The 57,671-nt window shown below is 33.2% G+C and carries 51 protein-coding genes (1 of these 51 only partly in view); 21 read left to right on the top strand and 30 right to left on the bottom strand.

Annotated elements, in window-relative coordinates; all coding sequences use genetic code 11:
- A protein-coding gene (gene coaE / locus ACYSNV_RS08960) for a dephospho-CoA kinase (protein ID WP_461762230.1) crosses the window boundary here: on the bottom strand, nucleotides 1-343 show its 5' portion. Its footprint begins 257 nt before the window's first position; only the first 343 of its 600 coding nucleotides appear in the window; its start codon is at nucleotides 341-343; its stop codon lies off the left edge, out of view.
- A 7-nt stretch (nucleotides 344-350) separates the two neighbouring features.
- The gene (locus ACYSNV_RS08955; protein WP_461762229.1) at nucleotides 351-1,346 is read right to left on the bottom strand and encodes a glycosyltransferase family 2 protein; all 996 of its coding nucleotides are present in this window, start codon (nucleotides 1,344-1,346) and stop codon (nucleotides 351-353) included.
- A 131-nt stretch (nucleotides 1,347-1,477) separates the two neighbouring features.
- On the opposite strand from ACYSNV_RS08955, the gene porX reads away from it, so the two are divergent.
- The 4 genes from porX to ACYSNV_RS08935 all read left to right on the top strand — a co-directional run bounded on the left by porX (nucleotide 1,478) and on the right by ACYSNV_RS08935 (nucleotide 5,102).
- On the top strand, nucleotides 1,478-3,031 hold the full coding sequence (gene porX / locus ACYSNV_RS08950) for a T9SS response regulator signal transducer PorX (protein ID WP_461762228.1): 1,554 nt from the start codon (nucleotides 1,478-1,480) through the stop codon (nucleotides 3,029-3,031).
- A 1-nt stretch (nucleotide 3,032) separates the two neighbouring features.
- Entirely contained in the window at nucleotides 3,033-3,449 is a 417-nt protein-coding gene (gene tsaE / locus ACYSNV_RS08945; RefSeq protein WP_461762227.1) for a tRNA (adenosine(37)-N6)-threonylcarbamoyltransferase complex ATPase subunit type 1 TsaE, read from the top strand.
- A 13-nt stretch (nucleotides 3,450-3,462) separates the two neighbouring features.
- Nucleotides 3,463-4,659 carry an alanine dehydrogenase gene (locus tag ACYSNV_RS08940; RefSeq protein WP_461762226.1) on the top strand — a complete coding sequence of 399 codons (1,197 nt, stop codon included), beginning with the start codon at nucleotides 3,463-3,465 and terminating at the stop codon, nucleotides 4,657-4,659.
- Nucleotides 4,660-4,721: 62 nt separating this feature from the next.
- On the top strand, nucleotides 4,722-5,102 hold the full coding sequence (locus tag ACYSNV_RS08935) for a DUF4258 domain-containing protein (RefSeq protein ID WP_461762225.1): 381 nt from the start codon (nucleotides 4,722-4,724) through the stop codon (nucleotides 5,100-5,102).
- A 290-nt stretch (nucleotides 5,103-5,392) separates the two neighbouring features.
- Here ACYSNV_RS08935 and ACYSNV_RS08930 read toward each other — a convergent pair whose 3' ends face one another.
- The 3 genes from ACYSNV_RS08930 to ACYSNV_RS08920 form a co-directional block, all read right to left on the bottom strand.
- Nucleotides 5,393-6,163 (bottom strand): SDR family NAD(P)-dependent oxidoreductase, encoded by a 771-nt coding sequence (locus ACYSNV_RS08930; protein ID WP_461762224.1) that lies wholly within the window; start codon nucleotides 6,161-6,163, stop codon nucleotides 5,393-5,395.
- A 190-nt stretch (nucleotides 6,164-6,353) separates the two neighbouring features.
- Nucleotides 6,354-7,280: an alpha/beta hydrolase gene (locus tag ACYSNV_RS08925; protein ID WP_461762223.1), complete on the bottom strand. Its 927-nt coding sequence runs from the start codon at nucleotides 7,278-7,280 to the stop codon at nucleotides 6,354-6,356.
- Nucleotides 7,281-7,419: 139 nt separating this feature from the next.
- On the bottom strand, nucleotides 7,420-8,298 hold the full coding sequence (locus tag ACYSNV_RS08920; protein ID WP_461762222.1) for a helix-turn-helix domain-containing protein: 879 nt from the start codon (nucleotides 8,296-8,298) through the stop codon (nucleotides 7,420-7,422).
- Between the two features lie 416 nt (nucleotides 8,299-8,714).
- Here ACYSNV_RS08920 and recG point away from each other — a divergent pair, with 416 nt between their 5' ends.
- From recG to ACYSNV_RS08885, 7 genes are all read left to right on the top strand, one after another.
- Nucleotides 8,715-10,817, top strand: a complete 2,103-nt coding sequence (gene recG / locus ACYSNV_RS08915) for an ATP-dependent DNA helicase RecG (protein WP_461762221.1) — start codon at nucleotides 8,715-8,717, stop codon at nucleotides 10,815-10,817.
- Nucleotides 10,818-10,828: 11 nt separating this feature from the next.
- Nucleotides 10,829-11,407: a non-canonical purine NTP diphosphatase gene (locus ACYSNV_RS08910; protein WP_461762220.1), complete on the top strand. Its 579-nt coding sequence runs from the start codon at nucleotides 10,829-10,831 to the stop codon at nucleotides 11,405-11,407.
- Nucleotides 11,408-11,499: 92 nt separating this feature from the next.
- Complete coding sequence (locus tag ACYSNV_RS08905) at nucleotides 11,500-13,320, top strand: DEAD/DEAH box helicase (protein ID WP_461762219.1); 1,821 nt, start codon at nucleotides 11,500-11,502, stop codon at nucleotides 13,318-13,320.
- A 69-nt stretch (nucleotides 13,321-13,389) separates the two neighbouring features.
- Complete coding sequence (locus ACYSNV_RS08900; RefSeq protein WP_461762218.1) at nucleotides 13,390-14,145, top strand: carboxypeptidase-like regulatory domain-containing protein; 756 nt, start codon at nucleotides 13,390-13,392, stop codon at nucleotides 14,143-14,145.
- Nucleotides 14,146-14,255: 110 nt separating this feature from the next.
- The gene (locus tag ACYSNV_RS08895; protein WP_461762217.1) at nucleotides 14,256-15,506 is read left to right on the top strand and encodes a dihydroorotase; all 1,251 of its coding nucleotides are present in this window, start codon (nucleotides 14,256-14,258) and stop codon (nucleotides 15,504-15,506) included.
- 42 nt (nucleotides 15,507-15,548) lie between these two features.
- The gene (locus ACYSNV_RS08890) at nucleotides 15,549-15,893 is read left to right on the top strand and encodes a hypothetical protein (RefSeq protein WP_461762216.1); all 345 of its coding nucleotides are present in this window, start codon (nucleotides 15,549-15,551) and stop codon (nucleotides 15,891-15,893) included.
- A gap of 6 nt (nucleotides 15,894-15,899) precedes the next feature.
- A complete protein-coding gene (locus ACYSNV_RS08885) occupies nucleotides 15,900-16,568 on the top strand; it encodes an alpha/beta hydrolase (protein ID WP_461762215.1) in 669 nt (222 codons plus the stop codon).
- A 531-nt stretch (nucleotides 16,569-17,099) separates the two neighbouring features.
- Here ACYSNV_RS08885 and ACYSNV_RS08880 read toward each other — a convergent pair.
- The 4 genes from ACYSNV_RS08880 to ACYSNV_RS08865 all read right to left on the bottom strand — a co-directional run bounded on the left by ACYSNV_RS08880 (nucleotide 17,100) and on the right by ACYSNV_RS08865 (nucleotide 20,909).
- The gene (locus ACYSNV_RS08880; RefSeq protein ID WP_461762214.1) at nucleotides 17,100-18,410 is read right to left on the bottom strand and encodes a hypothetical protein; all 1,311 of its coding nucleotides are present in this window, start codon (nucleotides 18,408-18,410) and stop codon (nucleotides 17,100-17,102) included.
- 683 nt (nucleotides 18,411-19,093) lie between these two features.
- Entirely contained in the window at nucleotides 19,094-19,621 is a 528-nt protein-coding gene (locus ACYSNV_RS08875) for a hypothetical protein (RefSeq protein ID WP_461762213.1), read from the bottom strand.
- A gap of 22 nt (nucleotides 19,622-19,643) precedes the next feature.
- A complete protein-coding gene (locus ACYSNV_RS08870; protein ID WP_461762212.1) occupies nucleotides 19,644-20,057 on the bottom strand; it encodes a hydrolase in 414 nt (137 codons plus the stop codon).
- 87 nt (nucleotides 20,058-20,144) lie between these two features.
- Nucleotides 20,145-20,909: an MBL fold metallo-hydrolase gene (locus tag ACYSNV_RS08865; RefSeq protein WP_461762211.1), complete on the bottom strand. Its 765-nt coding sequence runs from the start codon at nucleotides 20,907-20,909 to the stop codon at nucleotides 20,145-20,147.
- An 81-nt stretch (nucleotides 20,910-20,990) separates the two neighbouring features.
- On the opposite strand from ACYSNV_RS08865, the gene ACYSNV_RS08860 reads away from it, so the two are divergent.
- From ACYSNV_RS08860 to pheT, 4 genes are all read left to right on the top strand, one after another.
- On the top strand, nucleotides 20,991-22,436 hold the full coding sequence (locus ACYSNV_RS08860) for a TonB-dependent receptor (RefSeq protein WP_461762210.1): 1,446 nt from the start codon (nucleotides 20,991-20,993) through the stop codon (nucleotides 22,434-22,436).
- 478 nt (nucleotides 22,437-22,914) lie between these two features.
- Entirely contained in the window at nucleotides 22,915-25,086 is a 2,172-nt protein-coding gene (locus ACYSNV_RS08855) for an endonuclease MutS2 (protein ID WP_461762209.1), read from the top strand.
- Between the two features lie 2 nt (nucleotides 25,087-25,088).
- Nucleotides 25,089-25,499 carry a thiol-disulfide oxidoreductase DCC family protein gene (locus ACYSNV_RS08850; RefSeq protein WP_461762208.1) on the top strand — a complete coding sequence of 137 codons (411 nt, stop codon included), beginning with the start codon at nucleotides 25,089-25,091 and terminating at the stop codon, nucleotides 25,497-25,499.
- A gap of 101 nt (nucleotides 25,500-25,600) precedes the next feature.
- Nucleotides 25,601-28,036 carry a phenylalanine--tRNA ligase subunit beta gene (pheT, locus tag ACYSNV_RS08845; RefSeq protein ID WP_461762207.1) on the top strand — a complete coding sequence of 812 codons (2,436 nt, stop codon included), beginning with the start codon at nucleotides 25,601-25,603 and terminating at the stop codon, nucleotides 28,034-28,036.
- Nucleotides 28,037-28,764: 728 nt separating this feature from the next.
- On the opposite strand, the gene ACYSNV_RS08840 is transcribed toward pheT, so the two are convergent.
- From ACYSNV_RS08840 to ACYSNV_RS08775, 14 genes are all read right to left on the bottom strand, one after another.
- Nucleotides 28,765-29,235, bottom strand: coding sequence for a thioredoxin family protein (locus ACYSNV_RS08840; protein ID WP_461762206.1), 471 nt, complete (start codon nucleotides 29,233-29,235; stop codon nucleotides 28,765-28,767).
- A gap of 33 nt (nucleotides 29,236-29,268) precedes the next feature.
- Nucleotides 29,269-31,545, bottom strand: a complete 2,277-nt coding sequence (locus tag ACYSNV_RS08835) for a TonB-dependent receptor (protein ID WP_461762304.1) — start codon at nucleotides 31,543-31,545, stop codon at nucleotides 29,269-29,271.
- 766 nt (nucleotides 31,546-32,311) lie between these two features.
- The gene (sucD, locus tag ACYSNV_RS08830; RefSeq protein ID WP_461762205.1) at nucleotides 32,312-33,184 is read right to left on the bottom strand and encodes a succinate--CoA ligase subunit alpha; all 873 of its coding nucleotides are present in this window, start codon (nucleotides 33,182-33,184) and stop codon (nucleotides 32,312-32,314) included.
- 158 nt (nucleotides 33,185-33,342) lie between these two features.
- Nucleotides 33,343-34,278, bottom strand: a complete 936-nt coding sequence (locus ACYSNV_RS08825) for a UDP-3-O-(3-hydroxymyristoyl)glucosamine N-acyltransferase (protein WP_461762204.1) — start codon at nucleotides 34,276-34,278, stop codon at nucleotides 33,343-33,345.
- Nucleotides 34,279-34,299: 21 nt separating this feature from the next.
- Nucleotides 34,300-34,866: an elongation factor P gene (efp, locus tag ACYSNV_RS08820; RefSeq protein WP_461762203.1), complete on the bottom strand. Its 567-nt coding sequence runs from the start codon at nucleotides 34,864-34,866 to the stop codon at nucleotides 34,300-34,302.
- A 24-nt stretch (nucleotides 34,867-34,890) separates the two neighbouring features.
- Nucleotides 34,891-35,676: an acyl-ACP--UDP-N-acetylglucosamine O-acyltransferase gene (lpxA, locus tag ACYSNV_RS08815; RefSeq protein ID WP_461762202.1), complete on the bottom strand. Its 786-nt coding sequence runs from the start codon at nucleotides 35,674-35,676 to the stop codon at nucleotides 34,891-34,893.
- A gap of 4 nt (nucleotides 35,677-35,680) precedes the next feature.
- Nucleotides 35,681-37,078 carry a bifunctional UDP-3-O-[3-hydroxymyristoyl] N-acetylglucosamine deacetylase/3-hydroxyacyl-ACP dehydratase gene (locus ACYSNV_RS08810; RefSeq protein ID WP_461762201.1) on the bottom strand — a complete coding sequence of 466 codons (1,398 nt, stop codon included), beginning with the start codon at nucleotides 37,076-37,078 and terminating at the stop codon, nucleotides 35,681-35,683.
- Nucleotides 37,079-37,134: 56 nt separating this feature from the next.
- A complete protein-coding gene (lpxD, locus tag ACYSNV_RS08805) occupies nucleotides 37,135-38,163 on the bottom strand; it encodes a UDP-3-O-(3-hydroxymyristoyl)glucosamine N-acyltransferase (protein ID WP_461762200.1) in 1,029 nt (342 codons plus the stop codon).
- A 30-nt stretch (nucleotides 38,164-38,193) separates the two neighbouring features.
- Nucleotides 38,194-39,432, bottom strand: coding sequence for an HD domain-containing protein (locus ACYSNV_RS08800; RefSeq protein WP_461762199.1), 1,239 nt, complete (start codon nucleotides 39,430-39,432; stop codon nucleotides 38,194-38,196).
- A gap of 110 nt (nucleotides 39,433-39,542) precedes the next feature.
- Nucleotides 39,543-41,045, bottom strand: a complete 1,503-nt coding sequence (gene hutH, locus ACYSNV_RS08795; RefSeq protein ID WP_461762198.1) for a histidine ammonia-lyase — start codon at nucleotides 41,043-41,045, stop codon at nucleotides 39,543-39,545.
- 55 nt (nucleotides 41,046-41,100) lie between these two features.
- Nucleotides 41,101-41,868: a peroxide stress protein YaaA gene (yaaA, locus tag ACYSNV_RS08790; RefSeq protein ID WP_461762197.1), complete on the bottom strand. Its 768-nt coding sequence runs from the start codon at nucleotides 41,866-41,868 to the stop codon at nucleotides 41,101-41,103.
- Between the two features lie 61 nt (nucleotides 41,869-41,929).
- Nucleotides 41,930-42,934, bottom strand: a complete 1,005-nt coding sequence (locus ACYSNV_RS08785; protein ID WP_461762196.1) for a metal-dependent hydrolase — start codon at nucleotides 42,932-42,934, stop codon at nucleotides 41,930-41,932.
- 77 nt (nucleotides 42,935-43,011) lie between these two features.
- Nucleotides 43,012-43,491, bottom strand: a complete 480-nt coding sequence (locus tag ACYSNV_RS08780) for an Lrp/AsnC family transcriptional regulator (RefSeq protein WP_006258948.1) — start codon at nucleotides 43,489-43,491, stop codon at nucleotides 43,012-43,014.
- A gap of 89 nt (nucleotides 43,492-43,580) precedes the next feature.
- Complete coding sequence (locus ACYSNV_RS08775) at nucleotides 43,581-44,732, bottom strand: M14 family zinc carboxypeptidase (RefSeq protein WP_461762195.1); 1,152 nt, start codon at nucleotides 44,730-44,732, stop codon at nucleotides 43,581-43,583.
- Between the two features lie 367 nt (nucleotides 44,733-45,099).
- On the opposite strand from ACYSNV_RS08775, the gene ACYSNV_RS08770 reads away from it, so the two are divergent.
- The 5 genes from ACYSNV_RS08770 (at nucleotide 45,100) to ACYSNV_RS08750 (ending at nucleotide 49,524) form a co-directional block, all read left to right on the top strand.
- On the top strand, nucleotides 45,100-45,639 hold the full coding sequence (locus ACYSNV_RS08770) for a helix-turn-helix domain-containing protein (protein ID WP_461762194.1): 540 nt from the start codon (nucleotides 45,100-45,102) through the stop codon (nucleotides 45,637-45,639).
- A 95-nt stretch (nucleotides 45,640-45,734) separates the two neighbouring features.
- A complete protein-coding gene (locus ACYSNV_RS08765) occupies nucleotides 45,735-46,400 on the top strand; it encodes a spermidine synthase (protein ID WP_461762193.1) in 666 nt (221 codons plus the stop codon).
- Nucleotides 46,401-46,465: 65 nt separating this feature from the next.
- Nucleotides 46,466-47,587 carry a GNAT family N-acetyltransferase gene (locus ACYSNV_RS08760; protein WP_461762192.1) on the top strand — a complete coding sequence of 374 codons (1,122 nt, stop codon included), beginning with the start codon at nucleotides 46,466-46,468 and terminating at the stop codon, nucleotides 47,585-47,587.
- Between the two features lie 466 nt (nucleotides 47,588-48,053).
- Entirely contained in the window at nucleotides 48,054-48,929 is an 876-nt protein-coding gene (gene rfbA, locus ACYSNV_RS08755; protein WP_461762191.1) for a glucose-1-phosphate thymidylyltransferase RfbA, read from the top strand.
- Nucleotides 48,930-48,963: 34 nt separating this feature from the next.
- On the top strand, nucleotides 48,964-49,524 hold the full coding sequence (locus tag ACYSNV_RS08750; RefSeq protein WP_461762190.1) for a hypothetical protein: 561 nt from the start codon (nucleotides 48,964-48,966) through the stop codon (nucleotides 49,522-49,524).
- Here the strand turns inward: ACYSNV_RS08750 and rfbB are convergent.
- From rfbB to ACYSNV_RS08720, 6 genes are all read right to left on the bottom strand, one after another.
- The gene (gene rfbB, locus ACYSNV_RS08745; RefSeq protein ID WP_461762189.1) at nucleotides 49,521-50,576 is read right to left on the bottom strand and encodes a dTDP-glucose 4,6-dehydratase; all 1,056 of its coding nucleotides are present in this window, start codon (nucleotides 50,574-50,576) and stop codon (nucleotides 49,521-49,523) included. The genes ACYSNV_RS08750 and rfbB overlap by 4 nt on opposite strands.
- A gap of 106 nt (nucleotides 50,577-50,682) precedes the next feature.
- Entirely contained in the window at nucleotides 50,683-51,801 is a 1,119-nt protein-coding gene (gene dnaN / locus ACYSNV_RS08740; protein WP_461762188.1) for a DNA polymerase III subunit beta, read from the bottom strand.
- 81 nt (nucleotides 51,802-51,882) lie between these two features.
- Nucleotides 51,883-53,571, bottom strand: coding sequence for a gliding motility-associated ABC transporter substrate-binding protein GldG (gene gldG, locus ACYSNV_RS08735; protein WP_461762187.1), 1,689 nt, complete (start codon nucleotides 53,569-53,571; stop codon nucleotides 51,883-51,885).
- Nucleotides 53,571-54,290: a gliding motility-associated ABC transporter permease subunit GldF gene (gene gldF, locus ACYSNV_RS08730; RefSeq protein WP_461762186.1), complete on the bottom strand. Its 720-nt coding sequence runs from the start codon at nucleotides 54,288-54,290 to the stop codon at nucleotides 53,571-53,573. Before gldF ends, gldG begins: the two co-directional genes overlap by 1 nt.
- 1 nt (nucleotide 54,291) lies before the next feature.
- Nucleotides 54,292-54,588 (bottom strand): putative quinol monooxygenase, encoded by a 297-nt coding sequence (locus ACYSNV_RS08725; protein ID WP_461762185.1) that lies wholly within the window; start codon nucleotides 54,586-54,588, stop codon nucleotides 54,292-54,294.
- A 17-nt stretch (nucleotides 54,589-54,605) separates the two neighbouring features.
- A complete protein-coding gene (locus tag ACYSNV_RS08720) occupies nucleotides 54,606-55,445 on the bottom strand; it encodes an SAM hydrolase/SAM-dependent halogenase family protein (protein ID WP_461762184.1) in 840 nt (279 codons plus the stop codon).
- Nucleotides 55,446-55,540: 95 nt separating this feature from the next.
- Here ACYSNV_RS08720 and ACYSNV_RS08715 point away from each other — a divergent pair, with 95 nt between their 5' ends.
- A complete protein-coding gene (locus tag ACYSNV_RS08715) occupies nucleotides 55,541-56,527 on the top strand; it encodes a PhoH family protein (protein WP_461762183.1) in 987 nt (328 codons plus the stop codon).
- A 206-nt stretch (nucleotides 56,528-56,733) separates the two neighbouring features.
- On the opposite strand, the gene ACYSNV_RS08710 is transcribed toward ACYSNV_RS08715, so the two are convergent.
- Nucleotides 56,734-57,516, bottom strand: coding sequence for an META domain-containing protein (locus ACYSNV_RS08710; protein WP_461762182.1), 783 nt, complete (start codon nucleotides 57,514-57,516; stop codon nucleotides 56,734-56,736).
- Between the last annotated feature and the right edge of the window lie 155 nt (nucleotides 57,517-57,671).

Here is a 57,671-nt window from a genome sequence, read left to right as displayed (position 1 = left end):
AAATAGCAGACTCCTTAATTACAAAATCTTTGTCTTTGTGTTTTTGTAGCCAAACACAGAAATCATTTTTAACCAAAGGGTGTACTATATTGTTTAGTTTTTCTAAAATTTGTTTGTCTTTAAAGACAAGTTCTCTTAAAATTCCTCGGTCTAATTGATTGTCTTTAGTTAACACATTTTGATCGAATAATTCCTGTATCTCAGCAACTACCTCTGGTCTTTGCATAATGTGCTTTGCCGCGAGGTCACTAATGTATATAGGCACACCATGCTGCTGAAAAAGCTTTGCTATAGTTGTTTTCCCGCTTCCGATACCACCTGTTAAACCTGCAATTTTTGTCATCTTTATTTTATTTAAAAAACATCTCTGGCAGGGCCGCCTCTGGAACTTGTTTTAATACAAAAATTCTAAAATACGACTTAATAAAGCCGGTCCCATATCCATAGAATTGAACCAATGTAGCCCACAAAGATAACGCTCCAATTTTTAAATTATTTTCTTTTAAACTAGCGCTTATAAAAATAAGTAGTAAATATACACCATAACACCAGATTCCAAAGTAATATCCAAATAATCCACCTATAATACTAAGAGCTAAGCCAAAAATAAATAAAAACGGAAACCAATATGTTATTTTTTTATAATCTGGATAACGTTTGTTTAAAATTGGTCTGGCTTTCCCAAATTTATTTACTTGGATAAAAAACTTCTTCCAATCAATTCTTCTTTTATGATACACATAGGCCTTTGGTAAAAGCTTTGACTCATATCCCAATTCCCATAACCGTATGGCTAAATCAGGGTCCTCTCCTGGGTGAATTTTACCAAAGCCATTACTATGTAGAAAAGCTTTTTTAGAAATGCCCATATTAAAACTTCTTGGTTGAAATTTGCCAACCACCTGAGAGCTCCCTCGTATTCCTCCTGTTGTCAACACACTGGTCATAGCAAAGTTAATTGCCTTTTGTATATCACTAAAATTATCTAAAGCTGCATCGGGGCCTCCAAAAAAATCCACGTAATTTTTTTCTAAATAATTCCTAACCTGTGTTAAATACCCCGGGGGAATTATGCAGTCCGAATCTAAAATTATAAAATAATCTCCTTTGGCTCTTTTCATACCATAATTTCTAGAATCCCCTGGTCCAGAATTGGCTTTATAATAATAACTGATTTGTAAAAGATCTTTATACTTTTGTACAACCTGTTGTGAGTCTATAGTTGAACCGTCCTCTATAATAACTACCTCAAAACTCCCAGGGGAATCTAACTTGGTTAAACTCTCTAGGAGTTCATCCACCTCCTGGGGTCTGTTGTAAACCGGAACAATAAACGAATAATACATTTTTGTTTTTTTATAATACGTCAACAAAAATATCGTTAAGTATTGTAATACGGAAATACATTACTATATTTATCTGTATTTCTTTTATCAGATATTACAAAAAAATAATAAATAAGAAAACTAAAACAAGTATGAACAAAATAAACATTCTATGGGTAGATGATGAAATTGATTTACTAAAACCCCATATATTATTCTTAGAAAAGAAAAATTACCTTGTAACTACTTGTACCAATGGGCAAGATGCTATTGAGTTTTTTAAAAACACGCCTTTTGATATTGTTTTTCTAGATGAAAACATGCCCGGTTTATCAGGTCTAGAAACCCTAGCTGAGATTAAAGCAATTCAAAGCAATGTACCCATTATCATGATTACTAAAAGCGAAGAAGAGTTAATCATGGAAGAGGCCATTGGAGCTAAGATTTCGGACTATTTAATAAAACCTGTGAATCCACATCAGATTTTACTGTCTTTGAAAAAAAACCTAGACGACTCAAGGCTAATTAGTGAAAAATCAACCCTTAGTTATCAAAAGGAATTTAGAAATATATCTTTAGACCTAATGGAGGCTAAAACCTATCAGGACTGGATTGCTATTTACAAAAAGCTCTTGTATTGGGAATCCAAACTAGAGAATATAGAGGATCAAAACCTGATTGATATCCTTGAAGGACAACGTACCCAGGCCAATAATGTCTTTGGTAAATTTATTGAAAAAAATTATGAATATTGGATAAACACACCCGATGATTCGCCTATATTATCCCACCAGATATTTCGAAAATGGGTAGCCCCAGAGTTAAAAAAACCAGATTCCAAAACCTTATTTATAGTAATAGATAACTTAAGATACGATCAGTGGCGAGCATTTGAACCCATTGTAAATAATCACTATAAAGTCGAATCAGAGTTTAGCTTTTTTTCCATTTTACCTTCTGCTACCCAATATGCTAGAAATGCCATTTTCTCAGGATTAACACCCTTACAAATGAGCCAACAATATCCACAATATTGGAAAAATGACACCGATGAAGGAGGGAAAAATTTATTTGAAAATGAGTTTTTACAAGAACAATTAAAAAGATTGCGTTTAGATATAAAAAATGAATATTATAAAATAACCAATCATAAAGAAGGTAAAAAGCTTGCCGAGACAATTAAAAATTTGAAAAACAATAAATTAATCACTATTGTATATAATTTTGTAGATATGCTCTCCCATGCTAAAACAGAAATGGAAGTTATCAAAGAACTTGCCTCCAATGATAAGGCATATCGTTCTTTAACTTTAAGTTGGTTTAAAAACTCCCCTTTATTAGAGATTATACAACAAGCCCAGCAAGCCGGATATAAGTTAATTATAACCACAGACCACGGTACCATAAATTGTAAGAATCCCTCTAAGGTTATTGGGGATAAAAACACTAGTTTAAACCTTCGTTATAAAACAGGTAAATCTCTTTCTTATGATTCCAAGGATGTTTATGCGGTAAAGAAACCTAAAAACATTGCCCTACCTAGTATTAATTTAAGTAGTTCTTATATTTTTGCAAAAAGCGATTACTTTCTAGCCTATCAGAATAATTTTAATTATTATGCGGCATATTACAAAAACACCTATCAACATGGAGGTATTTCATTAGAGGAGTTAATCGTACCGTTTATTATACTAAATCCAAAATAAAATGGAAGTTATTTTTTCGTTAGATCAAATTCAACAAGTAGCCCAAGAGGTGCTAAAAAACGCAGAACATAAAATTATCTTGTTTCAAGCTCCTATGGGAAGTGGAAAAACAACACTTATAAAACAACTAGCTAAAGAGTTAAATATAATTGATTTAACAAGCAGCCCAACCTTTTCAATTGTTAATCAGTATCAAAGTAAAGATAATAAAAACACAGTATATCATTTTGATTTATACCGTATTGAAGACGAAGAACAGGCCTATGATATGGGCATGGAGGAATACTTAGATTCAGGAGATTACTGTTTTATCGAATGGCCAGAGAACACTCCTAATATCATACCTTTAGAGCACACCTTGGTACAAATAGAAATATTACCCGATTCTAAGCGAAAACTTAATTTAATTAATAAATAATCCCCTATTTTTTATGGCCATAACCACACCTTTTTCAAAACACGAGTTAATTCCGCAAGAAGAGCGTCTTTTTATGCCTTTAACTAAAAGTGAATTATTTATCGGGGTGATCAAAGAAGATATCCAAATAGAACGTAGAGTTTGTATTACCCCAGAGGCTGTACAGACTTTATGCTCTTATGGTCACCGAGTATTGATAGAAAAAGGTGCGGGGCTCGCAGCTAGTTATACCGACTTAGAATACAGTAGAGCCGGAGCAGAGATAACCCAAGATTTAAAAAAAATCTATTCCTGCCCGATTATTATAAAAGTGACACCTCCTACCTTAGAGCAAATCCGACTTATGAGTCCTTATGCTACTGTTTGGTCTACCATTCAATTAAAAACCCTGGATGTTAAATACTTTGAGGCTTTAGCTAAGAAAAAAATATCAGCCATAGCCATTGATTACATCCAAGATAAAAGTGGCTCTTATCCAACAGCTAGCTCTCTTAGTGAAATAGCTGGGATTTCCAGCATACTAATAGCCTCAGAACTAATGACAACAACCAATCAAGGAAAAGGCCTTTTATTTGGAAATATTACCGGAGTCCTACCCCCTGAGGTGGTTATATTAGGAGCAGGAATTGTAGCGGAGTTTGCAGCGAGAACTGCATTGGGATTAGGAGCGAATGTCAAGGTTTTTGACAATTCACTTTCTAAATTAAAACGTCTGCAAAACAATCTACCCCGATTAATTTCAACTAGTAGCATACAAGAAAAAACCCTTTTAAAAGCTTTGATGCGTTGCGATGTAGCCATTGGAGCAATCCGAGGCAAGAATCGCTCTCCTATTGTAGTTACCCAAACCATGGTGGAGAATATGAAACAAGGAGCCGTGATTATCGATGTTGCAATTGACAACGGGGGGTGTTTTGAAACCTCTGAGTTAACCACTCATGAAAAACCAACTATAATAAAAAACGGAGTAATACACTACGGAGTACCAAATATTACCTCGAGATATAGCAAAACTGCCTCTATGGCCTTAAGTAATATTATAACCCCACTTTTATTAGATTATAGTGAAAATGGAAGTCTACAAGGAGCCGTAAATCACCATACAATAACAAAAACTGGCATCTACCTTTACAAGGGGTTTGTAACCAATAAAAGTGTGGCAAAGTGGTTTAATTTAGACTACAAAGACATCATGCTTTTTAGCTTTTAAAATTTTGATAAATAACTAGCTTTCCATTTTTCATTTAGTATTTTTGTACAAAATAAAGTAAAATGAAATTTATTCAGCGCCTAGGCTACTACTTAATAGGAATTCTATTTGGTTGTATGTTTTTGTTCTTTTTCTTAGGAAAAAAGAAAACTAGTTTTTGTTATTTTCCAAATTGTCGTGTATTAAAAGATTTAAGAAGCAAACCTATTACTTATTCCGAATCCGCAGAACAAGCCTTAAATCAAGGATGGATTAACGAACAAGATATTCGTCACGGTTTAACAGAGGGATCTGTAGACTTCTCTCAAAGTAAACACAAATTTGAAAACGGAGTAGTTTACCTAATTAAAGCAAAAAGTCTTAACGGTGAACCCTTGTTAATTGAGATGGTTAATTACCAAGATCGAGCCGTTTTAAAAAGCGTTAAAAAAGACGATAAATAAAACCTCATATAATTGAAGTCTCTGTAAAGGTGTAGTTCACTTACAGAGACTTTTTTAATACTTTAATTTGTTTAAACTCTATTTTTAGCTACTTGTGTTTTTGATTAAGAAATAACTAATCTTCACCCAGACTTAAAAATACGCAAAGAATTGACCCAGAAGGTAAACTCCGATAATCTTTCTCAAACAGTAGCTCATATTTTTTGTAGATAATTAAAATAGGTAATATCTAAAAAAAAACAGGCTGCTTTTAAAAAAAACAACCTGCTATAATTTATACTTCGAACCCTTTAAATAGCAGTATATCCACCATCTACAACTAGTTCTGTTCCGGTAATATAAGAGGCCTGATCACTGGCTAAAAATAAAACAGCATTAGCAATCTCTATTGCCTTTCCAGCACGTCCAAGAGGAATAACATTATTTAAAACAGATGCCGATTGCTTATCATCAGTAAGATGCGAAGCCATTGGCGTGTCTATAAATCCTGGTAATACAGCATTTACGCGAATATTTCTTTTCGCCAGATCCACAGCAGCTGATTTACTCAACATCCTACAAGCACTCTTTGATGCCGCATAAGCCGGAGATACATCAGGAAAAGCTATTATCGATCCAATAGATCCTATATTTACAATGGCTCCCTGCCCAGCCTTTTCCATAATTGGAATCATCTTTTTTATACCAATAAACTGGCTATTAAAATTGACATTCATAACCTGAAGGGTATCCTGTAAAGAGGTTTGATCCCAACCACCATGCGGCCCTAAGGTACCAGCATTATTTACCAAAATATCAATTTTACCATAGGTTGTTAAGGTATATTGAATCGCGTTATCCCACGACTGAGCATCGGTAACATCCAATACACTATAACTGGCAGTATAGCCTTGTTTTGTAATCTGCTCTACAAGTTGCTTCATTGCCTCAACTGCATGTTGTTGGTCGGTAATAACCACCTTTGCACCTTGACTAGCGAAAAGGGAAGCTGTAACAGCTCCCATACCTGTTCCACTTCCAGCTCCGGTGACTATGGCTACTTTGTTTGATAATCTATCCATCTTTATTGTTTTTTATATATTTAGATAAAATTATATATACCAAATAGCTAAAAAGGATAGATTTTACCGGTAAACCGATATTTATTACTTTTAATGATCTATAACTACTACTTACTCTAATTCTAAAATTCTAAAACCTGAAAAACAAGGACCAATAGAGTAATTCCAATAGGCCTACGATAGATTTGCCTTATTTTAAAAATGTAGTAAAAAAAGGAATAATTTGCGTCATTGCCTTTTCAATAGCCATTGGTTTATCATACAGATCATAATGACTTACATTGGGAATTACTTGAAGGGACTTATGATTAGTCTTAGCTTTATTAAATAACTCAAAACCATCTCTGTAGGATCCAAAACAACCAGGTATATCACCGATTACAATATGCAAGGGTTGAGTTAGTAACTGGTCTGTTAAATGAAAAGCATCGAATCCCATGGCACTAGATAAACCACTAAATAAAAGTTTATTGGGGGAAAGAATATGCTGGGCTCGAGAGGTCGTATAATAGTCAACAGCTTGTACCATATCAATGTCATCTAACTGTGCTTGTGCTCTGGCTTGTTGATCAACAGGTATATAACTGGTTATTAATTCCTCAGCACCATTGGCCTGTAAAGTACGCTGAGCTGCTATAAGCTCTAGGGTTTTAATAGCTTGTTCACTGGAAAAGTCCCCCTCTCGCATAACACGCCCGTAGTTTACCCCCACTACCGTTACAATTGCTTTAAAACGTCTTTCGGTCATAGCGGCATTTACAGCATAACCCCCTGCCCCACAGATACCCAAAACACCAATATTATCTTTATCTACGTAAGCAAGAGTAGTTAAGAAATCAACCGCACAGCGAAAATCCTCTACTCTTGTGGCTGGATCTTCTAAAAACATCGGCTCAACCACACTTTCCCCTTGGTGGGAAGCATCAAAACTCAGGACAATGAACCCCGCCTGGGCTAAAGCACTGGCATATAATCTTGCAGCGCTTTGATTTTTAGTACTACTTATAGGATGCCCACAAACAATGGCTGGATAAAGTTTGTCTTGTTTAAAATTATTTGGAAAATCCATAAGACCAGCAACTTGCCAATTCTTATGCTTAAAGCGAACCTGTTTCATTGGTAATATTTTTAAATTATTTGACTTTTCAAAAATATTACTTAACATAGGTTTCTATACTAGACATATTACCCAAACAAGGATACATTTTACCGTTGTAACCAAAGTAACTATCCTTTTATTAGGAATCTTTTACAAATCACAATTTTAAATTTTTAAAAACCTTTGGAGACATTCCCGTTTTTTTTCTAAAAAATCGAGCGAAATAATTCGGATAATCAAATCCCAAACTATAGGAAATCTGGGAGACTGTTAAACAGGTATTTTTAAGTTTTTCTTTGGCTACACTCAAAATAAAATTATGAATATGCTCTATGGGAGATTCACCTGTGAAATGTTTTATTAAATCTCCGAAATAATTTGCCGATAAATTGGCCTTATTTGCAAAATAAGCCACAGATGGTATACCGGGAACATCTTTTTGTGTATTATAGTATTGATTAAGATTAGTGTAAAACTGCTCTACCACTTGATGATATACCTCACTTCTTGTATCAAATTGACGACTATAATAAATCTGGGTATAGGACAATATTAATTGCACATAAGAAACAATAACATCTTTCGAATAATCAACTTTCACAAACTCTTGATAGGCCTTTTTAAATAAGTCCAATAACAAGATTTCTTCCTGTTTTGTTAAGTACAATGCCTCATGATTTTCATAATAAACGAAATTATAAGTTTTTACCATACCTTGTAGTAGTTTTTTATCCACCATTATTATAAATCCTGATTCAGGTTGAATTACATCCCAAGCCATATTATTTTGTGGAGAATCTACATATAAATATGAATTAGCTTGGTCGGAAAATATTTGACGAACATGCTGATTCTTTTGCATAGGAGGTTTTATTGCCAGAAGGTAAAAATCAATGTGGATTTGATCGGACTTTCTTAAAAAATTCTTTTCTGTCGCAAAATCCACTATATGTAAATGTAAATCTTTTAAAGGTGTAAACTTTGCGTATTGTACAAAACCAGGGATATCGAATATCTTTTTTATGCTGTTTTTCATTCTAATTATTATAGATTACAAAAATACAGATTCAAAAACAACAATTCGGATACATTTCACCGGCAAAACAACTTATTAAGTTACATCTTATGGTTATAGTCAAATTATTTACTTAAAACTCTTTAATTTTTATAATAAAAACATTTGCTTGTATAGACTTACATACTAAGGGGAGATTATTTCCCTTTAAGTTCTCTTTTTATTTAAGGGAGTAAAACCATAAAACAAATAGCATTGCATTGAAAAAAGACCTACTGATTTTAGGCTAAATTTAATTGCCTTTTTTAGAGCCTACCACACAAGTAGTTAATAAACAAACCACCTATTTCACAGTAGTTTTACTATAACAAGTAGTACTAGTTATTCCAGTTTTTATAATAAAAACAGTATCTTAGTGCGGTATATAATTTTATCTCATGCACAAAAATCCCTTAGATACTCCTATTGAATATCTCAAAGGCGTTGGACCACAAAGAGCAGATTTATTCAAAAAAGAATTAGGTATTTACACCTACGCAGATCTTTTGAGTCTATATCCGAATCGTTATATAGATAAAAGTAGATTTTATAGCATAAGCGAACTCTCTTATGTAAATACCGAGGTTCAAGTTGTAGGTAAAATCACACATATAAAAATAGTAGAGCAAAAAAACAGGAAACGACTAGTTGCAACATTTATTGATCAAACCGGACAAATGGAACTTGTTTGGTTTCAAGGGTTTAAATGGATTCAAGAAAACCTACTATTAAACACGCCTTATGTGGCCTTTGGTAAGGTGAATCATTTTAATTTCTCGATCTCTATGCCCCATCCGGAATTAGAACTTCTAAGCGATCATCAAAAAAATCCAGCCATTGGTATGATAGGGGTATATCCCTCGAGCGAAAAACTAGCCAGTAGAATATCCAATAAGGCTATATGTAAAATGATGCAACAATTACTAAAAGAAACCTATGGTTATTTAACCGACTCTTTAAGCCCACAATTCAGGCAAAACCTAGGTCTTATTAGCATGCCAGAGGCTCTTGTAAACATTCATTTCCCTAAAGATAATCAGGCCTTACAAATGGCAGAATTTCGTTTAAAATTTGAAGAACTCTTTTATTTACAAATGCAGTTACTTCAAAAAAACATAAATAGAAAATCAAAAATTAAAGGTTATCCATTTACCACGGTAGGCAAGAATTTCTTAGACTTTTTTAACCATCACCTTCCCTTTGGTTTAACAAATGCGCAAAAAAGAGTAATTAAAGAAATTAGAAACGATATGGGACAACAGGCCCAGATGAATCGTCTTTTACAAGGTGATGTAGGTTCTGGAAAAACCATAGTGGCCTTTATGAGTTGTTTAATAGCCCTTGATAATAATTTTCAAAGCTGTATCGTGGCACCCACAGAAATTCTAGCCAACCAGCATTTTGAGGGAATTACGCAATTTGCTAAACCATTAGGTCTTAATATTAAGTTACTAACCGGAAGCACAAAAGCTAGTAGTCGAAAAGTCCTTTTACAAGAACTTGAACAAGGACAAGTAGATATTTTAATAGGTACACACGCGGTTTTTGAGGACAAAGTTGTTTTCAAAAACCTAGGCCTTGCAATTATCGATGAACAGCATCGATTCGGAGTAGAACAACGAAGCAAACTCTGGCATAAAAACACCCTACCACCACACATACTAGTTATGACAGCGACTCCTATTCCAAGGACATTGGCAATGACCCTTTATGGGGACTTAGAAGTTTCGGTGATCGACGAACTACCCCCTGGACGTAAACCAATACAAACCAATCACTTTTTCGAATCCAAACGCTTGAGTGTTTGGCATTTCATAAAGTCAGAAATAGCCAAAGGTAGACAGGTCTATATTGTCTATCCTTTAATTGAAGAGAGCGAATCTTTAGATTACAAAAACCTTATGGAAGGTTATCAAGGAATTTCTCGAGATTTTCCACTACCCCATTATAGTGTAAGTATTGTACATGGACAAATGACACCAGGGGAAAAGGATATTGAAATGCAAAGGTTTGCACAAGGAAAAACAAATATCATGGTAGCCACCACAGTTATCGAAGTGGGAGTTAATGTGCCTAATGCCTCGGTGATGATAATTGAGAGTGCCGAACGCTTTGGTTTATCTCAACTTCACCAATTAAGAGGACGTGTAGGTCGTGGAGCCGAACAAAGCTATTGTATTTTAATGACCGGAGACAAATTAAGCAACGATTCGAAGATACGCATGCAAACCATGTGCGATAGTAATGACGGGTTCGAAATCTCAGAGGTAGATTTAAAGCTTCGAGGTCCGGGAAATATTATGGGTACCCAGCAAAGTGGAACACTCCCTTTGCGGATTGCCGATTTGGTAAAGGACCAAGAAATCATGCATTATGCCAGAGAACAGGCTTTAATTTTATTAAAAGAGGATCCTAACTTGGAACAACCTGAAAATTTAAAAATTAAAAACAAACTATTAAACATAGAAAACAAAACAACTATTTGGAATTATATTAGCTAAAAACCGTATTTATGAAATTAGTATTTGCTTCAAACAATAAAAATAAAATTCAAGAAATTAAAAACCAACTTCCAAAACATATAGAAATACTCTCTTTACAGGATATTGGCTGTAATGTGGACATACCCGAAACCGCCTCTACTATAGAAGGAAATGCGCTATTAAAGGCCAATTATATAAAAAGACATTATGGTTATGATTGTTTTGCTGATGATTCAGGCCTAGAGGTAGATGCTTTAAATGGCGCACCTGGAGTTTATTCGGCAAGATATGCAGGAGAACCAAAAAATGATCAAAACAACATCGATAAGCTTTTACATGAGTTAAAAGGACAAACTAATCGAAAAGCTAATTTTAAAACAGTAATTACTTTACATTATAAAGGACAAACCCATCATTTCACAGGTATTGTAGATGGAGAAATCACCCTAGAGCCAGTAGGTGACCAAGGTTTTGGATATGACCCTGTGTTTAAACCTATAAATAAGGATATTACATTCGCTGAAATGGATATGGATCAAAAAATAGCAATTTCTCATCGTGGAAAAGCCGTAGAACAATTAGTTAATTTTATCACTAATTCCCAATAAAATCATAAATTTTTGCATTTTTAGATAATTGTTGATAATAAATTACGCTATTATATAAAATTGCCGTATCTTTGAGCCTATTTAAATTTTATATGAACAATTTCGAACAATTAGGATTAAACGAATCACTTTTATCTGCAATTAATGATTTAGGTTTTACAAATCCATCAGAAGTGCAAGAAAAGGCGATTCCTTTACTATTAGAAAAAAATACCGATATTGTTGCGTTAGCCCAAACGGGGACTGGGAAAACTGCAGCTTTTGGTTTTCCTTTAATCCAGAAGATAGACGTGAGTAACAAGCAAACTCAAGGTCTTATCTTATCGCCGACTAGAGAGTTATGTTTGCAAATCGCAAACGAATTGAAACAGTACTCTAAGTACGTAAAAGGCCTACACACTGTTGCTGTTTATGGAGGTGCAAGCATCTCTGAGCAAGCAAGAGAAATAAAACGCGGTGCTCATATTATTGTAGCTACTCCTGGTAGAATGCAAGATATGATCAACAGAGGTATGGTTAATATTAAACATATCGACTTCTGTGTTTTAGATGAGGCAGATGAAATGCTTAATATGGGCTTCTATGACGATATCAGAAATATTTTAGCTGATACACCGGAAGAAAAGAACACATGGTTGTTCTCTGCGACAATGCCTGCTGAGGTAGCAAGCATCGCAAAAGAATTTATGCATCAACCCGAAGAAATTACAGTAGGACACAAAAATCAAGGATCTAGTACTGTTGCCCATGAATATTATTTAGTGGGTGGTAGAGATCGCTACTTAGCTTTAAAGCGTTTAGCGGATAAAAATCCAGATATTTTCTCTGTTATTTTCTGTAGAACAAAAAGAGACACCCAAGCAATTGCTGAAAAATTGATTGAGGATGGTTACAATGCTGCTGCGTTACATGGAGATTTATCTCAAGCTCAACGTGATGCAGTAATGAAATCATTCCGAGGTAAGCAAATCCAAATGCTAGTTGCCACAGATGTTGCAGCGCGTGGAATTGACGTGGATGACGTTACACACGTTATTAACTATCAATTACCAGATGAAATCGAGACCTACACCCACCGAAGCGGACGTACCGGACGTGCTGGTAAAAAAGGAGTTTCGATGGTAATTGTGACAAAAAGTGAACTTAGAAAAATTCAACAAATCGAACGCATTATCAAACAAAAGTTTGAAGAAAAACCTATTCCTTCAGGGATGGAGATTTGTGAGATTCAATTATATCACTTAGCAACAAAAATAAAAGAAGCTGAGGTTAATCCTGAGATTGAAGGGTACGTTCCAGCCATTATGGAATTACTTGACGGATTCTCAAAAGAAGAGATTATTAAAAAAGTAGTTTCTGTAGAATTTAATAAATTCTTAGAATATTACCAAAAGCCTTCTAACAATTTATCTGCCGTTTCAGCAGGACGTAGTACATCAACACGTGAGCTACCTTCAGACGGTGCGGTTCGTTTCTTTATTAACTTAGGAGCAAAAGACAATTTAGATTGGATGAGCTTAAAAGATTACTTAAGAGAAACCTTAGACTTAGGACGTGATGATTTATTTAAAGTAGATGTAAAAGACGGATTCTCTTTCTTTAACATTGAAGCTGAGCACGCTGAAAAAGTGGTAAACATCTTAAATAACGAAACATACGAAGGACGCCGCGTTAATGTGGAAATCTCTAACAATGATGGAGGAAGAAACAACGGAAGACGTGACCATAACAACCGTAAAGGTGGTGGTTTTAGATCAGACAGAAGACCTTCTTCTGGTGGTGGAGAAAGAAAGCGCTTTGATAGAGATAGAAGCTCTTCTGATAGAAGAGGTTCAGAATCTAGAGATAGAGCTCCTCGTAATGAAAGAAGAACTAGCGATGTAGGACCTTCTAGAAGATCAAGAAGAAACTAATTTGTTAATTTTTTTCAAATAACATGTAAAACTGTAAAATATCTAGTATTTTTAAGCAATCTTAAAAGTATGAGAAATTTTACAGTTTTTTTATTTCTAGCTCTTAGTGTATTTACTCTTTCAGCACAAGAACAAAGCAAGGTACAAGGTATTGTCGTGAATGATAATTCCTTCTTACCCATAGATGATGTGAATATTATCAACATCACTCAAGTAAAGGGAACAATCAGTAAAAGAGATGGAACTTTTGCTATTGAGGCCCGGGTAAATGACTCCATACACGTTTCCTATCCAGGATATTTCCCTATAAAATTAAAAGTAACCAATGACTGGCTTAACCAAGAGAATCTAAAGATTTACTTAACCGAACAAAGTACAGTTTTAGAAGAGATTTACATTCGAAAATACGATCTTACAGGCTACTTAGAAGTAGACACAAAATTAATAGCACTAAACGATAAAATGGAATTTGACTTCTATCGAGGAAATAAAACTCCATATTACGGAACCGCAATTGGGACTTTCTTCTCCCCTGTTGATGCAGTATACAATCTTTTTAAAGGTAAGGCCAAGAAGCTTAAAAAGCTCGAAGAAATAAAAGAGGATACCAATATGGTCACCCTTATGCAGTCTCGTTATGATAGGGAGATTGTTTGCGGACTACTAGAAATAACTCGAGAAGACATTGTAACCACACTACAGAATTGCAATTATAGTGATAAATTCATTTACACAGCCACCGATTTTCAAATCTATCAAGCTTTAAATGATTGTTTTAGCAATTCTCAAATTATTGTAGATAATAAAAAAAATACATCCAGATAAAGGATGTATTTTTTTTGAGCAATACCCAGTAAAGACTTTTTTAAATTATTAAAAATAAAAGTACTTTTGTAAAATATAACAACACATTTAATCTATAATTACTCCACAAAATGAATGTCATTTTAAAAGCAGCGAAAGTTGTAGACCCACAAAGTCCATTTCACAATCAAACGGTAGATATACAAATTGAACAAGGACAAATCACTCAAATAGCTCCAAGTATTGAAAATATTCAAAACTACCCGGTTATTACCCGTGATAATCTACATGTTTCCCAAGGGTGGTTTGATAGCTCGGTTTGTTTTGGAGAACCAGGCTATGAGGAAAGAGAGACAATCCAAGAAGGATTAAAAGTAGCAGCAAAAAGTGGTTTTACACAAGTAGCCGTAGAGCCTAATAATAACCCAGTAACCGACAATAAGGCTATTGTTAACTTTATTAAAACACAAGGCCTTGGACAAACAACGGAACTATTTCCCATTGGAGCTTTAACAATAAAAAGCCAAGGAAATGATTTAGCTGAGTTATATGATATGCAAAACGGTGGTGCTATAGCTTTTGGAGATTATAAAAAATCAATTACAAACGCAAACGTATTAAAAATCGCATTGCAATATGTTCAAGACTTTGACGGCTTAGTTATTGTCTTTTCTCAAGACAATCATATCGCAGGTAAAGGAGTTGCTAATGAAGGAATTCAAGCAACCAAGTTAGGCCTTAAACCTCTACCTGGATTAGCAGAAGAGATTCAAGTGGCTAGAAATTTATTCCTTTTGGAATATACCCAGGGAAAAATGCATATTCCTACAATATCTACACTAGGCTCCTTAGATTTAATTCGTCAGGCCAAAGCCAAGGGGTTAAATGTAACTTGTAGTGTGTCGGTACATCAATTAGCTTTAAATGATCATAAACTAGAGAACTTTGACACACGCTTTAAAGTACTACCACCTTTACGCGATTCTAAAACCCAACAAGGTTTAATCCAGGGTGTTTTAGATGGAAGTATTGATTGTATTACTAGTGAACATAATCCTTTAGATATAGAACATAAAAAATTAGAATTCGATTCAGCCTCTTATGGAACCATAGGCTTGGAATCTGCCTTTGGAGCCCTTTTAACAATCCTTCCTTTAGAGGTAGTTATTGATAAATTAACCAAGGCTAGAGAAATTTTCAAAATACCAAATAGTATTATAAAACCTGGAAGCAAAGCAAACCTTACACTTTTTAATCCAGAACCTAAATGGAGATTTGAAAAACAAGACATTTTATCTAAAAGTAAAAATGCCATTTTTTTACAAGCTCCAATGCAAGGTAAAGTATATGGCGTTATAAACGGAAACAATAAAGAATTATAGTCTTTAGATAGTTAATAATTAAACTTATATAATTAAATAAACATGCTTAAAACTTTTACTCACAACGAGATTGAGGCTGGAAAAAAAATAGCAATTGCAGCACACTTAACCATAGTTGGTTGTATTATTGCTATCTTTATGAACATGGATCTTAAAAACAAGTATGCTGGTTTTTATATTAAACAAGCCTTTGGAATTCATTTAGTGTTCTTTATGTTTTCCTATACCGTTGGAGCAGTTGATTCTTGGATGGTTACCATCCCGTTTTATCTATGCTTTTTTATACTTTGGGTATATAGTTTTACAGGGGCTTTAAATGGAGAAATCAATGTACTTCCTAAAATAGGTCTATATTTTCAAAAATGGTTTGACAAATTATCAGCTTAAAAATTTATGGAAACATTACACACATCTTTATCTATTCCTTATTTAATCCAAGAACCAAAAGTTATTCTGGATAAAAATCCAATGATCCTACTTTTACACGGTTATGGAAGCAACGAGCAGGATTTATTCTCTTTTGCCAGCGAACTTGGCCAGGAGTATTTTATAATCTCAGCAAGAGCGCCCTTTGTGGTTGGACCTGGAGGTTTTGCATGGTATGAAATTAACTTTGATCAAGATGCCAATAAGTTCTCAAATGACCAACAAGCTATTGAATCTAGAGATTTAATTGTTGGGTTCATTCAAGAATTACTTTTAAAATACCCTATCGATCCACAAAAAGTTAATTTGGTTGGATTTAGTCAAGGAGCAATTCTATCTTATTCGATTTCACTAAGTTATCCGAAAATAATACACAACGTAGTTGCTTTAAGTGGATACTTTAACCCTAAGATTATCAAAGATGGTTTTGAAAACAATGACTTTTCTAAATTAAAAATATTTGCCTCTCATGGAACAGTAGATCAAGTAATCCCTGTGCAATGGGCGCAACAAACTCCTTTGATCTTAGAGAAGTTAAATATCTTTCATCAATACAAAGAATACCCTGTAGGTCATGGTGTACATCCACTTAACTTTGCAGATTTCAAAAAATTCTTAGAAGATAATAATAAATAATATTTGTAAATACCCTGGTATTTCGCAAAATTTCCAATACCCCAAAGAGTGTTTCGCTTTTTGGGGCTTTTTATGAGTAGAAAACAGATTTACAATTATGAATTTAAGTTGTGTTTAGACTCAATGGGCTGATTTGTTGTATCCCATAGGTTTGATGTATATCTATGTCATCTAAACAATTCATAGCTTACCGTTTGCCTTGAAATAGGGCTCCCAAAAATATACCATACTTTCTTATCCTTTTTTTTATTTTCACTCACAGGCCCAGTTCAAAGCAGCAGCATAATATATGCTGTTTATTGTCCAGAGTATTGTATAGGCAGAAAAAAACTACTTGTTTTTGGAACTATACTTTGTCTTGACTTTATAGAATCCCTTAGAGTATATTGCATAGCTTTTGCAATCTTTGCAATCTTAATTTTATACTTTTGAATTCTATATTTAAACAAAATCATTTTCAGTAAGTTATAGAAAGACGCAATAGTGATTATTTTTTTTTGAAATAGAACAGCTATTACTTAAAAGATTTTCTTATTTTTTAACAAGAATATAATTATTGCTAGTTTCATCTTTTTTTATAGTGTAATTTTTATTTAAGTGTAATATCCAACCCTCTCCCTCTATTACTTGGTCGTGAATTTTTGTAGGGATAGTAATAGATAATTTATTCCAGAAAGGAAACATTAAAGCACCATTAGTAACTTCAAGAATCCCCCAATTGTCAGTTACTCTTATATCGGGATAAACTGTTCCTTTATCTTCAATAGGAAGTATATTACCAGGATCAAAAGAAATATTCATATTTTCAAAACTTATTTCAAAATGTGGCTGTTCTATAAGTTTAGATTTATATTCCGCTATTCTTATTTTTATTTTTTCTTCTCTTATTTCTTCTTCTTGCGTAATTTCTTCTGCGTTATATTCTTTAAGGGCCTTTTCAACTGTAGTATTTAAGTCAGTTGGTATTTTAATATTTAAATTTTCAATAAAAAAGTCTATCAAATTAGTATCTGGTGTTATTTTTTGATTCCAGTATTTATCCTTTTTACTTAATAAATAACCATATATAGGGATTGTCGTATAGGCAAAAGACCTCACATAGGTAGGATTATTGACAAAGGTATTTAGACTTGCTGTGAAATGTTGTTTTACCTGGTCTTCATTTCTATTGCTAATTATAAAACCTGTATATTCCGCAAGACCTTCGTTAAGTTCGAGTTGGTTTTCCGTCTGGTTAGATTCTGGAAAAATAATATTTCTATACTTCCTAAAAATAAAAGCATTGGTTAAATGCTTGCTCTGCTGCTTTTGTGTTTCAGAAAGAAGTGCCTGTTTTAAAGCTTCCAATTCCAATCGTAGATATATTCTTCCATCTTTTTGTTCCAAGTGGTTACTTTCTTTATTATATTGTGTAAATCCCAAAGAGGCCTGCTTGGTATGAAATAGCTCGTGAGCTAATAAGTTAATTCGCTGGGATGGCTCTTTAGACAAAGGAAGCATAATCATTGCCCAAGTTTTACCGTTCCACTGAATTGCGGTATTAGCAATATTAATACTATTTGGTAACGTCCCAGTATAAATATCTTTTTGTGACTTTAACCCACTCTTATCATCAGGCTCATTAGTGTATAATTGGCGGGTTTCAGGATTAACCAATAAAATACCTCCATATAAATCTGTCTTCCATAATTCTTCCCCTTGTTTTGTTGCATGTTTAATTTCTTTGAAATAATTGGAAATACTCTCTATAATTTCAACTTCAGAAATTTCAACTTCAGACTGTTGTGCAAATGCCGTTGAAATATATGTTAAACACGCAATTATACTAAACACCTTGTTCATAAACTGTCTTCTTGTTTTTTACTACAACTAAAATAAACAAAAAAATCAACCATATTGTATTGATCTTATTTTTTGCAACAATTAAATATCTTGTTTGATTATTTGTTTTACGCAATCTTTAAATACCGCACTGTTTAGCGTTGCTTGGTTTTTCAGAAGTTTTGAAAAGCGCTGGATAATACCCAAAGCAATCTTATAGAATTTACTATTCACATCTTGTGATTTCCTGTTTTTTTCTAAACCCCGGCTTCTCTTCAAATCTAAGTTCAATGCAAAAATATACAACTTGCCACGCCATGTATATTATTTATCCTAAAGGGTTATCCTGCACATAACGGTAGTTATTTCGCTTTTCATTGGGCGAATGTTTTACGGTGGGGGAATGTCTTAAATGTGGATTTTTTATTGCAGGAGTGCTTCCTAAGTCATAAAAGAATAAAATTAACCTATATGAACTACAAAAAAGCACATTAAAGCATTTGACTTTAATACCTAAAAGTAAGGTTTAGTAACCTTATTTTTTACCAGCCCCTAGCCTGGGTCTTTAACTTTTTCACCACATTACTCAAAAAAAGCAAAACGATTGTAAAAACCCTTATTTACAATCGTTTTGCTTATTTTATTCTTCCATGTATATATTGAAAGTGTTTTTTAAAACTACCCTTTTTTTTTCTATTAATTCTTTAGAGACCCTCGTCACTCGCCTTAATACTAACCTCTATTGCAGAGGCGCTAGAGAATAGTAACTTTCCTTGTTTTGTTAATTCAAAGTTCTCTTTTGTATCTAATTTCCACTTTTCATTGCTATAAATCAATGGGTCTTGAGTTACATCAAGCAAGAATCCTTTTTGATTATTCGGCAGAAAAATTTCCACTTGATCTTTGTTATCGCTAAAAACAACAAAGCAGCTTAACCCGTTGTGTTCCAAATCATTTTCTTCTTGTACTTGATCTGGATCCAAATTCAAATTGGGATTTAATCTAAAACCAATTTCAAAAGGTCTAACACAATCTTGAAAAATCAAACTGTATTTATATCCCGCTTCATACATACAAGTAGAATCCTCCCTTATTTGCTCCATTGGAGTTGCATCACTTAGAACACCAAAGTTTTGATCAGCGGGCTGAGATTTTTCTTGTTTGAGAACAAAATCACAAGAATAGAAAAAAACAAAAAATAGCAAGGATAAAAAATATATACTTTTTTGCATAAAGTAACTATTATTAGTTGTTTTACTTAGTGTAAAGTACGCTTTGAACAGTTTCAAGCACGGTTGGTTTATCTTTTTGATAAATATACTTGATTAATACCTCCCCTTTTTGATCACCTGCATAAAAATCAGCGATAATCCAACGGTGATTCAAAAAATGTATTTTATTAATTATACACTTATTCCCATCAATACCTTGGTAAGGCACTAAGGTGTTTCCAGCCTTTTGATGATTCAATTCAAAAATTTCCTGTTCTATTATTTTTAAATCCTCATCTATTGTACGGTAATTAAAATACTGTTGGGCATCATCATTATTTAAAAGTGTAAAATAGTTGGCCAAATCTAATTCGTTTTGTAGCAACTTTACCGAATCGCGAACAATTTCAATTCGTTGGTGTGCGATATCTACTTTCTTTTGAGCACTTTTTGTCATATTGTTGTTATTTGCGTATAACAAAACGACAATTAAAAGAGAAAATAAAAATAAGTAGAAGAATGCCTTGTGCTTCATAGTGTGGTTTTATAAATGTATCTTAAGGTTATCAAAGGCCAAATATACATCTTTCGGCAGACTTTTTTGTACTTGCTCATGAAAACCTATATCCTGTGAAATATGCGTTAAGTATGCCCTTTGAGGTTGTACCTTTTCAATAAACTGCAAAGACTGTTCCAAATTAAAATGTGTAGGATGTTCTTTGATCCTTAGAGCGTTTACAATTAACACTTTACATCCTTTTATTTGCTCTATACAGTTTTCATCCACTGTTTTTGCATCGGTAATATAAACCAAATCTCCTAAACGAAAACCTAAAATTGGCAGTGTTCCATGCATTATTGGCAAAGGAGTTATTGTCTTATCCCCTACTTGAAAATCTTTGTAAGCTGACACTGCATTACTCTTTACACTTGGAGCTCCTGGATACCTATCCACGGTGGTAAAAATATACTCATACCGTTTACTTAAAGCTCCTAGAACACGAGCACTAGCGTAAATTGGCATAGGCCCATGTAAATAACATAAAGGTCGTATCTCATCTAACCCTGCAATGTGATCAGCATGCTCATGGGTAAATAAAATAGCATCCAACTTTTGGCACTGAGTTAACAACATTTGCTGTCTAAAATCTGGACCACAATCAATTAAAATAGTAATATCATCCCATCTAATAAGTACCGAAGTCCGTAGACGACTATCACGAGGGTCCTTACTATGGGCTACCGGATGATCAATCCCTATAACCGGCACACCCTGTGAGGTACCTGTACCTAAAAAGTATACTTCCAAAATAATATTTTTTTACAAAAGTAAGCTTTATCTTTTTTTGTTGTACTATATTTATTAGGTTTGTTTAAAAAGCCAATAATCATGGAGAAATTTGCCGAAGATTTAGTATTAGAAGGAGATCGAGTAATTGAGCATCAGCCTGCTATTTTTGATAAAGCCCTTAGAGTTAATTTAAATAATAATATCTATGGAACTTTTGCAGAAATCGGAGCCGGACAAGAAACCGTTAGACACTTTTTCCGCGCTGGAGGCTCCTCAAAAACCATTGCTAAGGCGATTAGCGCCTACGATAAGGTCTTTAGCGACGCTATTTATTCGGTGGAACAAGACGGTCGTTACGTTACCGAGAGTAGACTCAATAAGATGCTGGAGTATGAGACCCGTAAATTAGAGGAAAGGCTGGTTAGACAAAGTAATGCCAATAAAGCATTTTTTTCCTATGCCAACACCGTGGCTACTATTGATTATGCTAAGAAACACAAGGGTCATGGATGGGTAGGAATAATGTTTCAAAGCCACCCAGAACAAGATTATAGTAAAATCATTTTACATATACAGTTTAAAGAAACAGACTCTATTTTACAACAAAAAACATTGGGAACCCTAGGGGTTAATCTTATTTATGGTGCTTTTTACCAACACCACGACCCAAAAAAATTAATAAACAGCTTATATGACCATCTGGACAAAGACCAATTAGAGATTGATAGTATCAACTTTTCTGGTCCTTTATTCAAACGTGTTGACAATCGATTAATGAGTCTGTATTTGGTTAAAAGTGGTATGACAGATGCCGTAATGTTTGGTAGTGATGGTCAAAGTAAACTACCTGCTAATGTTTTATTCAAACAAAACATTTTAGCTTTAAGAGGAAGTTTCAGACCGGTAACGATTGTTAATATGCATATGTATCACAATGCGCTAAAGGCTTTTCAAAAACAAAATAACCTTCAGGATGATCAAACCACTGTAATTTTTGAAATAACTTTATCTAACCTACTGATGGAAGGACATCTAGATGAAACTGATTTCTTACACCGTGCTGATTTACTTTGTTCATTAGGACAAACCGTTATGATTTCTAATTTTCAAGAGTATTATAAACTTCCTCAATATTTTAGTCAATATACAGATAAAAAAATTGCACTTTCAGTTGGGGTAAGTGGACTGTTAAACATTTTTGAAGAAAAATACTATGCTAATTTAAGCGGAGGTATCCTGGAGGCCTTAGGTAAACTTTTTAGAAACGATATGAAGATTTACCTATACCCCACTAAAAATATAGATAATACAGTTATAGATTCTACTAATTTGAAAGTAGATTTACATATAAAAGAATTGTATAAGTATTTCAAGAAAAATAATCAAATTATTGATATTACTGATTACGACCCAAATACGTTAGATGTTTACGCTCGAGATATCCTAAAAGCTTTACAAGAAAATAAAACGGGCTGGGAGGATAAATTGCCTCTTGGTATAGCATCTATGATTAAAGAAAATCAATTATTTGGCTATAAAAAGTAAATCTTATCACTATGGCCATCCCTAAATCAACAGTTAAATTACCTAGATTTATAGATGGCTATAAAAATTAAAACCTTTTTTTCAAAAAGTAGTTTCTCTAATGGGAAAAAGAGTTAACCGCAACCACAATACATTTCATAAATAAAAAAATATGTTTTTTTAAATAAATATTGATTTTCATAACTCATAGCTATTTATTTTTCACCATGTGTTTATAAGCAACTTAAAAATGTAAAAAAACCTTTTATCTTATAAAACAAACTCATACCGGGTTTAATATTCTTTTTTTTACTGAACTTTTCCCGTAAGTCTTTATTATAGATTCCATAATAGGTTTTTTTATTATCTGTTTTTTTGGACTTTTGTATAATATTGCCTTTTTATGCATTTAAACTCCACAACAAGACTTAAAGAATAAATTTGCATTCTTTGTTTATATAAATAATAGTACTTTTGTACTTATTCTCATTTTCATAAAATGACATCTATTCATAACAAAACATTACAAGATTTAGAATTTCAAACGGTTTTACAAACCGTATCGCAATATTGTGTTACGGAACATGGAAAGCAAAATGCGCTGGATATTGTTCCATTTTCTAACGCAAAAGACACCCTAAAATCACTTAAACAAACCTCGGAGTACGTTTCATCGTTCTCCAATAATAATATTATACCAAATCACTACTTTGATGGGATCGATTATGAATTAAAATTCCTTGGAATCCTAGATAGTTTTTTGGAGGTATCTAGTTTTAAAAAAATTTATACCCTAACAGAAACTACCCTTAGTTTAATTGACTTTTTAAAAAAGTTTGAAACCTACTATCCTAATATTTATCAGGATGCGCAAGAAATTCCCGTTGAAAAACAAATTTTAAAAGCCATTGAAAGTGTATTGGATAAATATGGAGAAATTAAAGACAATGCCTCTGTTGATTTATTGAATATTAGAAAAAACATTAATCTGGTTCGTGGAAAAATAAACCAAAGCTTTGGTTTTGCTTTAAGTCAATATAACAGCGCGGGGTATTTAGATGATATCAAAGAAACTGTGGTTGAAAACCGACGAGTACTTGCCGTTAGTGCCATGTATCGCAGGAAAGTTAAAGGAAGTGTTTTGGGACAATCTAAAACAGGAAGCATCGTATATATTGAACCTGAAACAACCTTACAATTCTCAAGGGAATTAAATAATTTGGAATATGAACAAAGGGAGGAGATAATCCGAATTCTAAAAGTATTAACCAATACCATTAGACCCTTTAAAGACACTTTAGTTGATTACCAAGTTTTTTTAACCCAAATAGATATAACCGCAGCAAAGGCTAAGTATGCGCATAAGATTAATGCCCTGCTTCCAAAGATAACAAAGCAACGTGTGCTTTATTTCAAACAAGCCTACCATCCTATTTTATTGTTAAATAACAAAGAAAAGAGAAAGCCTACCTTCCCACAAACCATTGAATTAAATGAAAACGGGAGGATAATTGTGATTTCAGGACCAAATGCAGGAGGAAAAAGTATTACTTTGAAAACCATCGGGCTTTTACAACTTATGCTACAATCTGGATTATTAATTCCTGTGGATCAACGAAGCTCAACGTTTTTATTTGATCGGATTTTAACCGATATTGGAGATAACCAAAGCATCGAGAATCACCTAAGTACTTATAGTTACCGATTAAAAAATATGAACTATTTTTTAAAGAAATGTAATGCCAATACCCTGTTTTTAATTGATGAGTTTGGAACTGGATCTGATCCAGAATTAGGCGGTGCTTTAGCCGAAGTTTTCCTAGAAGAGCTTTATGATAAAGACGCCTTTGGTATAATTACCACTCATTATACGAATTTAAAAATTTTAGCCAACGAGCTTCCCTACGCTACTAATGCAAATATGCTTTTTGACGAAAGATCTTTAGAGCCACTTTATAAATTAAACGTAGGACAGGCTGGTAGTTCATTTACCTTTGAGGTTGCCCAAAAAAACGGCATCCCTTTTAGTTTAATAAACCGAGCTAAGAAAAAAGTTGAAGGTGATAAAGTTCGCTTTGATAAAACGATAGCCAACCTACAAAAAGAACGTCATAAACTAGAGCGAACCTCTAATAATTTAAAAGAAGAGGAAATTAGAGCCAGAGAAGAGAGCCAAAAAATGCAAGATATCAATGCTAAAATACAAGATAAGCTAACAAGATATCAGGAATTATTTGATTCTAACCAACGATTGGTCTACTTGGGGCAAAAACTCGATGATTTATCCTTAAAGTACTTTAATAATAAAAGTAAAAAAACCTTATTTGGCGAGGTGTTAAAAGTCGTTGAAATTGAAAACTCTAAGCGCAAGGTAATTACCCCTAAAGAAAAGAAAAAACAAGAAGTACAACAAAAACACATACTTGCCGAGGTACACGAAAAAATAGAAAAAATACGTCAAGAAAAAAAGCAAGAAAAATTAAAAGAGGATCAAAAAGAGCAAAACAAAACAAAATTTCCATTAAAAGTTGGTGATAGAGTACGTATGATTGAAGGAAGAGCTGTAGGTAGTATCGATAGTATCGAAAAGAATAAAGCTACCGTTAATTACGGTTTTTTCACCTCGAAAGTAGATTTGGACCAACTAGAGATGGTAGAGCGTAAAAAATAGTAATGGATATACCAAAAGACAAAAAAATAATTTTATTTGACGGGGTATGCAACCTATGTGATCAAGTTGTTCAACGCATAATAAAATCCGATAAAAAAGATATCTTTAGGTTTGTTGCCTTAGACTCAGATAAGGGCAGACAAATACTAAATCATATTGGAGTTAATCCAAATCAAATAGACAGTATTGTTTTTTACGAACCTGGAAAAGCATATTATCTCCAAGCCCAGGCAGCTCTGCACATAGCCAAGCATTTAAAAGGGATGTATTATCTTTTGGGTATCTTTAATTTATTACCAGATTCGATAAATAACCGTCTTTACAATTATATTGCTAAGAATCGATATAGATGGTTTGGACAAAAAAAAAACTGCTTAATTCCGGATCAAAATATAAAAAATAAGTTTCTGTAAAAGCAATATTAAATTTTGTTACTTAAATAATAATTAATCACTTTTTATTTCCCTTAAAGTATAGCAATGCTTATATTTGCGTACTCAAAAAAATTATTCGAATGCATATTTCATACAATTGGTTAAAACAATTCATTAAGTTAGACATTACACCAGAAGAAACATCTGAAATCTTAACAGATTTAGGACTTGAGGTTGAGGGAATTAATCATTACGAGAGTCTTAAAGGTGGTTTAAAAGGAGTTGTTGTTGGACACGTTTTGTCATGTACCAAACATCCTAATGCTGATAAATTAAATGTAACTAAAGTTGATTTAGGTACAGGCGAGCCAGTGCAAATAGTTTGTGGTGCTCCAAATGTAGCTCAAGGACAAAAAGTTCCTGTAGCAACAATTGGTACAGAATTATATGATGCAGATGGTAACGCATTTCAAATCAAGAAAGGAAAGATTCGCTCGGAGGAAAGTCACGGAATGATCTGTTCTGAGGTAGAACTAGGAGTTGGAACCGACGGTTCTGGTATTTTAGTTTTAGATCAAGATTTAGTTCCTGGAACTCCTGTTGCCAGTATATTTAATATTGCAACAGATCAGGTATTCGAAATTGGTTTAACTCCAAACCGCTCTGATGCTATGAGTCATTGGGGAGTTGCTCGTGATTTAAGAGCTGGCCTACTACAAAATTCTAAAGAAGAAACCCAACATAAAGAACTAATCACTCCTTCGGTGAGTAAATTCAAAGTAGAGCGTCGTACTTTAAAAATGGACGTAAGTGTGGAGGATTATAAAAAAGCACCTCGCTACTGTGGAGTTACTATCTCAGGGATTGAAGTAAAGCCTTCACCAGATTGGTTACAAAATAGATTAAAAGCCATTGGTATTACTCCAAAGAATAACATTGTTGACGTTACCAACTATGTGTTACATGATTTAGGACAACCCTTACATGCTTTTGATGCCGCTAAAATAAAAGGAGCTAAAGTTCAAGTAAAAACCGCTACTGAAGGAACAAAATTTGTTACTTTAGATGGTGTTGAGCGCACCCTACATGCAGATGATTTAGTTATATGTGATGAAAACGGACCAATGTGTCTTGCAGGTGTATTTGGTGGATTAAAATCAGCGGTAAACGAAAACACTACCTCTATCTTTTTAGAAAGTGCATATTTTAATCCAGTTGTTGTACGTAAAACAGCTAAAAGACACGGTTTAAATACAGATTCTTCTTTCCGCTTTGAAAGAGGTATTGATCCTTCAATAACTGAGTATGCTTTAAAACATGCTGCTTTATTGATTCAACAAGTTGCTGGAGGGGAAATCACTTCGGATATTGTAGATTTATACCCTAAAAAAATAGAAGATCATTCTGTTTTCTTAAACTTTGATAATATTACTAGAATTTTAGGAGAAGAAATCTCTAAAGAAACTATCAAAAAGATATTGGTGTCTTTAGACATTAAAGTAAACAGCATGAGCGATGTTGGTGTTGGTATTACAGTACCTGCATATCGTGCCGATGTAACTAGAGAAATTGATGTTATTGAAGAGATTTTACGTGTGTATGGATTTAATAACATTACTATATCTTCTAAGTTAAACGCTACGATTTCCAATACATCTAGAACAGAGGATCACAAAGTTCAAAATATTGTTTCCAATTTATTGGTTGACCAGGGATTCTATGAGATTATGAATAACTCATTGACTACACCACAATATAACAAGCTTACACAAACAGTTAAAGACAATTTCCAAGTTGATATTTTAAATCCTTTAAGTGGTGATTTAAGCGTAATGAGACAGACCCTACTTTTTGGAGGTTTAGAATCTATATCTTACAACATTAATCGCAAAAGAGGTGATTTAAAACTTTTTGAATTTGGTAAAACATATCAAAAAATGCTTGCCAGTTATGAAGAGCACAAAACACTATCTTTATTTGCAACTGGTAATAATATCAAAGCATCTTGGAATAGTCAACAAACCCCTATAGACTTTTTCCAATTCAAAGGGTATATAAATACAATCTTAACACGTCTTGGATTAAATAAATGTCAAACCCAACCAGTAGAAAGCGATGTTTTCTCTGAAGGTATTGCCTATTATATTGGCAAGGATTTAATTGTGGAGTTTGGAGTTTTAAAAAGAGCTATTCTAAAAGAGTTTGATATCAAACAAGAGGTTTGTTATGCGGAATTTAAATGGGAAAATATCTTTAAATTCATAAGCTCAAAGATTAAATTTACAGAAATCAATAAATACCCTTCGGTTAAAAGAGATTATGCACTTTTAATTGATGAGGCAGTAAGTTTTGATCAAATTCACGCCTTGGTAAAACAAGTTGACAAAAACATTATTAAAGATGTAACGTTATTTGATTTTTATCAAGGAGACAAAATTGAATCGGGAAAAAAATCTTACGCGATTTCAATTTTAATGGAAGATGCATCTAAAACCTTAACAGATAACCAGGTAGAAAAGATAATGGGTAAAATTAAGTACCAATTAGAAAATAACCTAGGAGCAGTTCTTAGATAAAAAAATAATTAGATAAAAGGGTATTCAAAATTAGTTTGAATACCCTTTTTTAATAACATCGAAATTTAATTCACCTATAAGACAAAACTTTACTTGCTTATTCCATTTTTTTCACCTTTTTAAATTTCACCTTCTTATCAAGTAGGATTCTTAATTTACGGTACTCTCAAGTAGATCTTATCTAGTAACCTTTAACCTACTTTTATTACCCTATGCTTACTTAAAATATAATAAGGGTTTGTTTTAACTAAAGCCCTACCTCTTTTAAATGGACACTAGATTAAACAACAATTCGTGTAGTGAATAAAACCCAACCATATAGCTTTACTAAATAACATCTTAAAACACACTATTTTAAGTGCTATTTTTAAATAGCTACTTTCTTGGTATTCTTTTTTTAATACAGACATATTTTAAGTATCTATAAACTAGAGATAATACTTCGATTGGCTGTAGATCGTTTATTTTTTGAGCAAGTTTTTTTTCAATATTTTCAAGTACCATAGAGTTTTTATTGGTCGTCTTACTAGAGTTTTTCAAAAGATTTATCGGTACTATACCCAACAATAAGCACTCTATCATCTAACTATTAATACCTTTTTTTAAAAGGGCTATTTTTAGAATCTTCATCTTATAAAACTAATAAAATTAGATACAAAAAAAGGCTAATGTTATTCAAACATTAGCCTTATAAAATTACCTAACTAATCCAAGGTCATTTAATAGCTTTACTGATTACTTATTATACTATTTAAAGTTTCTTGTAATTTTTTAACTGTTATATATCCTTGTAGACTATAAACAATCTGAAATTTATCATCTAATAAAATCAAGCTAGGATAGATTTGATTAGGATTCAAAGTCTCTGCCAATTGGTGAATTCCTGAATTTAATCCTTTTGGTTTAAACACATACTCCACTTGTTGTAACTCAATGGTAGTTTGGTCTTGGGCATCGAGACTTATAAAGTAAAAATAATCATCTAACAAAGAGACAACTAAAGAGTCTTTAAAAGCTTTATTTTGCATTAAAGTACAATAATTACACCAATTTGTATGGATAAAAACCCAGAGATAACGTGGCTGGTTTTGCATTTTCTGCTCAATATTATCCCAGGTACTTTCTTTAGGTTTTTGGGCGATTATCGTAGTTGAAACAAGAGTAAATACAACCAAAAAAAATATTGATTTAAATCTCATAGTAAAATATTTTTTTACTTAAAACTTTGGAAGTTACAAAATAGAGTAACGCACTCCAAAGTAAACTTGCCTACCTAGCATAGGAGTATAACTATAGTCATTGGGTTCAAAAATTACATCATTACGACCCGGTGGTGGTGCAACTCCGTTTCCGGGCTCACCAAATGGGTCCCACCAACGAGCAATTGCATCATGTTTTGGAAGAGTGTTGAAGATATTTTTAACCCCGCCATAAAGACCTATTCCATTAAATAAATTCTTACTAATTTGTAGATTTGACAGTAATACCCATGGAGAATATTCTGGTCTATAATCATCCTCTACCCTTGGCATTCGCATTGGCCCATTCCAATTACTTGTAAAATCGGTAGACCACCCCCTACCCAGATCATAACTAGCCAAAAAAGTACCTGACCATTTTGGAGAGTGATATATCGAACTTTTCACTTTTGTCTGTTCTCGATATACTTCCATGTAAGTTGCTCCTGCCATTATACGCAAAGGAAATTCAAAACTAGCTTCAATATTTAACGATATTCCCTTAGATACTGCGTGACCATCTAAGTTATCATAAATAATTTTAGTCTGGTCAGAATCTGTATCAGCATCAATTTTATTGGTAAAATAAGTGTAAAACCCTGTAGCATCAAAATTCAATACTCCGAAATTGGTTGGAAGTTTCCACACATAATTTAAATTAAAATTATAAGATTCTTCGGGTTTTAAATCAGAGGCAAAAACTACTTGTCGTGCACCAGTTAAAGCTCTGTGATCCTCCGTAAACACATTAACTACTCTAAATCCAGTTCCAAAACTAGCTCGAAGGGATTGGGTAGGAGTCGGATCAAATTTATAAGCAACCCTTGGTGAATGGATTAATTTATGTGTTCTATCATAATCCAATCGATAACCATACAACAAGGTATTAGTTGGATTAATTTTCCACTGATCCTGAATAAATAACCCCCAAATAGGAGTATTCATAGGTGTGTTTTTCACCAACCCGTTTTCATCATAAATCCCTGTAGCTCTTGTGTTATCATCATAGTAAGTATATTTATAAGAAACTCCGGCTAGAATATTGTGATTGTCAATTTGCTTATCCCAATATAATTGCCCAAAAACAACTTGCTGCTTAGCTTGGTAAGATTCAGGTCCATAGAAGGAATTCTGTCCATGGTAGTTGTAAGAAAACTGTGCAAAAATAGACTCTGAGGTGGGAATTTGATACATTCCTATGGCTTCGAATCGATTAGTAAAAATACTTTCTCCGTATACTTGTTCTCCTCCTCTATCTCTATGTTTATTCCAGTTTGTCTCACCTCCCCATCTATCCTCATACAAATATCTAAGAGCTATGCTAGCAAGCCTATCTTGGGATCTTTTAAAAGATGTCTTATTAAAAATCGATACGCGATCTTGTTGGGTTACATCGGTAAAACCATCATTATTTTTATCATGTCTATGACCGTATTTAAAATAATTTACTCCCAATAAGTTATCTATGTTTTTTCCTAACTTAAACTTACTAGACACATCTAAATTAGTCTCTAACCAAGAGGTCATAAATGCATCAAAGCTAAACAAAGGAGCACTTTGGGGGTCTTTCGTAATTACATTAATAATTCCTCCCATTGCCTCTGTCCCATATAAAGAAGATGCCGGTCCTTTTACAACTTCTACACGTTGAATCATTGAGGTGGGAATACCACTTAACCCATAAACTGATGCAAGGGAAGAAACAATAGGCATTCCATCAATCAATACCATAGTATAGGCCCCTTCCATCCCGTTGATGTGTATATCCCCGGTATTACATACATTACAATTTAATTGAGGTTGAACCCCGTTGACCATCTTAATGGCATCAAAAAGACTTGCAGTGGGATTTTTTTGAAAAAACTTTGGCGTATAAATTTCAATAGGAACTGCAGAATCAGACTTTAACATGGGCTTTAAACTAGAGGAGATAACAATCTCATCTAGATCATTATCTGGCTTTAAAGAAAAATTGACGCGCATTTGTTTCTCACTATCATAAGTGACATGCTTACTTTGGGCTGTAAAACCAGCGAATGACCCCACTAGAACAAGATTTTGACCATCAATAAAATCTCCTTTTAAGGAATAATAACCAAATTCATCAGCCACTGCTCCACTTTTGGAGCCTTTCAAATAGACTGTCGCGTAGGATAAAGCTTGATCTTGATCATCGGTAACATACCCTGAAATGGCCTGGGCGAGAGAATCTACACCACAAAATACAAGTAAGCCAGATAAGGTAAAAAATTTAATTAGTTTTTTCATAATATAAGTTTAGGCTTGTCTAAAATAATACTTGCGCAAACCTAATTAATTTAAATCTATTAACAAAATATATAAGTGTAATTTTATTAATTCCTTATACTTATTGACATAATTAACCACAGAATAAGTCAGTTAGAGAGCTTTTTTTTTAAGTGAATTCAAAAAAAGTAATCCTTTTTAACCTATAAAGTTAAAATCTTGTAAAGCTAAGTCTCCTTTATAAGGCAAGTTACATTTAAAACCACCGAGTAGATAAAAATAAAGGGGGTAACGAATTCTTATTCTAGATAAGAATTACCTTAAGAGATTTTCAATATGAAAGGTGATTAAGACCTATAATTCTACTGCTTTTTGTTTTCTATTTTTCTACGATATCTTTAAACAGTAAGCAATACTTATATAGAAAAAGCAAAAATAAACAAGAGCTTTGTTTCTATTAATTAATTGTACTTGGCAGGATTATCTTCATTTATTAATTGATCTACCAGCAAAGTTATTTAACCATTTTTGAAATCTTATACATAGCTACGGATTCACAAATCATAACAGATAAGCCAGTTCACAAATCACCTATTTTAAAACACATATAAGTCCTTTATCTAGTATTTTATGGGGATTTATACTAGGCAAAAAAAAACGCTTGTTGAAAATCATTGATTTTCAACAAGCGTTTATACCTATTAAATAAAGCTCTTTGTTTTAAAAGCTATCTAAAACAAACCCTACATAAGTTTTTTAGCACAAGAGCTTTATATAACTGTTTTAAGAACTATCCTAAAACTTCTTTTACTTTCTTTCCAATTTCAGCTGGAGAATCTACCACGTGAATACCACACTCACGCATGATTCTTTTCTTAGCTGCAGCAGTATCATCTGTTCCTCCTACAATTGCACCTGCGTGACCCATTGTTCTACCTGCTGGAGCAGTTTCTCCCGCGATAAATCCAATAACTGGTTTTCTGTTTCCATCTTCTTTAATCCAACGAGCAGCATCAGCTTCTAATTGACCTCCGATTTCTCCGATCATAATAATAGCTTCTGTCTCTGGATCATTCATTAATAATTGAACTGCCTCTTTTGTAGTTGTTCCAATAATTGGATCTCCACCAATACCAATAGCAGTTGTTACACCTAATCCTTGTTTTACAACTTGGTCAGCAGCCTCATAAGTTAAAGTTCCTGATTTAGAAACAATTCCTACAGTACCTTTTTTGAAAACGAAACCTGGCATAATTCCAACTTTAGCTTCTCCTGGTGTGATAACACCTGGACAGTTAGGTCCAATTAAACGACAGTCCTTATCTTGAATATAATTGTAAGCCTTAATCATATCAGCTACAGGAATTCCCTCTGTGATACAAATAATTACTTTTATACCTGCCTCGGCCGCTTCCATAATAGCATCAGCTGCAAAAGCTGGTGGTACAAAAATAATAGAAGTATCCGCTCCGGCTTTCTCCACTGCATCAGCCACTGTATTAAATACTGGACGATCTAAATGAGTAGTACCACCTTTTCCAGGAGTAACTCCACCTACAACGTTTGTTCCGTACTCAATCATCTGAGAAGCGTGGAAAGTACCTTCACTTCCAGTAAATCCTTGAACGATTACTTTTGAATCTTTATTTACTAAAACACTCATGATTTTATTTTTAATTATTTAAACATACTTAACACAAAAATAAACAATTCTAGTTTAGAACAAAACTTTTTATCACCTATCTGTCCCGACTTTCACTAATAATTATCTACTAATATCTTTAAAAAGAAAAAGCCGTTGTTCAACGACTTTTTCCACGCTTATAAAGATTTTACTTTCTCTATTATAGATGGAATTTTCTTTAAATTGGCAAGCTGCTTAAGCATCTCTCTAGATTCCTGTGCAGGATATCCAAAGTAAACTTTTCCACCTTCCAATGATTTTGAAATTCCACTTTGTGCTAAAACAACAGCCTTAGCACCGATTGTAATTCCACTGGCTGAGCCTACTTGTCCCCATAGAGTCACCTCGTCTTCGATAACCACACATCCCGCAATTCCGCATTGAGCTGCTATTAAACAGCGAGAACCAATAACCGTATCATGCCCAATGTGTACCTGATTATCAATCTTTGTACCCTCTTTAATAAGAGTATCACCAGTCACGCCTCTATCAATAGTACAGCTTGCTCCTATTCCAACGTTATCTTGAATTACTACTCTACCACAAGAAACTAATGGATCAAATCCTGTTGGCCTTTTTTTATAATAAAAAGCATCTGCTCCTAAAACACTACCGGCATGAATAACCACATTATCCCCTATAATAGTTCCATCATATAGAACTACATTTGGGTGTATAACACAGTTTTTTCCTATCACCACATTGTGTCCTATAAAAACATTTGGCTGAATAATAGTACCCTGACCTATTACTGCATCTTGGGCTTGTTGCTGTTTTGCTTGCTTAAAAGGATTAAAGAATGTAGAGAGTTTATTAAAGTCTCTCCACGGATCATCTGAAATTAATAATGCTTTTCCTTTTGGACAAGGCACATCCTTATTAATTAATATAATCGAAGCATTCGAATTCAATGCCTTATCATAATATTTGGGATGGTCTACAAATACAATTTCACCGGGTTGTACCACGTGAATTTCGTTCATTCCATAAACTGGAAAATCTGCTTGTCCAACAAACTCACAACCGATTATTTCGGCTATAGTCTGTAAATCCTGTACTTTTGCAAAACGCATAGTTTATCTACTATAAATTAATTATTCCTTAATACGCTCCATGTAAGCACCTGTTGCTGTATCAATCTTAACTTTATCTCCTTCATTTATAAATAAAGGTACGTTAATTGTTGCTCCAGTTTCAACAGTTGCTGGTTTTGTTGCGTTTGTTGCAGTATTACCTTTTACTCCAGGTTCTGCGTAAGTAACTTCTAAAACAACAGAAGCTGGCATATCAACGGCTAAAGGTAACTCAGTTTCCGTGTTAATTTGAACCATAACCATTTCACCTTCTTTTAGCAAATCTGGGGCATCTAAAATATCCTTCAATAAAGTTATTTGCTCATAATTTTCCACATTCATAAAATGGAACTGATCTCCTTCTGGGTATAAGTATTGGAATTTATGAGTCTCCACACGTACCTCTTCAATCTTATGTCCTGCAGAAAAAGTATTCTCTAAAACTTTACCGTTTGTTAAACTTTTTAATTTTGTTCTAACAAAAGCAGGTCCTTTTCCTGGTTTAACGTGTAAGAATTCAATAATTTTATAAATATCGTTATTAAACTTAATACACAAACCGTTTCTAATATCAGCTGTAGTTGCCATCTTTTAAATAGTTTTATTTTATTATTAATATAAACCTGAATATCCCTTCATAATTCCACGTGAGGAATTACGGATAAACATGATAATTTCATCTCTCTCTGGAGTTGCTTCCATTTCGGTTTCAATGATTTCCAAAGCTTGAGTGGTATTGTAATTCTTTTGATATAAAATACGATAGATTGCTTGAATTTCACGTATTTTTTCAGTATCGTATCCTCTACGTCTTAATCCTACTGAATTAATTCCCGCATAAGAAATAGGTTCTCTAGCGGCTTTAATAAACGGAGGCACATCTTTACGTACTAAGGTTCCACCAGTTACAAAAGAATGAGAACCAATAGTACAGAATTGGTGTACTGCAACTAACCCAGCTAAAACAACGTAATCTCCTACAGTTACGTGGCCTGCCAATGTACTTGAATTAGAGAAAATACAATTATCTCCAACTATACAATCATGTGCAATATGACTATAAGCCTGAATTAAACAATTCTTTCCTACAACAGTTTTATATCTATCTTTTGTTCCTCTATTGATTGTTACACACTCGCGAATTGTAGTATTATCACCAATTTCTACGGTCGTAATTTCTCCATCAAATTTTAAATCCTGAGGTTCGGCGGAAATCACAGTCCCTGGAAAAATTTTACAATTTTTTCCAATTCTTGCACCCTCCATGATCGTTACATTAGATCCAATCCATGTACCTTCACCGATCTCAACATTATTATGAATCGTTGTAAATGGCTCAATAACAACATTACGTGCTATTTTTGCCCCTGGATGAACATATGCTAAAGGCTGATTCATATTCTTATTCTATATTTGGTTTTTTTGAAATTTGAGCCATTAATTCTGCCTCAGCTACTAACTTGCCATTAGCATAAGCGTAACCTTGCATATGACATATTCCACGACGAATTGGCGTTATTAATTCTAATTTAAAAATTAATGTGTCTCCTGGTAAGACTTTATGTTTAAACTTAACGTTATCCATCTTCATGAAATAGGTCAAGTAATTTTGCGGATCTGGTACGGTACTTAAAATAAGAATACCACCGCTTTGTGCCATAGCCTCGCAAATCAACACTCCAGGCATTACTGGAGCTCCTGGGAAATGTCCAACGAAAAAATCTTCATTCATTGTTACATTCTTTACCCCTACTACATGAGTTGCTGACATCTCTAAAATTTTATCTACTAAAAGAAAAGGAGGTCTATGAGGTAGTAATTGCATGATTTTAACCACATCCATCAAAGGCTCTTGGTGTAAATCATAACTTGGAACTTGATTTCGCTTTTCATCGCGAATAATCTTAGACATTTTTTTTGCAAACGCAGTATTTACGGCATGCCCTGGTTTATTTGCTATAATTTTTCCACGGATACGTGTTCCAATTAATGCCAAGTCTCCAATTACGTCTAATAATTTATGACGAGCTGCCTCATTGGGAAAGTGTAGAGTTAGGTTGTCTAAAACTCCATTTGGTTTTACTGATATCTGTTCTTTACCAAAAGCTTTCTTTAAATGCCCCATTGTTTCCTCTGATATTTCCTTATCTACATAAACAATGGCATTATTTAAATCTCCACCTTTAATTAAACCATTTGCAAGTAAAGCTTCTAACTCATGTAAAAAACTAAAAGTTCTTGCTTGAGAAATTTCCTGCTTAAACTCACTTAAGTTTTTCAACGTTGCATTTTGGGTTCCTAGAACCTTTGTTCCAAAATCCACCATGGTAGTTAATTGATAGGTATCTGAAGGCATAATGATAATTTCACTTCCAGTAGCTTCATCTACATAAGAAATTACTTCTTTAACAATATACTCTTCTCTTTCTGCATCTTGTTCAATTACTCCAGCTTTTTCAACGGCCTCTACAAAATACTTAGAAGAACCGTCCATAATCGGAGGCTCAGAGGCATTGAGCTCTATAATTACGTTGTCCAAGTCACAACCTACAAAAGCTGCCAATACATGCTCGGTGGTTTGAACCTTAACTCCTTTTTTCTCTAAATTAGTTCCACGCTGTGTGTTTACTACATAATTAGCATCCGCTTCAATTACGGGATGGCCCTCTAAATCCACTCGAACAAAAGTAAACCCATTGTTAATTGGTGCTGGTTTTAAAGTCATTATAACTTCTTGCCCTGTGTGCAGACCTACTCCCTTTAACGTTATTTCGTTCTGGATGGTTTTCTGTTTAACCATAATTAATATCTTTTACTATTATAATAGGATATATACTTAAGACTAAATTAAATATTTTACTTTAGGCTATCTACCTGTTTTTCAATCTCTTTTACTTGATCAACTATTTTTGGAAAATTTTTAAAGTGAATAAATGATCGCAAAAACTCGTTACTTGGCATAGCCGGGGTACCTTGTACTACTCCATTATCTGGAATACTACGTGTTACACCAGCTTGCGCTTGAATTTTAACATTATCTCCAATATTCAAATGTCCCACGATTCCTACTTGGCCGCCAAACATACAATTTTTTCCAATTTTTGTAGAGCCAGCGATTCCCGTTTGTGAGGCTATCACCGTATTTTGTCCAATCTCTACGTTATGTGCAATTTGAATTTGATTATCCAACTTGACTCCTTTACGGATAATAGTAGAACCAAGAGTTGCTCGATCAACCGTTGTAGATGCACCAATTTCAACATCGTCCTCAATAATAACGTTTCCGATTTGCGGAACTTTTGTATAAGTTCCATCCGCATTTGGAGCAAAACCAAATCCATCTGAACCGATAATTGTTCCAGAGTGAATTGTACAATTATTACCTATGATAGTTTCTGAATAAATTCTAACCCCAGCAAACAAAACCACATTGTCTCCAATAACTACGTTATCACCAACAAAACAGTTAGGGTAGATTTTTACGTTATTACCTATCTTCGTATTTTTACCAATATAAGCAAAACTACCTAAGTATAAATCATCTCCATGAGTAGAACCTTCAGAGATAACTGAGGGCTGCTCTATTCCGGATTTCATTAATTTAACTTGATTATAATATTCTAATAATTTAGAGAAAGACTTATATGCATCCTCTACTTTAATCATTGTTGCCTTTACAGGATGTTCTGGCTCAAATGTTTTATTAACAATAACCACAGAGGCCTCTGTAGTATAAATATGTTGTATATACTTTGGATTCGCTAAAAAAGTTAACGACCCAGGTTTTCCTTCTTCAATTTTAGACAATGAGCTTACCTGTATTGTAGGGTCACCTACAATTTCTCCCTCTAAAACCGATGCGATTTGTTCTGCTACTATTTTCATTAGGGCAAAAATATAAAATATAATTGAAATTTAAGGTTCTAAAATGCTTTTTGGATAACAAAGCAAGTACTTTGTAACAGGCTTGCTAAGTGCTTTAAGATTTAAATGATCAGACAAAGACAAAATATCGCACATCTTTCCATTTTTTTTCAAAATCATAATCGGCTCTTCTTTTCGGTTATAAGCCTGATTTTTAACCTTCCCCTTAAAAACAAAGTATTTAACCGCCTCTTTACTTAACCCATACTCCAAAGCTACAGCTTGTGATTTAAGCTCTAACTTTTCTTTTAATTCTTTTTTATCATTAAATATCTCAATCTTCAATAAATCGCGATTTATAATCATTTTACTTAATTCCGATAAAATAAAATCAGAATGGAATTGCCAAGACTTTAAAGCCCCTAAAATATCAGAATCATCTAAAAGAGCAAATTTATCTAAGGCTCTTAAGTCAAATTCTTGTGCATTAATTTGATTATTTAAAAAAAACAATAAAGCCTCACTCGCCCAAATTTCTTGCTTTTTTTGCACCAGTTCTTTGGCACGCTTTAAAACTCGAACCAATATAAGTTCTGCACAAACACTGGTTTTATGTAAATACGCTTGCCAGTACATTACGCGCCTAGCCACTAAAAACATTTCCACCGAGTAGACTCCCTTTTGTTCCACTACCAGTTGCTCATCTACCACATTAAGCATTTGAATCAATCGTTGTGAATTTATATTTCCCTCGACAACTCCCGAATAAAAACTATCTCTTTTTAAATAATCCATGCGATCCATATCTAACTGACTAGATATTAATTGAAGCATAAACTTTCTTTTATACTCTCCCTTGAATATTTGGATAGCCAAATCTAACTGTCCTTGAAACTCCTGGTTTAAACGATTCATAAAAAACAAAGAGATCTCCTCGTGATGAACCCCCTCTACGATACTGCGCTCCATAGCATGGGAAAACGGACCATGTCCTATATCATGCAATAAAATAGCCACATATAACGCATTTTCTTCCTCAGGTGAGATATCGACGTTTTTAAAACGTAAAACTCCCACCGCCTTCTGCATTAAATGCATACAGCCTATGGCATGATGAAAACGAGTGTGATGCGCACCGGGATAAACCAAATAAGAAACTCCCAATTGTGAAATTCGACGAAGCCTTTGAAAATAAGGATGCTGTATTAAATCATATACCAAAGAGTTCGGTATTGATATAAATCCATAGATTGGATCATTTAATATTTTAAGTTTATTTACGATTCCCAATTATATTACATTTAATATATTCTTAGACAAATATAACAATATATAAAAAAAACCGCACTTATCCTTATAATAAAGATGCGGTTTTTATATTTGTTTAATCCTCCTTGGTATTACTCTTCCAAATCAATTTGAAAAGAGTCTAAAAAGGCAATGGATTTTTCTATATCATAATGTAAAACCCTATCTGCCTCTACAAAAGTAACTTCCTCGCGATATGCTTTAATAAAAGCCTCGATAAATTCACTTGACTTTAATGGTCTTCTAAATTCTAATGCCTGCGCCGCATTTAAAAGCTCGATAGCTAGAATTCTTTGCAAATTATCCACGACCCTTAGAGCTTTTGTTGCACCATTTGCTCCCATACTAACATGATCCTCTTGTCCATTACTTGAAACAATACTATCCACGCTACTAGGGGTAGCTAATTGCTTGTTTTGACTAACAATACTCGCCGCGGTGTATTGCGGAATCATCATACCGGAATTCAAACCTGGATTGGAAACTAAAAAAGCTGGTAACCCTCTGGTACCTGAAATCAATTGATAGGTTCTTCTCTCTGAGATACTACCTAATTCAGCCAAAGCAATACTTAAAAAGTCTAAAGATATGGCTAGAGGTTGACCATGAAAATTACCTCCGGAAACAATCACATCTTCTTTATAAAAAATATTAGGATTATCGGTCACGGAATTAATTTCTGTTTTAAAAACGCGATTCACATAATCAATAGCATCCTTCGAGGCTCCATGTACCTGTGGTATACATCGGAAAGAATACGGATCTTGAACATGCTTTTTTTCTTGCTTAATTAATTCTGATCCTTCAAGGATATCGGTAAAAAAAGAGGCTGTTAGAATTTGCCCTTTATGAGGTCTAACAAAGTGTATTAGTTCATTAAACGGCTCAATACGACCATCAAACCCCTCTAAAGAAATTGCACCAATTAAATCAGCCAAATAAGAAAGTTTCTTAGCCTTCATTAAAATATAACACCCATAAGCACTCATAAACTGCGTACCGTTTAAAAGAGCTAAACCTTCTTTGCTTTTTAAAGCGATCGGTTCCCAGCCAAAATTCTTTAATACCTTAGAGGCTGGTTGTCGAAATCCTTGATAAAATACTTCTCCTTGACCTATTAAAGGCAAAGTTAAATGCGCCAAAGGAGATAAATCTCCCGATGCTCCCAAAGATCCTTGTTCGTAAACAACTGGTAAAATATCATTGTTATAAAAATCAATTAACCTCTCTACGGTCTGTAGCTGAACCCCTGAATTACCATAACTTAACGATTTTACTTTCAATAAAAGCATAATCTTAACTATTTGCTCAGGCACTAACTCACCGGTACCACATGCGTGTGATTTCATCAAGTTCTCTTGTAAATCAGACAACTGATCCTCAGGGATCTTTACATCACAAAGAGAACCAAACCCTGTATTAATCCCATAAATCGGCTCACTTTGGTTCTTTAGTTTATTATCTAAATATTCTCTACAATTTACAATATTAGCCCTAGCTTCTTCCGAGAGTGCAATACGCTGGTCTTGAGTTAATATTTCATGCAATTTTTCTATTGTAAAGACATCTGATGATATATAATGTGTTAATTCCATAATTTGTAATTTCTTTATTTGGTGGTTTTGGTTGGTTTGTGTTTTTTATTAAATCTTAACGTGTAAAAACAAGATGATTCTCTTTAGAATCTTGCTCGCTACAAGCATACCCATCTAGATTGAAAGCTTTTAACCCTTGTAAGTCTTGAACTTTATTCTCCAGGATATAACGAACCATCGTTCCTCTAGCTTTTTTGGCAAAAAAACTAACTATCTTTAACTTACCATCTCGCAACTCCTTAAAATCTATATTAATTAAAGTCCCTTTTAAGGCCTTTTTATCAATCGCACTAAAATATTCATTACTAGCTAGATTAACAATCAACTGACCTTCTTGGGTTTGTTGATTCAATGCTTGAGCTAAAATGGGCTTCCACAGGCTATATAAATCCTTATTTTGACCAACGGCCATTTTAGTACCCATTTCCAAACGATACGGTTCAATCAAGTCAAAAGGCTTTAACATTCCATATAATCCAGATAAAATTCTTAACTTATCTTGCATATCCTCATATAAACTAGGATCCAAATTATAAGCATCTAATCCTGTATAAACATCCCCATTAAAGGCAAAAACAGCTTGTCTAAATTCTTGCTTATTCTGCGAGGTGACACGAAAGCTTCTATTCTGATTTCGATGGTAATTCAACTCCGCTAAGGCCGGCGAAATTTTCATAAGAGATTCTAGATCCTTTACAGTCTTTTGCTCAAGAACTTCTTGAATGATTTCAGCCTGGGGGATAAATTCAGCCTGTGAACTCTCAGAGGTAGGTACCTTAGTGGTATAATCTAGACTCTTGGCTGGCGAAATTAAAATCTTCATACTTTTCTATTTATATTGCTTTTCCAAATATAGGGTAACTATTTAAAATTTCATACAAAAACTAATTCCCCGTGATACGATAGACCAACTTTTTCAACATCTGAACACCCTCACGCCTATCTTTAACCACCTCCCTTACTTGAACTTGTTGATTTTGATCAATATAAAATTCATAGCTAAAACCAAATTGTGGATTAGCTGGGTCATTTTTTAAAAGGCCAAACCTTAAATCATTAAAAAACAAGGTGTCAAAGCTTTGAGTTAGGGTATAGTCATTCTCACTAAGGACTACTAATCGATTAAAAACCGTTAAATCACTTAAAGAGTCTTTTAAATGGTGATTTTTTTCATAACAAGTAAAACTTGGTTGTTTGGTATCGAAAAAAGAATAATCCGATATTAAAAATGCATCAGGAGTCTCTATAATTGCATTCCATAAAATTGTATTTAAAGCCGAAGGCTTAACAGATAACTTAGTATAAACAATTTCTTGTTGATCCAAAACATCTACGAATTTTTGATAAACAACAAACTTCAATACCAAAGTCAAAAGCAAATAACTACTACTAATTACAAGTCCAACTGTATTATAATATCTCCTTTTTTGCCAATTTTTTTTACTACACGCCGAGCGTATTAAAAAATACAAAAAAGGAAGCGTGTACAAAGGGTCAACAACAAAAATGCTTTTAAAGGCTAATGAATAATCTAAGGGCCAAAAAAGCTTAGTACCCCAGGTAGTAAAAACATCTAAAACAGAGTGAGTTACAAAAACTAAAAAAAATAGCATGTAGGCTTTTAAAAAAGATAATTCTTTATTTTTCTGCCAAATATAAAGACCATAACCAAAGACAAAAGACACAAAAAAAGCCGTAAAAACCGAATGAGTAATCCCACGATGAAACTCAACAGCACTTAAATGATCGGTAAAAAACAAGGCCAAGACATCTAAATCAGGCAAAGTAGCGGCAACACCACCTATAACAAGTGCCTTATTGCGTAGTTCACGACCAGCTACTGCATTGGCCACCGCAGCTCCTAGTACAATTTGCGATAATGAATCCATATAATATACATAACATAAGTACATAAAAAAAACTGCCCTAGAGCAGTTTTATTTTTTATCAGGACACTTAAGCACTCTTACAATTCTTTAAAAATTGTGTGCATTAAGCGTTTTTTATCATTGATACTTTCTTCTAAAGAAATCATTGATTCAGTTCTGTAAACTCCTTCAATATCATCAATCATATAAATTACTTCTTTAGCATGCCTTGTGTTTTTCGCTCTAATTTTGCAAAAAACATTAAACTTACCTGTTGTAACGTGAGCTACAGTAACAAAAGGAATCTCATTAATTCTCTCTAAAACAAATTTAGTTTGAGAGGTATTATGTAAAAATATTCCGATATATGCAATAAATGCATATCCCAATTTTTCATAATCCAAAGTCAAAGAAGAACCTTGAATGATTCCAGCATCTTCCATTTTCTTAACACGTACGTGTACAGTACCTGCAGAAATTAAAAGTTTTTTAGCAATATCTGTAAAGGGAACTCTCGTATTATCAATCAACATATCTAAGATTTGGTGATCGATTTCATCTAAACGAAATTTACTCATAAATCAATTATTTATCTTATTCTAAATCTATAATTCTGTACAATAATACTAAATTAAAACTTGATTTGTTTAAAAAACCTCAAATTTTATTATTTTTTTAATAAAATTTTAACCTCTTCAGACGAAATCTTTACGACATCAACAAGTTTCCTATCTAATAAATTCTGCCTAAAAACGAAATCATCTTTGAAAAAAAAAGGCTTTTCCACAAGCAGGTGCGCAAATTTACTTTGTTTTTTATTAATATCCACAACAATAGGACAAAAATTAACTTTATTTCCTGAAAATTCTTCTTTATATTGAATATTTACCACAAACACCTCTCCGGTACCGCGCTCTACAACATGGGTAAAGATAACATCTACAAAATTATTAACGTTTTCCAAAATATGCAAATACTGAGAATAGGTATTGCCCAAATATTGTTTATTCAACAAAGCATCTAATCCAGTTAAAAGTGCCCTGAAAACAATCTTTCTTGTAAACTCCCGCTCGTAATCTTCTTGGCTATGCCCTGCCTCTACCAAAATAGTTGCAATACCTAAACTTTGACAATAATCCCCGATACAATTAATATTAAACTTTTCATCAAATCGCCCTATCTCTCCAGGTATAATCTTTTCCAACTCGGTTTGCATCTGCACAATTAATTGCATTGCCTTCTGTCTTGATTCATTAATCTCGCAATGCGAATTGTAACATGGGGCTAAAAAAGACACAACGGCAGACTTTCCTGTATTACCAACACCAAAAATACTTCTTTGATCATGCAGATTAAAAGCCCAATGAGGGTTAAAAGCATTTAAAAAGTTGTATAAAACGTTACTTTCTCTTTGAGTCCGATCCACCGAATCTCGATTAAGATCTACTTGATTTGCGTTTAACCTACTATAGCTCTTCGCACCATCTGGATTTAAAATCAAAACAATTTTCAGCTCAAAACTTTCTTGCCAGACTTTTACCAATTCCAAAGGAGCATGATTTAAAAAAAACAATAAGTCCATAACCGCTTTAGTGGTTGTACTCTCATTGCCATGCATCTGAGACCACATGGCAATTCTCTGAGGTCCATGTCCAAAACTTACCATTTTTATTTCTCTGTTTTGCTGACTATAACCCACAACATCTACCTTAAAGTAATACTTTAAGTCACTAAGACTTTTAAGTAACGAGTCGTTGGTAATATAGCGCCCTTTTAAATTTGAATCCTTAAAAGACTCTGTTATATTATTAAAATCCATGGATAGTTTTTATGGTTAATATACAAAAATAAATAAAAATAATTATACTTATGTAAACATATTTTTCCAACAAACAACTATTTTGTATACATTAAACAGAACTGATAAGTTACAACTGTATACGTTACAATATACAACTCTATACAATCTACCACTTTAGTTATTTTTATGATATAAGTACTTAAATCATTTAATAAAATAAACTAAATTACTAAAAACCAGCGTTTTAAATATAGTTACATAAAGTAAAAGATTAAATATATTTAATAAACAAATACACTTAACTCTATTTGTTATTCAAATATTTTTAATTACTTTTGTATACAAGCGTATACTTAATGAATATAACCTCATATTTACAACCCTTATGGAGACTTTCGAAGATAGATTATCGTTTTTAATTGAATATGACAACCACTCTATGAGTTCCTTTGCAGAAAAAATTGGCGCTAAACGAGCCAATGTATCACATCTGGTTTCTGGTAGAAACAAGCCGAGTTTGGAGTTTATTCTAAAAATTAAAGAGTCTTATCCTGATCTAAATTTAAACTGGCTTTTAAATGGTGATGGGAGTTTCTTACCAAATTCTATCTCGGGAGAATCATCGGGTTTTACCTCAAAAAATGTAGCTACTGAAAAAACAAAAGTCCCCGATATAAACGAATCTGACTTAACCCCTACCTTATCAAGTGCTATAGAGAAAACACACAAAAAAAACCAGGAACAAAACAAAGAGACCTGTTTAACTATACAAGAAAGTTCTAAAAAAGAGAAGACAAAAAACAACAAGAATACCCAGAATTCTACTTCTGAAAATATATTAGATAGCTTTTCTAGTTCTAATGAAATTGATCAAATTGTTGTGTTCTACAAAGACGGAACCTTCAAACAATTTAAATCTAGGTAACTAATTTTTCATTCGCAATCCGAGAAGTAATATTTCATACAAACTAACGTTAAAAACAAGTAAATTTACTTTCATTAAAAAACTCATAAGGCAATATGTTTAAAAAAATTCTAAGCTACTTTACTCCTGTTATGGAAAAAAAAATCAATTCTCAAGTTAATAATCAACTTCAATTGATTTGGCAAAATGGCCGTTTAGTCTTAGATACCGAACATACCAATTATTCTTATGGAAAATTACAGAACGTTTTAAAAGATGGTTTGGCATATATAGGGGTTGAAAAAATTAAAAGATTTCAAAATGTCTTAATTCTTGGTTTAGGTGCCGGCGGAGTTTTGCAAACCTTAAGGCAGGATATCTGCTATACCAATAATATAGATAGTGTAGAGGTTGACCCTTTGGTTATAGATATTGGAAGAAAGTACTTTAATCTTGATAAGTTTCAAAACAACCACAACATTTTTGTGATGGACGCCTTTGAATTTGTTTTAAGTAATAAAACTAATTATGATCTTATTATTATTGACATATTTCAGGATTACCACATGCCTAATTTTTTGTTTGCAGAATATTTTCAAAACCATCTTTTAAAAATGCTAAACAAACATGGTTTTATCTTATTTAACACAATTGCAATTAATCAGCAAGCCTTAGATAGAAATCAAGCATTTTTCAACTCTTTTGATCCCGCAATTTATAGTATACGAAAATATCCCAAATCACTGCAAACAAACCAGCTGTTTACCATTAAAAAGCTCTAATGGTACGCTATTTAAATAAGTATAAGTTATATTTGCATTAAACCATCTTTATAGGCAATTATACTATGATTGAAATAAAACAAGTAAACAACAAAAAAGAAATGGAACAATTTGTAAAGTTTCCATTTGAACTATACAAAAACAATCCGTACTGGGTACCACCTATAATAAAGGATGAAATTAAAAGCTTTGATCCTGATAATGATATTTTTAAATCCGTTGATGTTAAATTTTTCTTAGCCTATAAAAACAATAAAGTTGTTGGTCGTGTGGCTTGTGCTATAAATTGGACTGAGGTAAACGAACTTTTAAAACCTAAAGTAAGGTTTGGGTGGCTAGATATGATTGACGATTTACAAGTAACAAAGGCTCTTATGGTTAAGGTCCAGGAATTTGCTAAACAAAACAAGCTTCAATATATAGAAGGTCCTATGGGATTCTCTAATATGGATAAGGCCGGTATGCTTACCAAAGGTTTTGATCATATAGCTACCATGATTGGCTTATACAACCATGCTTATTATCCGGAACACCTTGCCAAATTAGATTTCAAAGCCGAGGCTGAGTGGATTGAATATCTAATAGATATACACTCCTACAATGAGCAAAAGATTAACAAAATGGCCGAGATTGTTGAACAGCGTTATAAAGTAAAGGCCTTAGAGTTTAGAACCATCAAAGAGCTATTACCCTATGTGGATGAAATGTTTGCTTTGTTAAACAAAACCTATGCAGATTTACAGAGTTTTGTACCTATTGAAGATTTTCAAATCGAGCATTACAAGACAAAATACTTACAATTCATTCATCCAGATTTTATTTCTTGTGTAATGGACCAAAATAATAAGATGATAGCTTTTGCCATTACCATGCCTTCTTTCTCAAAAGGATTTCAAAAAGCAAATGGTAAGCTTTTTCCTTTTGGGTTTTTACACCTATTAAAATCCATGAGAAAGAATAATCACGCAGAATATTATTTAATTGGAGTGGATCCCGAGTATAGAAGTAAAGGTGTTACGGCTATTATTTTTAAAGAAATTTACGATTGCTTTAAAAAACATAAAATAGAAATTGTAGAGACTAACCCTTTACTTATTGAAAACAACAAAATTCAACAGCTTTGGAAGAATTTTAATCCTACTATTCACAAGGAAAGAAAAACATTCCGAAAAGATATTACCTACTAGGTTACTTTATAGATATCCCTGGTGTAAAAAAAATATAAACGAAATTTAGTTTTTTTACACCAGGGAAAATCAAGTACTTTTTTTAAGTACTCCGTATTTCACCTGTAAAGTCCTATATCCACTTATTTCCTATACTTTCCATTAGATAATAAACTCTTTTTCTACTCTTTTTCTCATACTTAAAAGCGTCTTTTAAAGTGATAATACCGAATCTATTTAAACCTAGAAGGACATTTTATCTGTTAACAAATATTTCCTTTTATAACCTCTATAATTTACACTACAAACAAGGAGCCTAACAAAAAACAATCAATCAAGTTTCTCTTACGCAAACAGTATTGCAACTGGTGATAAAATGAAGATTTCAAACAGGATTTACTTTGGTTAGAACAACCTTTTGTAATATATTTAAAGATTCGCTTTTTACTATTTATAATACTTACATTTGTAGAAACACCCATTTTATATGAAAGGAATTATTCTCGCCGGTGGAGCTGGGACAAGACTACATCCACTTACTTTAGCTATTTCAAAACAGCTTTTACCTGTGTATGACAAGCCAATGATTTATTATCCTTTGTCGGTTTTAATGTTAGCTGGGATTAAAGACATTCTAATTATATCCACCCCTAGAGATTTACCGGTGTTTGAAAACTTACTTAAAGATGGTTCCGAGCTTGGTATTAGTCTTTCATATGCTGTGCAAGAACAACCCCTAGGAATTGCCCAAGCATTTATAATTGCCGAAGACTTCATTGACAATAAAGAAGTTTGTCTTATTCTTGGAGATAATATTTTCTATGGTGCAGGTTTACAAGACAAACTAAAATACTCTATTAAAAACACCGTAGAAAAACAAGAAGCAACCGTTTTTGGTTATGCCGTTAAGGACCCCAACCGCTATGGTGTGGTTAGTTTTGATAAAAATGGTAAAGCAGAAAGTATACAGGAAAAACCCAATGAACCAAAAAGTAACTTTGCGGTGGTTGGTTTGTACTTTTATCCAAAAGATGTTGTAAAATTAGCTAAAACTCTATCTCCTTCAAAAAGAGGAGAGCTAGAAATTACATCTTTAAATAATATTTATTTAAACAAACAAAAACTTGCTGTAAACACCCTTGGAAGAGGCTTTGCGTGGCTAGATACAGGGACACATGAATCTCTTGTAGAGGCAACGGAATTTGTCAAAACAGTGGAAAAAAGAACTGGACTTAAAATTGCATGTTTACAAGAAATAGCCCTTAATAATAATTGGATTACTACAAAGCAGTTATTAAAAAGCATTGAAAACTATAAAGGCGAATATTATGATTATATAAGAGACTTAATCAAACACTTATAATTTAAAATTCCTTTTTAAAAAACCTCCCTTTATAATGACTACCAGTATAAACTTACATGAAAATGAAAAAATAGAACTAGTCTTAAAAAAGACCACAGATATTCCCTTTCGCTCCAAAGATTATTTAAGTGTTTTATTTATAGCTTTAAACTTAGTTTGTGTGTTTTTAATTTTAAAAATAAATCTATTTACAATTTTTATCACCCCATCCTATCTGGTATTTCTGCTTATTTTTATCTTCTCTATAAAGCAATTATGTGATTTTGGTATATATTATTATAAAAGATATCTTAATGCTTTTAAATCCACTATTATACTAACAAATAAGCGTCTGGTATTTATAGATCACAAAAAGCAACCCATTTATAATCTTTATTACAATAACCTTCCAGAAATTTCATATCACAGTAATAAAAAAGGAAATGGCTATTTGGTTATCGGAAAAAAACAGAAAATATTTTTTACTTTTAAATTCTTTATTTTTTACGGGCAAAAATTAAAACTAATGGATAACGACCTTGTGTTTTTTAATATCAAACAAGTACAAACTCTTTACAACCTTTTACAGGTAAAAAACCTTACAGGGAAGGCTTAATGCTCTTTACCATATTGCATCTTGTAGTAATTTTGGTATTCTAAAGAAGTAACATTTTTTAACCACTGGGTGTTATTTAAATACCAAGCTACGGTTTGATAAAGCCCTTGCTTAAAATCAACACTAGGTCTCCAGCCTAGTTCATTTTGAAGTTTACTAGCATCTATGGCATATCTTAAATCATGACCTGGTCTATCCTTTACAAACTCAATTAAATCTAAACTTTCTCCTTTACCTCGCCCAAGAGACTCATCCATTAAACCAATAAGGGTTGTTACTAAATCGATATTAGTCCACTGGTTTAATCCTCCAATATTATAGGTCTCACCTATTTTCCCTTTATGAAAAATAAGCTCTATTGCCAATGCATGATCCTTTACATATAACCAATCTCTAGTGTATTTTCCATCACCATAAATAGGAATTTTTTTATTATTTACTATTCTATCAATGCAAAGAGGTATTAATTTCTCTGGAAATTGGTTAGGTCCATAATTATTTGAGCAATTACTTATTATATATGGTAAACCATAGGTTTGTCCATAAGCTCTGACAAAATGGTCGGAACTTGCCTTAGAGGCAGAATAGGGAGAATTGGGATCGTAAGGCGTGGTTTCAGTAAACAACCCTTGATCGGATAAGCTTCCATACACCTCATCGGTTGACACATGATAAAACAACTTTTCTTCCCAGTTATCCTGCCATATGGCTTTAAAAGCTTGTAGAAGATTTACCGTACCTATAACGTTAGTTTTTACAAAGCTCAATGGATCACTAATTGATCTATCCACATGAGACTCTGCCGCTAGGTGAATAACACTATCAAATTTATACTGCTGAAACAACTGATTTAAAAAATCAGCATCACAAATATCTCCCTTTATAAAAGTATAATTACTTGAGGCCTGAATATCACTTAGGTTCTCTAAATTTCCTGCATAAGTCAAAAGATCTAAATTATAGATATGATAATGCTTGTAATTTTGCACAAATAAACGCACCACATGCGAACCAATAAACCCGGCACCTCCGGTAATTAATATACTTTTCATATAACTTTTTTTCTTGAGGTTATTTTTTTACTTAAATCCCTTCTTGCAAAAAAAAAGACCCATGTCAAGTGACATAGATCTTCTTTATTATATATTTTTAGTCCAATTAACTATTTAACATAACCGGCATAACTAACATTGTCACAAACTCACCATCCTCTAAACCATCCACAGGAGTTAGAATCCCAGCGCGATTAGGTAAAGACATCTCTAATAGAATCTCATCTGATTGTAAGTTGTTAAGCATTTCTAATAAGAATCGAGCATTAAATCCTATTTGCATATCATCTCCTTGATAATCACAAGTTAAACGCTCGTCCGCTTTATTTGAATAATCAATATCTTCAGCCGAAATGTTTAATTCTGTTCCGGCAACTTTTAAACGAATTTGGTGCGTAGTCTTATTAGCATAGATAGATACACGTCTAACGCTACTTAAGAACTGTACTCTATTGATAAGAAGCTTATTTGGGTTTTCTTTTGGAATCACCGCTTCGTAGTTTGGATACTTTCCATCAATTAAGCGACAAGTCAAAGAATAATTATCGAAATTAAACTGCGCATTACTTTCATTAAACTCAATTGTAACATCCGCTCCAGAAGACATTAAAATATTTTTTAAAATATTTAAAGGTTTCTTTGGCATAATAAAACTAGCCTCACTAGAGGAAACAATGTCCGTTCTGGAATATTTCACTAATTTATGAGCATCAGTAGCTACAAAAATTAAACCCGATGGTGAAAAGTGAAAAAACACCCCTGACATTACCGGACGTAAATCATCGTTACCAGCTGCAAAAATTGCCTTGCTAATTGCAGTGGCTAATACCCCTGCTGGTACTTCAGTTTTAGCAGGATCCTCTAAAGATTCTGCTTTTGGAAATTCATCTCCTTCTGCGTAAGCAAGTACATACTTACCCACATCAGAACTTATCTCTATTGTATTGTTTTCCTTAACCGAGAAAGTCAATGGTTGCTCTGGAAACGTTTTTAACGTCTCTAAAAGTAACTTGGCAGGAACAGCGATGCTTCCACTGCTAGTTGACTCAATCTCTAAAGTAGCAGACATAGTTGTCTCTAAATCAGAAGCAGACACCTTTAATGTATTATTATCTAATTCAAATAAAAAATTATCTAAAATGTGTAAGGTATTACTACTGTTAATTACACTACCTAAAACTTGTAACTGTTTTAACAAGTAGGAACTCGATACTATAAACTTCATATTACAATTATTTAATACGTAAAACTGCTTTTACAGCTACAAATATATTGGATTATTATCAATAAAAAAAGCAATTAAACACTACTTTTTAACTAATTTACTTTTGCGTATTATAAAAAAGATAATACCAAAAAGCATAACTATCACAATTGGAATTGTTAATGCCAAAAATTGAATATACGAATAATTATCGTAAACTTTCATTTTATCTAACATTGCCAATCTAACTTCTTTGGTTCTTAATTCAAGTAAGTTATTATCTTGTAATAAATAATCCACACTATTGTTTAAAAAATCCTTATTCCCATAGAGCCTATTAGTCCATTTATCGTAACCTAACTCCAAAGGAGCTCCGTTTTGATCAAATTGATTTTTAATAACATCTCCATCGGATATCACAATCATTTTATTAAACTTACTTTGTTGTAAAAAATTTGGTATATCAAAAGGCAGTACTCTGTTGTTAAACAAAGAAGAGAACTCCCCTTGCAACAAAACCCCTAATATATAATTCCCTTTATCTTGGTACATCTGAGGAGTTGTTTTTTCGTTTAAAACATCCAAGGAAATCTCCACAGGTGTTCCCACCAAATTGGAATACGCACTGCTTTGTAAAAGCACAGTCTTATCGATATTATTTTTTAAGGTATCCATGGGAGAGGTGAATTCTAATTTCAACCCTTCAATATTCTTCACTATCGGGTGATCCGACACAGGATAAACAAACGGAGAAAATTTCCAAATCGCCTCACTGTAAAGGGTCTGACTCCCCTTGGCTCCAGAGGCAATTTTCAAAGCCGTGCCCATCTCATCTTTAACAAGAACAGGGTTAATTCTAACCCCATATTTAAATAAAAGTTCACCTAGAGTTTGTTTATTAGCATAGGCAAAAGTTTTCCCTTTAATTTGAATACTATCCATATTGGCTTGCACTGGATCAAGTAACCATAGACTCTTACCTCCTTGCATGATAAATTGATCCAAAACGGCTAACTGCTCATAGCTAAAATCCTTGGTTGGCTTAGCCATAATAAACATATCAAAAGCTTTCAAGCCTTCTAGGGTTTGAACCGGATAGGAAGCGACAGAGTCTAAAGTATAAGCAGCAATATTATATTTATTACCCAGATCCATTAGAAAATCAGCCATTTGTAAATCTTCAAGCTCGCCATTGCCTTTTAAAACAGCAATACTTTTTTTCTGATTCTCAATCACTTGAGATATCGCGTTTGTAAATGCGTATTCTAAGTATTGAACAGACACAATAACACTTTCTTGGGTGCTAGCTCCCATTAAGCTCTTTAACAACTGAGCTTTAACTGCTTTTTCATTACCCGAGACTATAGCCCAAGGTAAAACAACCATTTGGGTTTGAGTCCCTTTATCATTAACAGTTAAAGATACAGGTTTAATCCCATATTCATATAATTGATAAAGTATCTGGTCTTCACTTTGTCCTTGTTCTTGTAAAGGGTTAATAAATTGAAATTTAATTAAAGGATTCCTTAGAGAAAATTCTTCTAAGATTTGTTTTGTTTCACTTTGTAACCTTCTAAACTCTTGAGGTAAATCACCTTTTAAAAACACATCAATTACCACGGGAGATTCAACTTGATCGATTACTTTTAAAGTAGCCTTTGATAAGGTATATCTTTTATCATTAGTTAAATCAAATCGAGCAAAAAAAGAGCTAGATAAAAGATTAACTAGTAGTAAAACAACCAATATACCGGCTAGATTTTTTAAATTATTCTTAGTAGCTAATCTCATTATTTACGCAACATTTTTATTCGTGATACACTAAGGGCTAAAAAAAGGATAGTTAAGCTAATAAAATAGACAATATCTCTGGTGTCAATGACACCTCTGCAAATACTACGAAAATGATATTCCACTCCTAATTGCGCTATTAAATCGCTATTAAAAAACTGTGCTATTTGCTCAATACCTAACCAAAAGAAAAGACAAATAACAACCCCTAGTATAAAACTAACAATTTGGCTCTCACTTAAACTTGAGGCAAAAAGGCCCATTGATGTGTAACTTGAGGCCAAGAAAAACAAACCAAAATAAGATCCGATTAAACTAGCAAAATCTAATTGTTCTGCCGATTGGGTATAATCAGATAAAATCCAAACATATGCTAAACTTGGTAGGATAGCTAGAATTACTAAAGCAAATACACCAAAGAACTTACCTAGCACAATTTGCCAAACACGCAAGGGTTTGGTTAAAAGCAACTCCATGGTACCTTGTTTGATTTCCTCGGAAAAACTTCGCATAGTCACACTTGGTATTAAAAAAATCAAAACAAGCGGTGCTAAAAAGAAAAAAGAAGATAAGTCTGCAAAACCATTATCTAAAATATTATAAGGTCCTTGCATTATCCAAAGTAAGATTCCATTAATTAATAGAAATACTATAATAACTAAATATCCTATCACTGAGCTAAGAAATGAGCGTATCTCATGTAAACAAATAGCTTTCATCTTATTGTAATGTTACTAATTTATCTACACTCCAGGCCTGCGCCTTTTCACTAAACATTTGCTTTACATAAGGCCATATTTGGGAAAAAGTCTGAGAATCTCGATATGCATCTAAACTTACCTGTGTATCCCAATAACTATAAGTAAAAAATACATTATTCCTGTCTTTATCCTGATATAGTTCTAAAAAGCTACAGCCAGGCTGCTGTCTAACAACTGATTTAATTTCATTAAAGTAAGTAATAAAGTCCTCTACCTTATCTTGTTTAAATGTTAATTTAACTATTCTAACAAACATCTTTATTTTTTTCTGTTTTATTTATCTTTTGATTCAACGGCAAAAACAACACTAATATTGTCGTGAAGTTGAATATTCATTAAAGTTCCAGGTGACCCTCCTGGGGTATTAGGTCGAGAATAAAACAATCCCACCGTTAATAGGTCTAAATCATTAAATAAGGCAATAAACTCACCCGCCTTTTCTTTAAGTGAACTAGTCTCACTGGTATTAAAATCGGAAAAATAGCGATTTATTCTCTTAATGGTATAATTCTTAACTACAATCTCAAAGTTGCGCCCCTTACCAATTTGTTCAAAATCTTTCTTGGATATATTACTAACTAAGTTCCCAAAGGAATCTTCATAAGCTATCTTACCAATAATCGCATTTTGCTGTAAATCAAGGCAATCCCCCAAACGACTAAGTTTATGTATTTGATCGCTTAAGACTCCTATTTGATTCAAAGGCTTGTTTTCAAAAAGCTGGTAGGCACAATAAACAAACAAATCATCACTTGACATATTTGAATCCTGACTAATTAACACAGCTTGTTGTTGTTGTTGGTTTTGCAAAAGTTGGGTTAAGATTCCGTTATTCGCTGTTATGAAATAGTGGTCATCATATTTGACGCACACCGCCGGGGTGAACTCCGATACACTAGCATCCACAGCGATTATATGTACGCTATGTTTGGGAAAGTTCTTATATGCCGCGGCTATCACAAAGCCAGCCTCCTCCACATTGTACTGTGAAATCTGATGAGATATATCCACAATATTACAATTTGGTATGTTTGAGTATATCTTACCCTTAAGCGCCCCTACATAGTAGTCCTTATATCCAAAATCTGTAGTAAGTGTTATTATCCTGCGCATTTTAAATTTTCAATATATTTTTTAGAAGAATCGAATTTTTATAGTAGATTTGATTTACAAAATTAGATTATTTTTTTAATTAATTCTCACAAGTATTGAACGAAAGAACAATTGAGCTCGCATATTTTAGTCCTAAAGACTTTTGGGGACCACAAGATATTCATTTAAACCTGCTTAAAAAGCTATATCCTAAGCTTAAAATTGTCGCAAGGGACAATTTTATCAAAATTTTTGGTGATCCAGAGATTTTAGACGAATTTGAAACTCGCTTTGAAAGACTAACTAAATACTTTATTCGCTACAACAAAATTGATGAAAATGCCATTGAGCGGATTTGTATGGATGATAGTACGCAATTTATGAATCCGCAAGATGATATCTTAGTACATGGTGTATCAGGAAAATTAATCAAAGCTCTAACTCCTAATCAACACAAGTTAGTAAAAATTGTTGAAAAAAACGATATGGTTTTCGCCATTGGTCCAGCCGGTACTGGTAAAACCTATACTGGGGTAGCTTTGGCTGTACGAGCACTTAAAAATAAAGAAGTTAAGCGAATCATTCTTACAAGGCCGGCAGTGGAGGCTGGTGAAAATCTTGGTTTTTTACCTGGGGATATGAAAGATAAACTAGACCCGTATATGCAGCCTTTATATGATGCTCTTCGCGATATGATCCCTCCTCAAACACTAGAGGACTATATTGTAAAAGGTACTATTCAAATAGCACCCCTGGCCTTTATGCGAGGAAGAACACTCGACAATGCCTTTGTAATTTTAGATGAAGCGCAAAATACGACACATTCTCAAATGAAGATGTTTTTAACCAGAATGGGTAAAAATGCTAAGTTTATCATAACCGGAGATCCTCAACAGGTAGATTTACCTAAGAAAGTTTCTTCGGGGTTAATACAAGCTTTGGAAATTTTACATAATCTAGAGGGTATAGGAATATTGTATTTAGATGATAAAGATATTGTAAGACATCGACTTGTTAAGAAAATTGTAGCGGCATACAAAAAAGTAGATGACAGGCCAGATAATATGACCATTGATCAGATAAAAAAAATAGAGACTAAATAACTATAGTTTAATATATCTATTTTAAAGAATATCTAAAAGTCAAATAACTTACTATTGCTAAAAATAGCATCCTTAAATTTAAGGATTTACTTTTTTTAAATAGATATTTACTAGAGAAATAAACCAGATAAAAGGATATAAAAAAGGTAGTGAACTTAAATCACTACCTTTTTTTGTAACTAATTTCTCTAGTTATTTTCAATATTTTAAACATTGTATAGGTCTCTAACAAAAGTCAATTTCAACTGGTCGTTAGCGTATAAATACAAGGTATCTTCTTGAATTTGATAGCGATCACACCTATCCAAAACCGCTAAGAGTTCTTTTTCTTTTTGATACATATCACTAACATACTCAGGAGATAGGATAATTTTAAAGTAAACAGAATCTCCTTGACAACGTATATCACCGTAAATCATATGATTACCACCACTGCCAGAAAAACTACGGGTATTTATATCAATGCATATCAATGGAATTTGATCTATTCCCAACTCTTCGATTCGCTTATCTTCATAGGCTTGAAAAACCCAATTTCCTGACAGAATTTCATTATATATAAAATGACCATAACAAGCAAAATCAAAATCTTCTACATTTTGTGCATTTTGCTTTTTTATATTTACTGCAACCGAATGATCAAACCTTCCATCCAAGTATGCTTTGGCTGTTTCATCTTCGTATATTACGATTTCAATACTTTCGTTTTTATTCTGGGTTTTATATGTCCTACCCTCTCCCTCTAAGATAGGTTCTACAAAAGGAAAAACCATCTTTTGATTTGGCTTTATACTTGAGTAAACGATTCCCTTTTTACTAATCGCAATGGTTTGTAACGAATCTTGAGCGACCGCCTTGAAAAATGTCCCCTCTAAATCGTTTTTATGGAGTAAATCTAATTGTTTTGTGTTAGTCTCTGTGTTGTTACTCTCCTTTTCTTGTTCTATTCCGCAAGACGGGAATAATGAAACAGTTAATGCCAATATCATAATTCACTTGTATTGTCAACTTATTTTTTAAATTTCAACTAAAAAATACGCTCAGTCAAATTTGAAAACAAGTCACTTTTAAACTTCCTAACTTTTCTTTCTTTATAATTCTTGCAAAGATAATACTAATCGCCTTATTTGGGCACACATTATAT

It is taken from the genome of Myroides sp. LJL119 (genome assembly GCF_054871605.1).
Note: the sequence above shows the minus strand (reverse complement) of the source record. Positions and strands in the feature narration are given on the sequence as shown.

Bases quoted from the DNA above. Each gene is read 5' to 3' on its own strand.
- ACYSNV_RS08920 (WP_461762222.1), bottom strand. From the start codon at position 8,298: ATGAAAAACAGCATAAAAAAGATATTCGATATCCCTGGTTTTGTACAA.
- dnaN (WP_461762188.1), bottom strand. From the start codon at position 51,801: ATGAAGTTTATAGTATCGAGTTCCTACTTGTTAAAACAGTTACAAGTT.
- hutH (WP_461762198.1), bottom strand. From the start codon at position 41,045: ATGGAATTAACACATTATATATCATCAGATGTCTTTACAATAGAAAAA.
- ACYSNV_RS08935 (WP_461762225.1), top strand. From the start codon at position 4,722: ATGAAATTTATTCAGCGCCTAGGCTACTACTTAATAGGAATTCTATTT.
- pheT (WP_461762207.1), top strand. From the start codon at position 25,601: ATGCATATTTCATACAATTGGTTAAAACAATTCATTAAGTTAGACATT.
- ACYSNV_RS08905 (WP_461762219.1), top strand. From the start codon at position 11,500: ATGAACAATTTCGAACAATTAGGATTAAACGAATCACTTTTATCTGCA.
- ACYSNV_RS08725 (WP_461762185.1), bottom strand. From the start codon at position 54,588: ATGTTTGTTAGAATAGTTAAATTAACATTTAAACAAGATAAGGTAGAG.
- rfbB (WP_461762189.1), bottom strand. From the start codon at position 50,576: ATGAAAAGTATATTAATTACCGGAGGTGCCGGGTTTATTGGTTCGCAT.
- gldF (WP_461762186.1), bottom strand. From the start codon at position 54,290: ATGAAAGCTATTTGTTTACATGAGATACGCTCATTTCTTAGCTCAGTG.
- lpxA (WP_461762202.1), bottom strand. From the start codon at position 35,676: ATGAATCAGCCTTTAGCATATGTTCATCCAGGGGCAAAAATAGCACGT.
- ACYSNV_RS08775 (WP_461762195.1), bottom strand. From the start codon at position 44,732: ATGGATTTTAATAATATAACAGAGTCTTTTAAGGATTCAAATTTAAAA.
- efp (WP_461762203.1), bottom strand. From the start codon at position 34,866: ATGGCAACTACAGCTGATATTAGAAACGGTTTGTGTATTAAGTTTAAT.
- recG (WP_461762221.1), top strand. From the start codon at position 8,715: ATGCACAAAAATCCCTTAGATACTCCTATTGAATATCTCAAAGGCGTT.
- ACYSNV_RS08910 (WP_461762220.1), top strand. From the start codon at position 10,829: ATGAAATTAGTATTTGCTTCAAACAATAAAAATAAAATTCAAGAAATT.
- ACYSNV_RS08895 (WP_461762217.1), top strand. From the start codon at position 14,256: ATGAATGTCATTTTAAAAGCAGCGAAAGTTGTAGACCCACAAAGTCCA.
- porX (WP_461762228.1), top strand. From the start codon at position 1,478: ATGAACAAAATAAACATTCTATGGGTAGATGATGAAATTGATTTACTA.
- ACYSNV_RS08880 (WP_461762214.1), bottom strand. From the start codon at position 18,410: ATGAACAAGGTGTTTAGTATAATTGCGTGTTTAACATATATTTCAACG.
- ACYSNV_RS08765 (WP_461762193.1), top strand. From the start codon at position 45,735: ATGTTTAAAAAAATTCTAAGCTACTTTACTCCTGTTATGGAAAAAAAA.
- ACYSNV_RS08930 (WP_461762224.1), bottom strand. From the start codon at position 6,163: ATGGATAGATTATCAAACAAAGTAGCCATAGTCACCGGAGCTGGAAGT.
- rfbA (WP_461762191.1), top strand. From the start codon at position 48,054: ATGAAAGGAATTATTCTCGCCGGTGGAGCTGGGACAAGACTACATCCA.
- ACYSNV_RS08760 (WP_461762192.1), top strand. From the start codon at position 46,466: ATGATTGAAATAAAACAAGTAAACAACAAAAAAGAAATGGAACAATTT.
- ACYSNV_RS08885 (WP_461762215.1), top strand. From the start codon at position 15,900: ATGGAAACATTACACACATCTTTATCTATTCCTTATTTAATCCAAGAA.
- sucD (WP_461762205.1), bottom strand. From the start codon at position 33,184: ATGAGTGTTTTAGTAAATAAAGATTCAAAAGTAATCGTTCAAGGATTT.
- ACYSNV_RS08850 (WP_461762208.1), top strand. From the start codon at position 25,089: ATGGATATACCAAAAGACAAAAAAATAATTTTATTTGACGGGGTATGC.
- ACYSNV_RS08860 (WP_461762210.1), top strand. From the start codon at position 20,991: ATGGAGAAATTTGCCGAAGATTTAGTATTAGAAGGAGATCGAGTAATT.
- ACYSNV_RS08770 (WP_461762194.1), top strand. From the start codon at position 45,100: ATGGAGACTTTCGAAGATAGATTATCGTTTTTAATTGAATATGACAAC.
- ACYSNV_RS08875 (WP_461762213.1), bottom strand. From the start codon at position 19,621: ATGCAAAAAAGTATATATTTTTTATCCTTGCTATTTTTTGTTTTTTTC.
- ACYSNV_RS08955 (WP_461762229.1), bottom strand. From the start codon at position 1,346: ATGTATTATTCGTTTATTGTTCCGGTTTACAACAGACCCCAGGAGGTG.
- ACYSNV_RS08810 (WP_461762201.1), bottom strand. From the start codon at position 37,078: ATGGTTAAACAGAAAACCATCCAGAACGAAATAACGTTAAAGGGAGTA.
- ACYSNV_RS08750 (WP_461762190.1), top strand. From the start codon at position 48,964: ATGACTACCAGTATAAACTTACATGAAAATGAAAAAATAGAACTAGTC.
- ACYSNV_RS08825 (WP_461762204.1), bottom strand. From the start codon at position 34,278: ATGCGTTTTGCAAAAGTACAGGATTTACAGACTATAGCCGAAATAATC.
- tsaE (WP_461762227.1), top strand. From the start codon at position 3,033: ATGGAAGTTATTTTTTCGTTAGATCAAATTCAACAAGTAGCCCAAGAG.
- ACYSNV_RS08710 (WP_461762182.1), bottom strand. From the start codon at position 57,516: ATGATATTGGCATTAACTGTTTCATTATTCCCGTCTTGCGGAATAGAA.
- ACYSNV_RS08720 (WP_461762184.1), bottom strand. From the start codon at position 55,445: ATGCGCAGGATAATAACACTTACTACAGATTTTGGATATAAGGACTAC.
- gldG (WP_461762187.1), bottom strand. From the start codon at position 53,571: ATGAGATTAGCTACTAAGAATAATTTAAAAAATCTAGCCGGTATATTG.
- ACYSNV_RS08780 (WP_006258948.1), bottom strand. From the start codon at position 43,491: ATGAGTAAATTTCGTTTAGATGAAATCGATCACCAAATCTTAGATATG.
- ACYSNV_RS08925 (WP_461762223.1), bottom strand. From the start codon at position 7,280: ATGAAACAGGTTCGCTTTAAGCATAAGAATTGGCAAGTTGCTGGTCTT.
- lpxD (WP_461762200.1), bottom strand. From the start codon at position 38,163: ATGAAAATAGTAGCAGAACAAATCGCATCGGTTTTAGAGGGAGAAATT.
- ACYSNV_RS08940 (WP_461762226.1), top strand. From the start codon at position 3,463: ATGGCCATAACCACACCTTTTTCAAAACACGAGTTAATTCCGCAAGAA.
- ACYSNV_RS08870 (WP_461762212.1), bottom strand. From the start codon at position 20,057: ATGACAAAAAGTGCTCAAAAGAAAGTAGATATCGCACACCAACGAATT.
- ACYSNV_RS08840 (WP_461762206.1), bottom strand. From the start codon at position 29,235: ATGAGATTTAAATCAATATTTTTTTTGGTTGTATTTACTCTTGTTTCA.
- ACYSNV_RS08890 (WP_461762216.1), top strand. From the start codon at position 15,549: ATGCTTAAAACTTTTACTCACAACGAGATTGAGGCTGGAAAAAAAATA.
- ACYSNV_RS08855 (WP_461762209.1), top strand. From the start codon at position 22,915: ATGACATCTATTCATAACAAAACATTACAAGATTTAGAATTTCAAACG.
- ACYSNV_RS08785 (WP_461762196.1), bottom strand. From the start codon at position 42,934: ATGGATTCATTATCGCAAATTGTACTAGGAGCTGCGGTGGCCAATGCA.
- ACYSNV_RS08900 (WP_461762218.1), top strand. From the start codon at position 13,390: ATGAGAAATTTTACAGTTTTTTTATTTCTAGCTCTTAGTGTATTTACT.
- yaaA (WP_461762197.1), bottom strand. From the start codon at position 41,868: ATGAAGATTTTAATTTCGCCAGCCAAGAGTCTAGATTATACCACTAAG.